The organism is Streptomyces sp. NPDC052701, assembly GCF_040678355.1.
In the GTDB taxonomy this organism is placed as follows: domain Bacteria; phylum Actinomycetota; class Actinomycetes; order Streptomycetales; family Streptomycetaceae; genus Streptomyces.
In genome coordinates, this window is the sequence record NZ_JBFATO010000041.1 from 1 (window position 1) to 57,279 (window position 57,279).

The 57,279-nt window shown below is 73.3% G+C and carries 47 protein-coding genes (1 of these 47 only partly in view); 19 read left to right on the forward strand and 28 right to left on the reverse strand.

Going from position 1 to position 57,279, the window contains the following annotated elements; genetic code table 11:
• Window positions 1-313 precede the first annotated feature (313 nt).
• Complete coding sequence (locus tag AB0L29_RS30920) at window positions 314-1,321, reverse strand: stage II sporulation protein M (protein ID WP_365831829.1); 1,008 nt, start codon at window positions 1,319-1,321, stop codon at window positions 314-316.
• Between the two features lie 145 nt (window positions 1,322-1,466).
• Between AB0L29_RS30920 and AB0L29_RS30925 the strand changes: the two genes are divergently transcribed.
• Complete coding sequence (locus AB0L29_RS30925) at window positions 1,467-2,456, forward strand: RDD family protein (RefSeq protein WP_365831831.1); 990 nt, start codon at window positions 1,467-1,469, stop codon at window positions 2,454-2,456.
• Window positions 2,457-2,513: 57 nt separating this feature from the next.
• Here AB0L29_RS30925 and AB0L29_RS30930 read toward each other — a convergent pair whose 3' ends face one another.
• From AB0L29_RS30930 to AB0L29_RS30965, 8 genes are all read right to left on the reverse strand, one after another.
• Window positions 2,514-3,146 carry a hypothetical protein gene (locus tag AB0L29_RS30930; RefSeq protein ID WP_365831833.1) on the reverse strand — a complete coding sequence of 211 codons (633 nt, stop codon included), beginning with the start codon at window positions 3,144-3,146 and terminating at the stop codon, window positions 2,514-2,516.
• Between the two features lie 207 nt (window positions 3,147-3,353).
• Entirely contained in the window at window positions 3,354-4,811 is a 1,458-nt protein-coding gene (gene ahcY / locus AB0L29_RS30935; protein WP_365831835.1) for an adenosylhomocysteinase, read from the reverse strand.
• A 385-nt stretch (window positions 4,812-5,196) separates the two neighbouring features.
• Window positions 5,197-6,177 carry a cation diffusion facilitator family transporter gene (locus AB0L29_RS30940; protein WP_365831837.1) on the reverse strand — a complete coding sequence of 327 codons (981 nt, stop codon included), beginning with the start codon at window positions 6,175-6,177 and terminating at the stop codon, window positions 5,197-5,199.
• A gap of 144 nt (window positions 6,178-6,321) precedes the next feature.
• On the reverse strand, window positions 6,322-7,473 hold the full coding sequence (gene manA, locus AB0L29_RS30945) for a mannose-6-phosphate isomerase, class I (RefSeq protein ID WP_365831839.1): 1,152 nt from the start codon (window positions 7,471-7,473) through the stop codon (window positions 6,322-6,324).
• 208 nt (window positions 7,474-7,681) lie between these two features.
• A complete protein-coding gene (locus AB0L29_RS30950) occupies window positions 7,682-8,809 on the reverse strand; it encodes an SIS domain-containing protein (protein WP_365831841.1) in 1,128 nt (375 codons plus the stop codon).
• 151 nt (window positions 8,810-8,960) lie between these two features.
• Window positions 8,961-9,131, reverse strand: coding sequence for a Trm112 family protein (locus AB0L29_RS30955; protein ID WP_145868895.1), 171 nt, complete (start codon window positions 9,129-9,131; stop codon window positions 8,961-8,963).
• A gap of 112 nt (window positions 9,132-9,243) precedes the next feature.
• The gene (locus tag AB0L29_RS30960; protein ID WP_365831843.1) at window positions 9,244-10,608 is read right to left on the reverse strand and encodes a phosphomannomutase/phosphoglucomutase; all 1,365 of its coding nucleotides are present in this window, start codon (window positions 10,606-10,608) and stop codon (window positions 9,244-9,246) included.
• Between the two features lie 246 nt (window positions 10,609-10,854).
• Complete coding sequence (locus AB0L29_RS30965) at window positions 10,855-11,277, reverse strand: DUF3499 domain-containing protein (protein ID WP_365831844.1); 423 nt, start codon at window positions 11,275-11,277, stop codon at window positions 10,855-10,857.
• 295 nt (window positions 11,278-11,572) lie between these two features.
• Between AB0L29_RS30965 and AB0L29_RS30970 the strand changes: the two genes are divergently transcribed.
• The gene (locus AB0L29_RS30970) at window positions 11,573-12,022 is read left to right on the forward strand and encodes a metallopeptidase family protein (RefSeq protein ID WP_365831845.1); all 450 of its coding nucleotides are present in this window, start codon (window positions 11,573-11,575) and stop codon (window positions 12,020-12,022) included.
• 93 nt (window positions 12,023-12,115) lie between these two features.
• Here the strand turns inward: AB0L29_RS30970 and AB0L29_RS30975 are convergent, their stop codons facing one another.
• The 3 genes from AB0L29_RS30975 to AB0L29_RS30985 all read right to left on the reverse strand — a co-directional run bounded on the left by AB0L29_RS30975 (window position 12,116) and on the right by AB0L29_RS30985 (window position 17,936).
• Window positions 12,116-13,654: a DUF5719 family protein gene (locus AB0L29_RS30975; protein WP_365831847.1), complete on the reverse strand. Its 1,539-nt coding sequence runs from the start codon at window positions 13,652-13,654 to the stop codon at window positions 12,116-12,118.
• Entirely contained in the window at window positions 13,651-17,418 is a 3,768-nt protein-coding gene (locus AB0L29_RS30980; protein WP_365831848.1) for a glycosyltransferase family 2 protein, read from the reverse strand. Before AB0L29_RS30980 ends, AB0L29_RS30975 begins: the two co-directional genes overlap by 4 nt.
• A 254-nt stretch (window positions 17,419-17,672) precedes the next feature.
• On the reverse strand, window positions 17,673-17,936 hold the full coding sequence (locus tag AB0L29_RS30985; protein ID WP_003975777.1) for a WhiB family transcriptional regulator: 264 nt from the start codon (window positions 17,934-17,936) through the stop codon (window positions 17,673-17,675).
• A 719-nt stretch (window positions 17,937-18,655) separates the two neighbouring features.
• Here AB0L29_RS30985 and AB0L29_RS30990 point away from each other — a divergent pair.
• From AB0L29_RS30990 to AB0L29_RS31005, 4 genes are all read left to right on the forward strand, one after another.
• On the forward strand, window positions 18,656-19,150 hold the full coding sequence (locus AB0L29_RS30990) for a cysteine dioxygenase family protein (RefSeq protein WP_365831850.1): 495 nt from the start codon (window positions 18,656-18,658) through the stop codon (window positions 19,148-19,150).
• Between the two features lie 90 nt (window positions 19,151-19,240).
• The gene (gene cofD / locus AB0L29_RS30995) at window positions 19,241-20,200 is read left to right on the forward strand and encodes a 2-phospho-L-lactate transferase (RefSeq protein WP_365831852.1); all 960 of its coding nucleotides are present in this window, start codon (window positions 19,241-19,243) and stop codon (window positions 20,198-20,200) included.
• Entirely contained in the window at window positions 20,197-21,507 is a 1,311-nt protein-coding gene (locus AB0L29_RS31000; protein WP_365831854.1) for a coenzyme F420-0:L-glutamate ligase, read from the forward strand. The genes cofD and AB0L29_RS31000 overlap by 4 nt, the downstream gene beginning before the upstream one ends.
• A gap of 57 nt (window positions 21,508-21,564) precedes the next feature.
• Entirely contained in the window at window positions 21,565-22,566 is a 1,002-nt protein-coding gene (locus AB0L29_RS31005) for a DNA-3-methyladenine glycosylase 2 family protein (protein WP_365831856.1), read from the forward strand.
• 58 nt (window positions 22,567-22,624) lie between these two features.
• Here the strand turns inward: AB0L29_RS31005 and AB0L29_RS31010 are convergent, their stop codons facing one another.
• Window positions 22,625-23,707, reverse strand: a complete 1,083-nt coding sequence (locus tag AB0L29_RS31010) for an NDP-sugar synthase (RefSeq protein ID WP_365831858.1) — start codon at window positions 23,705-23,707, stop codon at window positions 22,625-22,627.
• A 254-nt stretch (window positions 23,708-23,961) separates the two neighbouring features.
• Entirely contained in the window at window positions 23,962-25,290 is a 1,329-nt protein-coding gene (locus AB0L29_RS31015; RefSeq protein WP_365831860.1) for a peptidoglycan recognition protein, read from the reverse strand.
• 151 nt (window positions 25,291-25,441) lie between these two features.
• On the opposite strand from AB0L29_RS31015, the gene AB0L29_RS31020 reads away from it, so the two are divergent.
• From AB0L29_RS31020 to AB0L29_RS31040, 5 genes are all read left to right on the forward strand, one after another.
• On the forward strand, window positions 25,442-26,197 hold the full coding sequence (locus AB0L29_RS31020) for a TIGR03089 family protein (RefSeq protein ID WP_365831862.1): 756 nt from the start codon (window positions 25,442-25,444) through the stop codon (window positions 26,195-26,197).
• An 895-nt stretch (window positions 26,198-27,092) separates the two neighbouring features.
• On the forward strand, window positions 27,093-28,835 hold the full coding sequence (locus AB0L29_RS31025) for an LCP family protein (RefSeq protein ID WP_365831864.1): 1,743 nt from the start codon (window positions 27,093-27,095) through the stop codon (window positions 28,833-28,835).
• A 76-nt stretch (window positions 28,836-28,911) separates the two neighbouring features.
• Window positions 28,912-30,621: an LCP family protein gene (locus tag AB0L29_RS31030; RefSeq protein ID WP_365831865.1), complete on the forward strand. Its 1,710-nt coding sequence runs from the start codon at window positions 28,912-28,914 to the stop codon at window positions 30,619-30,621.
• Between the two features lie 244 nt (window positions 30,622-30,865).
• The gene (locus AB0L29_RS31035) at window positions 30,866-32,575 is read left to right on the forward strand and encodes an LCP family protein (RefSeq protein ID WP_365831867.1); all 1,710 of its coding nucleotides are present in this window, start codon (window positions 30,866-30,868) and stop codon (window positions 32,573-32,575) included.
• Between the two features lie 92 nt (window positions 32,576-32,667).
• A complete protein-coding gene (locus AB0L29_RS31040) occupies window positions 32,668-34,335 on the forward strand; it encodes an LCP family protein (RefSeq protein WP_365831869.1) in 1,668 nt (555 codons plus the stop codon).
• 30 nt (window positions 34,336-34,365) lie between these two features.
• Here the strand turns inward: AB0L29_RS31040 and AB0L29_RS31045 are convergent, their stop codons facing one another.
• Complete coding sequence (locus tag AB0L29_RS31045; RefSeq protein WP_365831871.1) at window positions 34,366-35,397, reverse strand: glycosyltransferase family 2 protein; 1,032 nt, start codon at window positions 35,395-35,397, stop codon at window positions 34,366-34,368.
• Window positions 35,398-35,649: 252 nt separating this feature from the next.
• On the opposite strand from AB0L29_RS31045, the gene AB0L29_RS31050 reads away from it, so the two are divergent.
• The gene (locus AB0L29_RS31050) at window positions 35,650-37,002 is read left to right on the forward strand and encodes an LCP family protein (RefSeq protein ID WP_365831873.1); all 1,353 of its coding nucleotides are present in this window, start codon (window positions 35,650-35,652) and stop codon (window positions 37,000-37,002) included.
• Between the two features lie 43 nt (window positions 37,003-37,045).
• Here the strand turns inward: AB0L29_RS31050 and AB0L29_RS31055 are convergent, their stop codons facing one another.
• Window positions 37,046-37,603, reverse strand: a complete 558-nt coding sequence (locus tag AB0L29_RS31055) for an acyl-CoA thioesterase (protein WP_365831875.1) — start codon at window positions 37,601-37,603, stop codon at window positions 37,046-37,048.
• Window positions 37,604-37,723: 120 nt separating this feature from the next.
• Here AB0L29_RS31055 and AB0L29_RS31060 point away from each other — a divergent pair, with 120 nt between their 5' ends.
• Window positions 37,724-38,989: an LCP family protein gene (locus AB0L29_RS31060; RefSeq protein WP_365831877.1), complete on the forward strand. Its 1,266-nt coding sequence runs from the start codon at window positions 37,724-37,726 to the stop codon at window positions 38,987-38,989.
• 52 nt (window positions 38,990-39,041) lie between these two features.
• Here AB0L29_RS31060 and AB0L29_RS31065 read toward each other — a convergent pair whose 3' ends face one another.
• Both AB0L29_RS31065 and AB0L29_RS31070 read right to left on the reverse strand, forming a co-directional pair.
• Window positions 39,042-39,407 (reverse strand): four-helix bundle copper-binding protein, encoded by a 366-nt coding sequence (locus AB0L29_RS31065; RefSeq protein WP_365831879.1) that lies wholly within the window; start codon window positions 39,405-39,407, stop codon window positions 39,042-39,044.
• Window positions 39,408-39,550: 143 nt separating this feature from the next.
• Complete coding sequence (locus tag AB0L29_RS31070; protein ID WP_365831880.1) at window positions 39,551-40,708, reverse strand: acyl-CoA dehydrogenase; 1,158 nt, start codon at window positions 40,706-40,708, stop codon at window positions 39,551-39,553.
• A gap of 187 nt (window positions 40,709-40,895) precedes the next feature.
• On the opposite strand from AB0L29_RS31070, the gene AB0L29_RS31075 reads away from it, so the two are divergent.
• Complete coding sequence (locus tag AB0L29_RS31075) at window positions 40,896-42,239, forward strand: UDP-glucose/GDP-mannose dehydrogenase family protein (RefSeq protein ID WP_365831882.1); 1,344 nt, start codon at window positions 40,896-40,898, stop codon at window positions 42,237-42,239.
• Window positions 42,240-42,850: 611 nt separating this feature from the next.
• A complete protein-coding gene (locus AB0L29_RS31080) occupies window positions 42,851-43,240 on the forward strand; it encodes a VOC family protein (RefSeq protein ID WP_365831884.1) in 390 nt (129 codons plus the stop codon).
• Here the strand turns inward: AB0L29_RS31080 and AB0L29_RS31085 are convergent.
• Window positions 43,237-44,412 (reverse strand): dipeptidase, encoded by a 1,176-nt coding sequence (locus tag AB0L29_RS31085; RefSeq protein ID WP_365831886.1) that lies wholly within the window; start codon window positions 44,410-44,412, stop codon window positions 43,237-43,239. The genes AB0L29_RS31080 and AB0L29_RS31085 overlap by 4 nt on opposite strands.
• A 139-nt stretch (window positions 44,413-44,551) precedes the next feature.
• Window positions 44,552-44,923, reverse strand: coding sequence for a MerR family transcriptional regulator (locus AB0L29_RS31090; RefSeq protein ID WP_365831921.1), 372 nt, complete (start codon window positions 44,921-44,923; stop codon window positions 44,552-44,554).
• 53 nt (window positions 44,924-44,976) lie between these two features.
• Between AB0L29_RS31090 and AB0L29_RS31095 the strand changes: the two genes are divergently transcribed.
• Entirely contained in the window at window positions 44,977-46,119 is a 1,143-nt protein-coding gene (locus tag AB0L29_RS31095) for an alkene reductase (RefSeq protein ID WP_365831888.1), read from the forward strand.
• Here the strand turns inward: AB0L29_RS31095 and AB0L29_RS31100 are convergent.
• The 3 genes from AB0L29_RS31100 to AB0L29_RS31110 form a co-directional block, all read right to left on the reverse strand.
• Window positions 46,041-47,246, reverse strand: coding sequence for a dipeptidase (locus AB0L29_RS31100; RefSeq protein ID WP_365831890.1), 1,206 nt, complete (start codon window positions 47,244-47,246; stop codon window positions 46,041-46,043). The genes AB0L29_RS31095 and AB0L29_RS31100 overlap by 79 nt on opposite strands.
• 5 nt (window positions 47,247-47,251) lie before the next feature.
• Complete coding sequence (purE, locus tag AB0L29_RS31105; protein ID WP_365831923.1) at window positions 47,252-47,752, reverse strand: 5-(carboxyamino)imidazole ribonucleotide mutase; 501 nt, start codon at window positions 47,750-47,752, stop codon at window positions 47,252-47,254.
• A 77-nt stretch (window positions 47,753-47,829) separates the two neighbouring features.
• Window positions 47,830-48,969 carry a 5-(carboxyamino)imidazole ribonucleotide synthase gene (locus AB0L29_RS31110; RefSeq protein ID WP_365831892.1) on the reverse strand — a complete coding sequence of 380 codons (1,140 nt, stop codon included), beginning with the start codon at window positions 48,967-48,969 and terminating at the stop codon, window positions 47,830-47,832.
• 153 nt (window positions 48,970-49,122) lie between these two features.
• Here AB0L29_RS31110 and AB0L29_RS31115 point away from each other — a divergent pair, with 153 nt between their 5' ends.
• The gene (locus tag AB0L29_RS31115; RefSeq protein WP_365831894.1) at window positions 49,123-49,665 is read left to right on the forward strand and encodes a GtrA family protein; all 543 of its coding nucleotides are present in this window, start codon (window positions 49,123-49,125) and stop codon (window positions 49,663-49,665) included.
• A gap of 204 nt (window positions 49,666-49,869) precedes the next feature.
• Here AB0L29_RS31115 and AB0L29_RS31120 read toward each other — a convergent pair whose 3' ends face one another.
• Both AB0L29_RS31120 and AB0L29_RS31125 read right to left on the reverse strand, forming a co-directional pair.
• Window positions 49,870-51,141: an ATP-binding protein gene (locus AB0L29_RS31120; protein ID WP_365831896.1), complete on the reverse strand. Its 1,272-nt coding sequence runs from the start codon at window positions 51,139-51,141 to the stop codon at window positions 49,870-49,872.
• Window positions 51,142-51,215: 74 nt separating this feature from the next.
• The gene (locus AB0L29_RS31125) at window positions 51,216-51,893 is read right to left on the reverse strand and encodes a response regulator transcription factor (RefSeq protein WP_365831898.1); all 678 of its coding nucleotides are present in this window, start codon (window positions 51,891-51,893) and stop codon (window positions 51,216-51,218) included.
• Window positions 51,894-52,402: 509 nt separating this feature from the next.
• Here AB0L29_RS31125 and AB0L29_RS31130 point away from each other — a divergent pair.
• The gene (locus tag AB0L29_RS31130) at window positions 52,403-53,899 is read left to right on the forward strand and encodes an oligopeptide:H+ symporter (protein WP_365831900.1); all 1,497 of its coding nucleotides are present in this window, start codon (window positions 52,403-52,405) and stop codon (window positions 53,897-53,899) included.
• A 135-nt stretch (window positions 53,900-54,034) separates the two neighbouring features.
• On the opposite strand, the gene AB0L29_RS31135 is transcribed toward AB0L29_RS31130, so the two are convergent.
• Together AB0L29_RS31135 and AB0L29_RS31140 are read right to left on the reverse strand one after the other, a co-directional pair.
• On the reverse strand, window positions 54,035-54,658 hold the full coding sequence (locus AB0L29_RS31135; protein WP_365831902.1) for an ATP-binding protein: 624 nt from the start codon (window positions 54,656-54,658) through the stop codon (window positions 54,035-54,037).
• Between the two features lie 239 nt (window positions 54,659-54,897).
• Window positions 54,898-55,275, reverse strand: coding sequence for an STAS domain-containing protein (locus tag AB0L29_RS31140; RefSeq protein ID WP_365831904.1), 378 nt, complete (start codon window positions 55,273-55,275; stop codon window positions 54,898-54,900).
• 239 nt (window positions 55,276-55,514) lie between these two features.
• Between AB0L29_RS31140 and AB0L29_RS31145 the strand changes: the two genes are divergently transcribed.
• A complete protein-coding gene (locus tag AB0L29_RS31145; RefSeq protein WP_365831906.1) occupies window positions 55,515-56,441 on the forward strand; it encodes an RNA polymerase sigma factor SigF in 927 nt (308 codons plus the stop codon).
• A gap of 222 nt (window positions 56,442-56,663) precedes the next feature.
• Here AB0L29_RS31145 and hutI read toward each other — a convergent pair whose 3' ends face one another.
• Window positions 56,664-57,279: the final stretch of an imidazolonepropionase gene (gene hutI, locus AB0L29_RS31150; protein WP_365831908.1), read on the reverse strand. 680 nt of this gene lie beyond the right edge of the window; 616 of the gene's 1,296 nt are visible here — the last part of the coding sequence; its start codon lies beyond the right edge, outside the window — the gene reads right to left on this strand; its stop codon occupies window positions 56,664-56,666.

A 57,279-nucleotide genomic window follows, 5' to 3' on the forward strand; every position in this document is an offset into this window, starting at 1 on the left:
TCCGACTCTACCAGATCTTTCCGATCCGATTTCCTCGGTGCTTTCCAGGTTCCCGCTTCCGCGTTTCCCTTTCCGGCGCTTCCGACTTTATCAGAAGTTCCAGACCGGACTGACCGGCCGTTCTTTTCCGATTCATCGGGAGAGGCTTCTCCGAAATCAGCGTTTCGGGAAGCGGACAGATGCTCACTGCTGCCGGGACGAGATCTGAGCCCATCTCCAGGCAACTGTTCGAATCTACCTCCCCGCATGGTCCGTGTCAACGGCTCCCGCGGGGCGAAGAGGAGACTAGCAGTTCAGCAGACCTGTGCGCACATCAGGCGGCCGTGGGGACGGTGGCGCTGCGCTCGGCCGCCTCGAGGTCACCGGTTTCCCCTGCGCGGGCCGCGCGGCCGCCGAGCACGTACACGTACGCCAGGAAGGCCAGCTCGGCGGCGACCCCGATGGCGATACGGGCCCAGGTGGGGAGGCCGGACGGGGTGACGAAGCCTTCGATGGCACCGGAGACGAAGAGGACCAGGGCGAGGCCGATCGCCATGCCGATGGCGGCCCGGCCCTCCTCCGCGAGGGCGGTGCGCCGGGTGCGTGGGCCGGGGTCGACGAGAGTCCAGCCGAGGCGCAGGCCGGTGCCCGCCGCCACGAAGACCGCCGTCAGTTCCAGCAGGCCGTGCGGGAGCACGAGGCCGAGGAAGGTGTCGAGCCGGCCGGCCGAGGACATCAGGCCGACGCCGATGCCGAGGTTGAGCATGTTCTGGAACAGGATCCAGATGACCGGCAGGCCGAGGAAGACGCCCAGGATCAGGCAGAGTGCGGCGGCCCACGCGTTGTTCGTCCAGACCTGGGCGGCGAAGGAGGCCGCGGGGTGGCTCGAGTAGTACGTCTCGTACTGGCCGCCGGGGCGGGTCAGCTCGCGCAGTTCGCTGGGGGCGGCGATGGACGCCTGGACCTCGGGATGGCTGCCGATCCACCAGCCGAGGAGGGCCGCGACCGCCGTGGACAGCAGCGCGGTGGGGACCCACCAGTGGCGTGACGTGTAGACGGCGGCCGGGAAGCCGTGGGCGAGGAAGCGGGTCACGTCGCGCCAGGAGGCGCGGCGGGTTCCCGTCACGGCGCTGCGCGCGCGTGCCACCAGTTGGCTGAGCCGGCCGGTCAGCTGCGGGTCGGGGGCGCTGGACCGGATCAGGGAGAGGTGGGTGGCGGCGCGCTGGTAGAGGGCGACGAGTTCGTCGGCCTCGGCGCCGGTGAGCCGGCGCCGGCGCCGGAGCAGGGCGTCGAGGCGGTCCCACTCCGCCCGGTGGGCGGAGACGAAGACGTCGAGGTCCATCGGTGTGCCTGCTCCTCGGCTGTTCGTCGGCGGCTCGTCGTGGATCTGCTCGATCTACGTGATCTGTTTGTCGCACTGCGGCGCGATGTTCCCTCAGCTTGGCAGACTGGCGGTGTCGGGGGCAGGCCGGGGAAGGGCGGCGGGCGTGAGTGAGCTGGTGACGGGCGAGGCGGTGGCGTTGGAGCTGCGCCCCGCGAGGCTGCCCAGCAGGGCGTTGGCGGTGCTGCTCGATCTCGTCGTGGCGGTGGCGGTGTACGTCGCGGTGACCATCGCGGTAATGGTTTCCGCCGCCTCCCTGGACGAGGCGGCGCAGCTGGCGCTGTCCATCGCGACGTTCGTTCTCGTGCTGGTGGGCGGGCCGGTCGCGGTCGAGACGCTCAGCCATGGACGGTCGCTCGGGAAGCTGGCGTGCGGGCTGCGGGTGGTGCGCGACGACGGGGGGCCGATCCGGTTCCGGCACGCGCTGGTGCGGGGTCTGATCGGGGTGATCGAGATCCTGCTGACGTTCGGGGTCGTGGCCTGCGTCGCCTCGCTCGTGTCGGCGCGCGGGCGGCGGCTCGGGGACGTGTTCGCGGGGACCCTGGTGGTGCGCGAGCGCGTGCCGGTCGCGCGGACGGGTTTCGTGCCGCCGCCTCCGCCCTGGCTGGCCGGACGGTTCTCGGGGCTGGACCTGTCCGGGGTGCCCGACGGTCTGTGGCTGGCCGTGCGCCAGTACCTGACGCGGATGCAGCAGCTGGATCCGCAGGTCGGCTGGGCGATGGCGGAGCGGCTGGCCGCCGACCTGGCGGATCGTACGGGGGCTCCGGTGCCGCAGGACGTCCCGCCTCCCGTGTATCTGGCCGCGGTGGTGCAGGAGCGGCAGGCCCGTGAGGCCCGGCGCGCCTTCGGCGGCGGTGCGGGGGCGGGCGCCGCGGGCGGTGCGTCCGGGGTGCCGGGAGCGTACGGGCCGCCGGTCCGTCCGGCCACCCGGCCCGCTTCCCCGATGACTCCGGGGACGGCTCCGGCCGGCCGGCGGGACGGGGCCGCGGCGAGCGGGCACGGTTCCGCGGTGCCGCGGGAGGCGCAGGAAGCGCAGGGGGGCCAGGAGGTCCAGGGGGCCGAGCGTCCCGCCACCCGCTTCGTTCCGCCGGCGTAGGCGGGGCCGCCGCGGCTCACCGTCTCCGCGGAACGCCCCGGGTCTTCCCGGGACTCCTCAGAGCTCCGCCGGTCTCCCGGGGAACACCGACGGCGGCGACTGGAGGTCCTCCAGCTCGATGCCGGGCGCGGCGAGGACCACGTCGCCGGTGAGGTGCACGGTGTGCTGCTCGCCCGTGTCCAGGGCTGTGACCTGGTACTCGTCCACGGTGAGGGGGCCGTTGTCAGTGGCGTGTGCTTCGCTGTTCACCAGAGCCCAGGACTGGTCCACGGTGCGCGGGGCGAGGACCGGGTCCGTGAAGGCGACGAGGCGTACGCGGGTCGCCGGGCCGGAGGGGGTGAGGCGCAGGAGACGGGCGGTGGCGACGAGGAACGCGGGGGAGGTGCCGGTGAAGGCGTGGGCGCGCACGTTGCCTTCCGTGGCGTGGGTGCCGGCCGGATCGGTGCGGACCCAGGTGACGCCGTCGAGGGCGGCCCCGCGCACCTGCCAGTCCGCGGCGTGCAGTTCGACGCGGACGGGGCGGCCGAGGTCGTCGAGGGTGAGGTCGACGGAGCCGCGGTGATCGCCCGAGGGAGCGGTCAGCCGGGAGACGTAGCGCCAGCCGGAGGGGCCGACGGCGCAGTGGAAGTGCTCTTCTGCGAGGGGGGTGTGATCGTGCGGATCGTGGAGCGAATAACGGCCGCGGGGCATGGGGGTCCTGGGGTGTGACGGGCTGGGCCTGCCCCTGGTCCGCCAAAGGGGCAGGCCCCCGCCACGGGGGTGCGGGGGCCTGCCTCGGAGGACCTGCCGTGGTGGGGGGGGGGGGGGGGCGGCCCCCCCCCCCCCCCCCCCGGGGGGGGGGGGGGGGGGTGGGGGCGTCCGTGCACGGACGCCCCCACCACGGGCGGGGCTGCGGACTCAGTAGCGGTAGTGGTCCGGCTTGTAGGGGCCCTCGACCTTCACGCCGATGTACTCGGCCTGCTCGGGGCGGAGCGTGGTCAGCTTCACGCCGAGCGCGTCGAGGTGGAGGCGGGCGACCTTCTCGTCGAGGTGCTTGGGCAGCACGTAGACGCCGACCGGGTACGCGTCGGGCTTGGTGAACAGCTCGATCTGGGCCAGGGTCTGGTCCGCGAAGGAGTTGGACATCACGAACGAGGGGTGACCGGTGGCGTTGCCCAGGTTCAGCAGACGCCCCTCGGACAGCACGATGATCTTCTTGCCGTCCGGGAAGGTCCAGGTGTGGACCTGCGGCTTGATCTCGTCCTTGACGATGCCGGGCACCTTGGCCAGGCCGGCCATGTCGATCTCGTTGTCGAAGTGGCCGATGTTGCCCACGATCGCCTGGTGCTTCATCTTCGCCATGTCCGAGGCGAGGATGATGTCCTTGTTGCCGGTCGTGGTGATGAAGATGTCGGCCGTCTCGACGACCTCGTCGAGGGTCGTGACCTGGTAGCCGTCCATCGCGGCCTGGAGGGCGCAGATCGGGTCGATCTCGGTGACGATCACGCGGGCGCCCTGTCCGCGCAGGGACTCCGCGCAGCCCTTGCCCACGTCGCCGTAACCGCACACGACGGCGGTCTTGCCGCCGATCAGGGTGTCGGTGGCCCGGTTGATGCCGTCGATCAGCGAGTGGCGGCAGCCGTACTTGTTGTCGAACTTCGACTTGGTGACGGCGTCGTTGACGTTGATCGCCGGGAACAGCAGGGTGCCCTCGCGCTGCATCTCGTACAGGCGGTGGACGCCGGTGGTGGTCTCCTCGGTGACACCGCGGATCTCGGAGGCCAGCCGGGTCCACTTCTGCGGGTTCTCCGCCAGGGTGCGGGTCAGGAGCTCCAGGATGACGCGGTGCTCGTCGGACTCGGCGGTGTCGGGCGAGGGGACCTTGCCGTCCTTCTCGTACTCGACGCCCTTGTGGACGAGGAGGGTGGCGTCACCGCCGTCGTCCAGGATCATGTTCGGGCCGCCGGTGGGGCTGTCCGGCCAGGTCAGGGCCTGCTCCGTGCACCACCAGTACTCCTCCAGGGTCTCGCCCTTCCAGGCGAAGACCGGGATGCCCTGCGGGTTGTCGGGCGTGCCGTTCGGGCCGACGGCGACGGCGGCCGCCGCGTGGTCCTGGGTGGAGAAGATGTTGCAGGAGGCCCAGCGGACCTGCGCGCCCAGGGCGGCCAGGGTCTCGATGAGCACGGCGGTCTGCACGGTCATGTGCAGGGAGCCGGTGATGCGGGCACCGGCGAGGGGCTGGGCCTCGGCGTACTCCTCGCGGATCGCCATCAGGCCCGGCATCTCGTGCTCGGCGAGGGTGATCTCCTTGCGGCCGAACTCGGCCAGCGAGAGGTCGGCGACCTTGAAGTCCTGTCGGTTCTCGACAGTCGTCATTACGAGCTGCTCCTCGGGTTGGATCGAGGTGGATACGGCTGATCTGCGCGGCGGCGGACACAGGGGTGCCCGAAAGAGGACACAGGCATGCCCGCGTGCGCGCAGCGCAGTCCGTCGGAGGCCCTCTCTCCCTCGGCCGGTCCCGTCAGGACCGCCCGACCGCCATCAGCAGCGACGTCTGGCTCCGTCCCAAGCTACACCGGAGGGCCCGGCCATCCCCAGTCCGCCCGCGAACACATCAGGCCGATCGCGAAGCGCCGGGGTGTCCGGGGGCGGGGCGGGGAGCGCGTCACCGCCGTGGCCGGTGCGGGCGTGGCCGAAACCGGCGGGGCCCGCCGGGGGTCGGCGGGCCCCGTGGTGGCGGGACGGGTCGTGCGGCAGGGCGTCAGTGCGCGGCGCCGGGTGAGGCCGGGCCGCCGGGCGTCGCCTCGCGGTCGGGGCCCTTGGCCGCCTCGGCCTCGCTGTAGACGTCCGGCTCGAGGTAGATCACGCGGGCGATCGGGACGGCCTCGCGGATGCGGGCCTCGGCGGCGTCGATGGCGGAGGCGATCTCGGCGGCCGTGTCGTCGTGCCGGACGGCGATCTTGGCGGCGACCAGGAGCTCCTCGGGGCCGAGGTGGAGCGTGCGCATGTGGATGATGCGGGTGACCGTGTCGCCGTCGACGACTGCGGCCTCGATCCTCGCGACCTCCTCGGTGCCCGCGGACTCGCCGAGCAGCAGGGACTTCGTCTCGGCGGCGAGGACCAGGGCGATCAGGATGAGCAGGACGCCGATGCACAGGGTGCCGATGCCGTCCCAGACGCTGTCGCCGGTGAGCACGGCGAGGCCGACACCGCCGAGGGCGAGGACCAGGCCGACGAGGGCACCGAGGTCCTCCAGGAGGACGACCGGCAGCTCGGGCGCCTTGGCGTGGCGGACGAACTCCTTCCAGGAGCGCTTGCCGCGCAGGATGTTGGACTCCTTGATGGCCGTGCGGAAGGAGAACGTCTCGGCGATGATCGCGAAGACGAGGACGCCGACCGGCCAGTACCAGTGCTCCAGCTCGTGCGGGTGCTTGATCTTCTCGTAGCCCTCGTAGAGGGCGAACATGCCGCCGACCGAGAAGAGCACGATGGAGACGAGGAAGGCGTAGATGTAGCGCTCGCGGCCGTACCCGAAGGGGTGCTGCGGGGTGGCCTCGCGCTGCGCCTTCTTGCCGCCGACCAGCAGCAGTGCCTGGTTGCCGGAGTCGGCTACCGAGTGCACGGACTCGGCGAGCATCGACGACGAACCGCTGAAGAGGAACGCCACGAACTTCGCTACCGCGATAGCGAGGTTGGCGGCCAGTGCCGCCACGATCGCCTTGGTGCCGCCTGACGCGCTCATGTGTTCGCGTTGTCCCTTCGTACGCCGTTCCCGGGTCCTGCCGTACACCTTCGTACGTCGTGTTCCCGGTTTTGCCCGTGCTTGACGGTGGGACATTGTTGCAGCCCGGGCGGAGGGGCGCGTCAGGACGGTGTCATGGGGCGGTCAGGCGACCACGGTGGCCCGGAAGAGGGTGCCGGTGCCGGACACTTCGGCCTTTTCGCCCGCGGGGACGAAGACGGACCGGCCCGGCTCCAGCGCGTGCTCCCCCGCGCGTACGGTGCCGGCGGTGCAGAGCAGGATCTGGGGAGTCGTCAGGGTGAGGTCGCGGGCGGCGCCGCCGGCCGGGAGGACGTACCGGGAGAGCCGGAACTCGTCGATGGGGGTCTCGTAGACCTCCTCGCCGTCCGGCGAGGCCTCCGGGCGCAGTACACCGGGGTCGCTCGGCTCGAAGCGGACGACGCGCAGGAGTTCGGGGACGTCGACGTGCTTGGGGGTCAGGCCGCAGCGCAGGACGTTGTCGGAGTTGGCCATGATCTCGACGCCGAGGCCGTCGAGGTAGGCGTGCGGGACGCCGGCGCCCAGGAACAGGGCCTCGCCGGGCTGGAGCCGGACGTGGTTGAGCAGCATCGCGGCGAGGACGCCCGGGTCGCCCGGGTAGTGGTGGGCGATGTCGGCGTAGGGGGCGTAGGCGCCGCCGAGGCGGGCGCAGGCGGTCGCGGCCCGTGCGACCGTGTGGGCCGTCTCCTCGGGGTCGGCGGTGAGGATCGCCGTGAGGACCTCGCGCAGCGCCGCGTCCTCGGGGTGGGCGTGCAGCAGGTCGACGTACGGCTTGAGGGAGTCCACGCCGAGGCCGTCGAGCAGGTCGGCGGCCCGCAGGGGGTCGCGGAAGCCGCACAGGCCGTCGAACTCGGTGAGCGCGCAGATGAGTTCGGGCTTGTGGTTGGCGTCCTTGTAGTTGCGGTGCGCGGCGGTCACCGGGACGCCGCGGCGCTCCTCGTCCTCGTAGCCCTGCCGGGCCTGCTCCAGGTTCGGGTGCACCTGCAGGGAGAGCGGCGCCCCGGCGGCGAGGATCTTCAGGAGGAAGGGCAGGCGGGGGCCGAACCTGGCGACCGACGCCGGTCCGAGCTCCTTCTCGGGGTCCGCCTCGATGACCTCGGCGAGGGTGCCCCGGCCGGTGCGCGAAGGCGCGCCCGGGTGGGCGCCCATCCACATCTCCGCCTGCGGCTCACCGGTCGGTTCGACGCCGAGCAGCCGGGGGATGGCGGTCGTGGAACCCCAGGCGTAGGGGCGGATGGTGTTGTCGAGGCGGTCCATGGGGGTTCTCCGGGTCTCTCTGCCGGTTGTCTCTCGTATCGGCGGTCACGGTTCGTCCCGCGAGGGTCATGACCCGTCGCACGGGCCATGACCCGTCGTACGGGGTCGCGGCCCGTCGTACGACGGGCCGTGGCTCGTGCGAGTGCCGCGGCCCCGGTGCACGACAGTCCTGCCCGGGCGTGCGCCGGTCACCGTGTCCTGGGCAAGATCAGGCGCCCGAGGCGAGCGCCAGGTAAACGGCGGCGAAATCCGTGATGGCGATCAGTTCCGCGAGGGTCTCCAGTTCGCCGCCCTCCTCGGGTTCCAGCTCGCTGATGGGCGTGTCGCGGCTGAGGGCCAGCTCGCGGGCGGCCGGGGCGGCGGTGAGGCTGCCGATCGGGCGGTCGCGGAGCAGCACCACGCGCGCGTGCAGGGCGGGCGGTTCCTCGACGCGGTCGCGGAAGAAGTCGTCGGGGTCGGCACCGGCGGCGAGCGGGCCGGCGAGCAGGGCGCTGTGCGCGGCGAGCGCCTCGGGCAGTTCGGAGACGACCGCCGGGGTGCCGGACAGTTCGGCGAGCGCGGCGGCGAAGCGGCGGCCCGCCGGGCCGGCCGAGGTGCCCTCGGTCCACACGACCGGCAGGGCGTCGGCGAGTTCGGCGGCCAGGGTCTTGGCGGGGTTGCTATAGGTGGCGATGGCGGGGCCGCAGCGTTCGGCGACCCGGTCGAGGCGGTCGGCGACCTTCTCCAGGGCCTCGGGCGGGGCGGTCAGCAGGCCGGTGCGGTCCAGGAGCGCCAGCAGTGGCGTGAGCAGCGCCCACAGGACGCCGGGGGCGGACGGGGCGAGCGGCTCGTCCTGCTCGTACGGGGCGGTCGCCATCGGCACGAACAGGCCGTGCGAGCCCTGCACCGCGTCGGCGAGCGGGGACCGGGCGGGAGCCACGGCGACGACGGCGCAGCCCCGGCGGTAGGCCTGCTCGGCGAGGAGCGACAGGCCCGGTTCGGTGCCGTCCGGGGTGGTGATCAGGAGCAGGTCGACCGACCCGGCCCAGCCGGGCAGTTCCCAGCGCAGGGCGCCCGCCGCGGGGGCGACGCCGCTGGGGGCGAGGCGGGTGACGGGGCTGCCGGCGCCGGCGAGCGTGCCGAGCAGGTCGGCGGTGTGCCGGGCGGCGGCTCCGGGGCCCGCGATGAGGACGGCCCGGGGGCGGCCGTCGGGTTTCAGCTCGCCCAGGCCGGCCTCGGCGGCGAGCCGGGCGGCGGTGCGGACGCGGGCGCCGGCCTCCGCGGCGCCGCGGAGCAGGCCGCGCCGGTCGGCCCGGGCGAGGCCCTCCGGGGAGTCGAGCAGCGATTCGTCGAGCATGGGCGGCAGTCTCCGATCGCCGGGGTCCGTGTACGGCGGTGTCCGTGTACGGCGGGTCGGTCACGTCCGGTCTCCGTGCACCGGGTGTGCCCGACCGCGTGGGTCCACACCGGGTGCCCGCACGGAGCGCACCGGTGTCCGCGCCGGGGCGTCACGCCGGGCGGCGCGCCTCGTCGACGAGCAGGACGGGGATGCCGTCGCGGACGGGGTACGCCAGGCCGCAGTCCTGACCGGTGCAGATCAGCTCGGTGTCCCGCTCCTCGAGGGGAGCGTGGCAGGCCGGGCAGGCGAGGATCTCCAGGAGGCCGGCTTCGAGCGGCATGGGGGTTCCCTTCGGGGTGCGGATGTGCCTGGTCAGCGTACCGCCGGTGAGGGCGGGTCGGCGGGGGCGGGCGGGGTGCCGGTGCGCGGGGCACGGCGGCACCCCGGTGACCTCAGCCTCTGATGATCGCCAGGGCCTCGTCGCGCACCCGCGCCATGGTGGCCCCGTCCCGGGCCTCCGCGTTCAGGCGCAGCAGCGGCTCCGTGTTGGACGGGCGGACGTTGAACCACCAGTCGGCGCAGGAGACGGTCAGGCCGTCCAGTTCGTCCAGGGTGACGCCCTCGCGCCCTTCGTACGCGGCCCTGATCGCGGCGATGCGGCCGGCCTGGTCGTCGACCGTGGAGTTGATCTCGCCGGAGCCGACGTAGCGGTCGTACCGGGCGACGAGGGCGGACAGCGGGCCCTGCTGGCCGCCGAGGGCCGCCAGGACGTGCAGGGCGGCCAGCATGCCCGTGTCGGCGTTCCAGAAGTCGCGGAAGTAGTAGTGCGCGGAGTGCTCGCCGCCGAAGATCGCGCCGGTCCGGGCCATCTCGGCCTTGATGAAGGAGTGGCCCACGCGCGTGCGCACCGGCGTGCCGCCGTTCTCCTCGACGACCTCCGGGACGGACCGGGAGGTGATCAGGTTGTGGATGACGGTGCCCTTGCCGCCGTGCCGGGCCAGCTCGCGGGAGGCCACCAGGGCGGTGATCACCGACGGGGAGACCGGGTCGCCGTTCTCGTCGACGACGAAGCAGCGGTCGGCGTCGCCGTCGAAGGCGATGCCGAGGTCGGCGCCCTCCTCGCGGACCCGCTTCTGCAGGTCGACGAGGTTGGCCGGGTCGAGCGGGTTGGCCTCGTGGTTCGGGAAGGTGCCGTCGAGCTCGAAGTACAGGGGGACGAGGTCGAGGGGCAGGCCGCCGAAGACGGTGGGGACGGTGTGCCCGCCCATGCCGTTGCCCGCGTCGACGACGACCTTCAGGGGGCGGATGGCGGTCAGGTCGACGAGGGAGCGCAGGTGTGCCGCGTAGTCGTCCAGCGTGTCGCGCCGTGTGACGGTCCCCGGGTTCGCGGCCGGGGCCGGGGCGCCGGACCCGCTCCACCGTTCGACGAGGTCGCGGATCTCGGCGAGGCCGGTGTCCTGGCCGACCGGGGCGGCGCCCGCGCGGCACATCTTGATGCCGTTGTACCGCGCCGGGTTGTGCGAGGCCGTGAACATCGCGCCCGGCAGGCCGAGCGCGCCGGAGGCGTAGTAGAGCTGGTCGGTCGAGCACAGGCCGATCTCGGTCACGTCGGCGCCCCGGGCCGTCGCCCCGCGTGCGAAGGCGCGCGCCAGGCCGGGGGACGAGGGCCGCATGTCGTGCCCGGTCACGACGGCGCTCGCGCCGGTCACCTGGACGAAGGCCGCGCCGAACAGCTCGGCCAGGGACTCGTCCCACTGGTCGGGGACGACACCGCGTACGTCGTACGCCTTCACGACCTGCGACAGATCAGCAGCCACGGCCAGCCTTCCTGGATGTCCTGTTGGGCACCCCAAACTACCCGTACCCGTCGGCGGCGGGCCGTCCCGGAGGCCGGCCGGACGCCGGGACGCGGCCTCGGGCCGGGGCGGTGTCCGGGCCGGTGCGGATGTGCCCGGCCGCGGCCGGGCGGATCGCTGGCGGCGGGCCCGCGCCCCACGGCGGCACCCGGCACAGCGGGTCCGGTGCGGCCCGCCGGTCCGGCCGCCAAAACGGGCGGGGACCGCTCAGTTGTCGGGCGACCGCAACACCCGCAGGTGCCCCCGCCGGGCGACCTCCATCGGGTCGGCGCCGCGTCCGCTGCCGGCGGCTCCGGCCGCCCGCTGCTGGGGACGGGCCGCCTCGCGCACGGCGTTGGCGAGCGCTTCCAGGTCGTCGCCGCTGGGCCGGGCCGGAGCCGAGCCGTCCAGGAGCCGGACGACCTCCCAGCCGCGCGGGGCGGTGAGGCGCTCGGAGTGCTCGGCGCACAGGTCGTAGCAGTGGGGTTCGGCGTAGGTGGCGAGCGGGCCGAGGACCGCGGTCGAGTCGGCGTAGACGTACGTCAGCGTCGCGACGGCGGGTCGGCCGCAGGCGGTGCGCGAACAGCGACGTACAGGGCTCACGACGTTGGACGGTACCGCACTCTTGAGCGGGCCGCGACGACTCTCCATCAGGTCACTCCACCGTGTCGTGCTGTGAAACGCCCCACACGCCCCTTCAGCCCCACCCCGCTGACCTGCCCGGAAGCCCGCACGCGGGGTGCCGGACGGTCGGGTTTCCGGTCATGACAGGACACAAACGCCGCCAAATGCCGTGACACAAACGGTCTCGGAGAGATACAGAAATGAGCCCGACCGTGGCTGGAACGGCCATGTGGCGACATGCCGTACGGGTCGGCCGGATGTGGTCCGGGATGCCGTGTGGAGCCGGGCGCGCGTGCGCGGCGGGGACTACCCTTCACCAGTGATGGAGAACCCCGTAACGCCCCGTGCCGCCGGCCGCGGGCCCCGTCGCCGTGATCGCCACGGCCGGGGCATGCGCGGCCCGATCGCACCACCGCAGGTGCCGCTCGCCGCGAGCCGCGCAGAGGCGTTCGCGGACCTGGTGCAGGACTCCGTGGAGCGCCTGGAGCGACGGTGGCCGCAGCTGGCCGACATCGATTTCCTCGTCCTGGAGGTCCCGCGTCTGGACGGGCCCGGCCGGGCCTGGAGCGACGAGGCGGTGCCCCTCGGCGGGACGGCGCCCGCGCGGGACGGGCGTCGCGCGCGGGTGGTGGTGTACCGGCGGCCGGTCGAGATCCGCACGAAGGGGCGGGACGAGCGGGCGGCGCTGGTGCACGAGGTCGTCGTCGAGCAGGTCGCCGAGTTGCTGGGGCTGACGCCCGAGACGGTGGATCCGCGCTACGACGAGGACTGAGCGGAGGGCCGGCCGAGCCGGGGGGCGGCTCCGCCGGTGGCCGCCTCGCGCCCGGCCCGGCCCAGGGGGCGAGGCCGGGCCCCGCCCCTGGGCTCAATCCTGCAGAACCGACAAGTCCTCCTCCGCCTCCGGCACCGCCACCGTCCCCCGGTCGTCCGCCAGGGTCTGGACGGTGAAGCCGGGGACGCCGTCGCGCGGCGCCGTCAGGGTCCGGGCCGCGTACACCGGGCCGCCGGTCAGCGGCTCGACCGTCAGGGCGTAGGTGCCCTTCAGGCCGTTCGGGACCGGCGGCTCGACGTCCCGGGTCGTGCCGGCCCTGACCGTGTACGTCCTGGACACCGCCGTGCCGCCCTCGCTGCCCGCCGACGCCGTGACCTTGACCGTGGCGGCGCGGCCGGGGGCCGCCAGGGACAGCGTGCCGCCCTCGGCCCGGTTGTCCGCGGCCGTCGCGCGGGCGCCGACGGGCCGGGTGGCCGGGATGAACGCCGTCTCCTGCCGGTCGCCCTCGCCCCGCACCACCCGCAGCGCGGCCACCACCGGCACTGCCCGGCCCGTCGGCGTCAGCACCAGGGACCCCGCCTCGCCGCGCGTGACGTCGTCCAGGTCGACGGCGGCCGTCATGCCCGCCTTCACGTGCAGCGTCTCGTGCCCGGCCGGCGTGATCGTCCCGGAGGGGGAGGCCAGCGCCACCTTCAGGTCCGCGTCGGCGTCACCGGGCGCGAAGGCGACCAGGCGGACGGCCGTGGCGTCCTTCGGGATGCCCGGCAGCACCAGGCTGCCCGCCGGATCCGCCGACGCGGCCAGCCAGTCGCCGCCGAGCCTGTCGTCCAGGGCCTGCACGGCGGCGCCGACCCGCCCGCTGCGCACCGTGACGTGCACGGTGAGGTTGGTCTGCCGCCCGTCGGCGAGCGTGGAGAGCAGGATCGGCTCGCTGGCGTGCGGCTGGACCGTGATGCCCTCGCCCGTCGCCGACTCCAGTTCGCCGTCCTTGCCGTACAGCTCGATGTCGACCACGGCGGCCGAGTCGTCGGGGTTCGTCAGGTGCACGTAGTCGGTCCGGTCGGCCGCCGTGCTGGCGCCCGGGAACCAGAAGTCCGTGTCGGGGGCGGCGCAGGCGACGCCCTGCAGCCCCCGCCCGGCGCCCGCGGCGACCTCCGTCGTCTCCTGCACCGTCCAGCCGGGCGCGAACTTCCCCTCGGCGATCCCCACGAGCGCGGGCGACTCCGCTCCGGAGGCCTCCCCCGTGGCCGGCGTGCCGGGCTTCCCGGGCTCCAGCACGGACGCGCCGGCCGTCTCCCGGCCGTCCCCGCCCTTCGCGCCCTTCGCGTCTTTCTCGCCCTTCTCGTCGCCGGCGCCCGTGTCCGCGGACTCCCGCGCGGCCGCCTCGAATCCGGCCCTGCCGCCGCCGGCCGCTCCCTTGGTGACGGGGGTGAAGGACGTGTACGACGTCTCGGCCAGGTCGGAGGTGCTGGGCGCCGGGCACAGCAGGCCGGTGCGCTCCACGGGCAGCCGGGCGGCCGCCCCGGCGGCGCCGTCCGTGCCGGAGGCGTCCGGCGCGGACAGCGCGGCGAACCCGGTGACGGCGGCGAGCGCGGCCGTGCCGGCGATCAGGGACAGGGTGGTGCGGTTCACTGCTGGCTCCCGTCGGGACGCTCACTGCCCGTGCCGTGGGGGTGGTGCGGCTGCGCGGGGTCGTACGGCGTGTCGTACCCCTGCCGGTAGGTCTGGTCGTACGACGGGTCGTGGGGGGCCGTCCGGGCCGAGCCGTCGTAGGCGTACGGGTCGTACTGGCCGCCCTGGTACGGGTCCGCCTGGTACGGCTGCGCGTACGCGTCCTGCCCGTACTGCTCGCTGCCCTGGTACTGCCCGCCGCCCTGGTACTGCCCGCCGCCGTAGCCGTCGTACCCGGCGCCCGTGTGGCCGTCCGCCTCCCACTGGCCGTAGGACTGCTGCTGGGGGATCGCGGCCGGGGCGGCCTCCGGGGAGACCGGGGAGACCTCGGGAGCCGCGGGCGGCGGGAACTCCTCGCCCGTGCCCGCCTCTTCGGCCCCGGCCTCGGCCTGGGCGCGCAGCCGGCGCGCCCGGCGGCCCTCGCCGGCGACGGCCTGGGCGGGCACGACCGGCTCGTCGGGCAGGTCGTCGTCGATGTCGCGGCGCCGCCCGGGCAGGGCGAGCACGACGAGGACGACGGCGAGGGCGCCCTGCGCCCACAGCCAGGCCGTGCGGCCGACCGGGTCGTCGTGGACGACGTCCAGCCTGCCGCCGGAGGCGGGCAGTTCGAAGCCCTGGGCCCAGCCGTCGACCGTGGTGCGGGTCAGCGGCTTGCCGTCGAGGGTGGCGGTCCAGCCCTCGGCGGCGGAGTCGGCGAGGCGCAGGATCCGCCCCTGGGGGCCGGACGGGACGGTGGTGTGGATCTCGACGGGCCCGGCGGCGACGGGCTGCGGCTCGCCGTTCTCGGCGTCCGAGCCGGATCCGGAGACGATGGTCGCGCGCGCCACCTCCCGGTCGACCCGCCACAGCGCCCCGCCGTCCTGCTGGCTGAGCCGTGTCAGGCCGGGCGTGGCGTCCAGGACGCGGGTGACCTCGCGGGGTGCGCCCTTGTGGACGAGGACGTAGCGCACGGCGAAGCCGCCGAGCTGGTCGGCCTGGTCGGCGCCGGAGCCGGCGACCAGGTTGGCGACGACCTTGTCCAGCTCGGCGTTCCCGCCGTCCGCCGCGGCGAACTCGCCGTCGCCCATCCGCACGCCGGAGCCGCGGACGAGCACGTAGTCGACGCGGGCGGGCGAGTCGCTGTCGAGGACGAGGGTGCGGGCCTGGTCGCGGGTGCCGCTCTCCTCGGCGACGAAGGCAGGCACCTGCGTGGGGTGGTCGCGCCGCTCCAGCGGTCCGTCGGCGCCCCGGATCATCCAGCCGGCCGCGATGAGCAGCGGGCCCGCGGCCGAGGCGAAGGCGATCAGCGCGGCGACCGGCTGGCGCCAGCCGAAGCTCTGCTCGGCCACCCGCGCGCGGGCCCCGTCGGCGCCGAGCACGGCCGCCGCCAGCAGGGCGAGGCCGTAGACGAGGGTCGCGGGCCCGGCCCAGGCGGAGCCGTTGGACAGGACGGCGAGGACCAGCCCGGCGAGGGCGGCCGTCCAGGCCGTGCAGATGGCCGGCCGGCGCTCGGAGCGCAGCAGGGCGGCGAGCGCGGCCAGGACGACGCCGAAGAGCAGCGGGCCGGCGGCGGTGCCGGGGCCGCCCGGGCTCGCGCCGAGCAGGTCGAGGGCGGAGGCGGCCGAGGAGCCGTACTCCAGGCCCGCCTCCTGGAGGAAGCCGGACGGGAACAGCGACAGCGACCAGGGCGCGAGGACCAGCAGGGGCGTGCCGAGCTGGGCGAGGAAGCGCAGTCCGTACGCCGTGATGTCGCCCCGGCGCAGGACCAGCAGCCCCGCTCCGAGCAGGAGCGCGAGGGGCCACACGATCGGGGTGAACGCCGTGGTGATCGTCAGCAGCAGCGCGTACGCCCAGGTGGCGCGCCAGCTGCCCCGCGCGCCGGAGGGGTGGGCCAGGCCGCTCGCGGCGACGCCCGCGCGGGCGAGGAGCGGCAGCAGGACGGCGAGGACGGCGGTGCCGACGCGGCCGCCGGCCAGCGCGCCGGTGGTGGCGGGCAGGAAGGCGTAGACGACGGCCGCCCACGCGCGCAGCAGACGGGACGGGACGAGCGGGCGGGAGGCGAGGTAGGCGGTGAGTCCGGCGAGCGGCACCGAGCCGACCAGCAGGACGGTGACCGCGAGTCCGGCGGAGCCGAACAGCACGGAGCCCAGCATCGCCACGACCGCCAGGTACGGGGGCGCGGACGCGGTGCCGCCGGCGCCCACGGGGTGCCAGGCGTCCGCGTAGCGCGACCACAGCTCGCCCGAGTCCGCCGGGGCGGGCAGCAGGGCGCCGCCGGCCAGCGCGCCGCCGCCGAGGAGGGCGCGGCAGGCGGCCAGGGAGGCGAGCAGCAGCACCAGGAAGAGCAGCGGGCCGGGGTTGCGGGCGATGCGCTTGAGCCGGGCGAACTGCTCTACTTCGAGGAAGTCCGCGTCGTCGCCGCCGGGGCCCGACTCGACGGCTCCGCCGTGCCGGCCGGCCCCGGAGGCGGCCTCGGGGTCGGAACGGCCCACGAGGTTGCCCGCGACCTGTTCGACGGTGGCGCGGACGGTGGCGCCGGGCGGCGGGAACAGCGCGCGCAGCTCGCCCTTGTCGATCCGGGGGGCGCCGCGCGTGCGCCGCCCGGCGATGATCCGCTCGGGCCGCAGCAGGGTGCCCAGCAGGCCGCGGATCTCGTCGAGGGCCTGCCCGGGGACCTTGCCGACGAGGTAGGCGACGGTCCGCAGCAGCGTGCCGAGCACGATCCGGACCAGCACCCACGGCAGCACGGCGGTACGGGCGTTGACCAGGAGGGTGTAGACGGCGCCGGCCTTGTCCACCTTGTGCGGGGAGGCGGCGGTGCGGCCCACGCAGTCGACGGCGCGGCGCTCGCGGGAGGCCGCCTCGGCGTGCCGTACGACCGCCTCGGGGGCGACGAGGACGCGGTAGCCGGCCGCGTGCGCGCGCCAGCACAGGTCGACGTCGTCGCGCATCAGGGGCAGGTGCCGGTCGAAGCCGCCGAGCTGTTCGAAGACGTCGCGCCGCACGAGCATGCCCGCGGTGGACACCGACAGCACGGGCCGGACGTGGTCGTGCTGGCCCTGGTCCTGTTCGCGGCGGTCCAGACCGGTCCAGCGGCGGCCGGAGTTGGCGATGGTGACGCCGACCTCCAGCAGCTGGCGGCGGTCGTACCAGCCGCGCAGCTTGGGGCCGACGACGGCGACGTCCTCGCGGCCGAGGTCGTACTCGTTGTCCACGACCCTCAGCAGCTGGGCCAGGGCGTCGGGTTCGGGGGCGCAGTCGTCGTGCAGCAGCCACAGCCACTGCACCGGTTCTCCGTGCGGCAGCTCGGGCAGGTCGTAGGCGTCGTCGCGCCAGGTGCGGGTGACCGGGTCCCAGCCGCTGGGCCGCTTCAGGTAGGTCAGCTCGTCCGGGGTGAGGGCGGGGGCGGTGCGGTGGCACTCCTCGACGGCCTGGCCGAAGCCGGTGCGCCGGGCCAGGTGCAGTACGCGGTCGTCGCCGAGGGCGTCGGCGACCAGCCGGGCGGAGTCGTCCCCGCTGCCGGTGTCGGCCGCCATGGCGTACTGGACGGGGCGCTCCTGGCCGAGCAGCCCGGCGAGCGCGTCGGGCAGCCAGCGGGCGCCGTCGTGGGAGACGAGGACCGCGGTCACCACATGACGCGGGAACTCGGGCGGGCGGGCCGGGTCGAGCTCAGTCGGGCGGGCCGGGTCGAACCCGGTGGTGGCAGCGGTGTCGTGATGGGCTGCCGGGTGGCTGTGCACGGACATCGAGGTACGGGCCCCGGTTCGGTGGACTGCGGTGGACGCCTGCGCCCGGTGGGGGCGGCGGGGCGTCTCGGACGAGCGACCACACTATCGGCAGTCCGACGGGGGGCGGCGCGCAGCGCCTCGACGGGGGCGGCGGCCGGAAGAGGGGCGGGCACGGCGGCCCGCCGCCTGTGGACGACCCACCCGCGACGGGCCGTTCGAAACGGGTGCGCTTCGAGACGTGCGCGCGTGGACCGGGGGGCTCGTGCCCCGTGTCAGACGGCGGCCTTCTTCAGCCGGCGGCGTTCCCGCTCGGACAGGCCGCCCCAGATGCCGAAGCGCTCGTCGTTGGCGAGGGCGTACTCGAGGCACTCGGAGCGCACCTCGCAGGCGAGGCAGACCTTCTTGGCCTCGCGGGTGGAGCCGCCCTTCTCGGGGAAGAAGGACTCGGGGTCGGTCTGGGCGCACAGCGCGCGCTCCTGCCAGCCGAGTTCCTCGTCCGCGTCGTCGACCAGCAGTTGCTGCACCAGCTCGGTCATGTGCGCCCCTCGTCTGTTCTTTCCCGCGTCCCCGTGACGCAGCCGTTACCGATCCCGGCTGAACGACACGAGTGAAATTACAAGTGTGCTGCTCCGGGCGAGTCAAGCCGAGATCTGCTATTGGGCCCCTTATTCACTCTGCGGAACCAAGGCCGTGCGGAAAGTGTTCAAATCGGCATAAACCTTGACACACGGACAAGGCCCCCGGGGGTCACCGGTCCACACAGAGCCTGTACGGAAAAAGACGCCCAGGAGTTCGATCTCGTTCCGGCAGGCACGTCGAAGCGAACCGGATCACAGTCGGATCACGAGATCACAACGAGGCTTGCCGCCCGGATGGACGCCATGTGTCCCGAGAGGGGCATGAGCAAACCTTTCACCTTCCAGATGAACCGGATGAGGTGAAACACATCCCCCGCACCGGGTGCCGAGTTGACACAGGAGGTGTGAACCGGTGTCCTTGTGGGCATGCTCGCGAACTCGGCACTCACCACGACCCGCACCGCCGGGTCCCACGGTGCTGCCCGTGCTCGCTGTAGCTGTCGCTGTTCCAGCTGTTGAGCCCTCCCCGCTCCGGCTGTCCTCGAGTCGCACACGACTCGGCCGACCTCTCCTTCGCTCCCACCGGGGCACCCTCCCGCCGCCGCCCGCGACCCGGGCATCCGCGACGCGACACCCGCCGCCCCCACCGCTTCCCTCCGCCAAGGAACCACCGCCCCATGAACAGCGACAGCGACCTCCAGATCGCAGGCGACATCCTCGAAGTCCCCCACCTGCTGCAGGCACCGCGCGAGCACCCGGCCACCGTCGCCGAGTTCGCCGGCCTGGCCCGCTCCATCGCCGCCGACCGCGCCCGGTGGGAGCACCTCGTCCGGTACGACGCGACCACCCGCTGGTACCACCGGCTGCGCACCGGCCCGGGGTACGAGGTGTGGCTGCTGTCCTGGGTGCCCGGGCAGGGCAGCGGGCTGCACGACCACGGCCGCTCCGCCGGTGTGCTGACCGTCCTGGACGGCACGCTGACCGAGCGCACGGACCGCGGCACGCGCACGTTGCGGGCGGGCGACCAGCGGGTGTTCGCGCCCGGCTATGTGCACGAGGTCGTGAACGACGCGCTGGAACCGGCGGTCAGCCTGCACGTGTACTACCCCGGCCTCACCGAGATGCCGATGCACACCACCCCGCACTGCGAGGCGCGCGCCCTGACCGCCTGACGCGCCGTCGGGCCCGCCCCGGGAGCGTCCCGCCGGCCGCCCGGCCACCGCCCCTCAACGAGCCGGCCCGGCGGCTGACAGACTGTTTCCATGCGCATTGTGGTTCTGGCAGGCGGCATCGGCGGTGCCCGTTTCCTGCGCGGTCTGAAGCGGGCCGCGCCGGACGCGGACATCACGGTCATCGGCAACACCGGGGACGACATCCACCTCTTCGGGCTGAAGGTCTGCCCGGACCTCGACACGGTGATGTACACGCTCGGCGGCGGCATCAACGAGGAGCAGGGCTGGGGGCGGGCCGACGAGACCTTCCGCCTCAAGGAGGAGCTCGCCGCGTACGGCGTCGGGCCGGAGTGGTTCGGGCTCGGCGACCGGGACTTCGCCACGCACATCGTGCGGACGCAGATGATCGGCGCCGGATACCCGCTCAGCGCGGTGACGGAGGCGCTGTGCGAGCGCTGGAAGCCGGGCGTGCGCCTGATCCCCATGACCGACGACCGCGTCGAGACGCACGTCGCCGTCGAGCTGGACGGCGAGCGCAAGGCGATCCACTTCCAGGAGTACTGGGTGCGGCTGCGGGCCTCCGTCCCGGCCGAGGCGGTCGTCCCGGTCGGCGCCGAGCAGGCCAAGCCGGCCCCCGGCGTGCTGGAGGCGATCGCCGGGGCGGACGTGATCCTCTTCCCGCCGTCCAACCCGGTCGTGTCGATCGGCACGATCCTGGCCGTGCCGGGCGTCCGCGAGGCGATCGCCGACGCCGGGGTGCCCGTCGTCGGCCTCTCCCCCATCGTCGGGGACGCGCCGGTGCGCGGCATGGCCGACAAGGTGCTGGCGGCGGTCGGCGTGGAGTCCACGGCCGCCGCGGTCGCCGAGCACTACGGCTCGGGCCTGCTGGACGGCTGGCTCGTCGACACGGTCGACGCGGCCGTGGTGGAGCGCGTGGAGGCGGCCGGGATCCGCTGCAGGGCCGTCCCGCTGATGATGACCGACCTCGACGCGGCCGCGCAGATGGCGCGGGAGGCGCTGGCGCTGGCCGAGGAGGTGCGGGCGGCGTGAGCGCACCGCTCGCCGACGGCTACCGGGTCTGGGCCGTGCCCGGTCTGCCCGAGGTCCGGCCCGGCGACGACCTCGCCAAGCTGATCGCCGCCGCCGAGCCCGGGCTGGCCGACGGCGACGTGCTGCTCGTCACGTCGAAGATCGTCTCCAAGGCGGAGGGGCGGATCGTCCGGGCCGCCGACCGGGAGGCCGCCATCGACGCCGAGACGGTACGGGTCGTCGCCCGGCGCGGCGCCCTGCGCATCGTCGAGAACCGGCAGGGCCTGGTCATGGCCGCGGCCGGGGTCGACGCCTCCAACACCCCCGCCGGGACGGTCCTGTTGCTGCCCGAGGACCCGGACGCGTCCGCGCGGGCCCTGCGGGACGGGCTGCGCGGCATCCTCGGCGTCGACGTCGGCGTGCTCGTCACGGACACCTCCGGGCGGCCCTGGCGCTCGGGGCTCACGGACGTCGCGATCGGTGCCGCCGGCGTGCGCGTGCTCGACGACCTGCGCGGGGGCACGGACGCGTACGGCAATCCGCTGAGCGCCACCGTCGTCGCGACGGCCGACGAACTCGCCGCTGCGGGCGACCTGGTCAAGGGCAAGGCCGCCGGGCGGCCCGTCGCCGTGGTGCGCGGGCTGGCGCACCTGGTGGCCGGGGACGACGCGCAGGGGGCGCGGGCCATGGTGCGCGGCGCGCGCGACGACATGTTCCGCCTGGGCACCTCGGAGGCCGTGCGGCTGGCCGTGACGCAGCGCCGCACGGTCCGCTCGTTCACGGACGAACCCGTCGACCCGGGGGCCGTGCGGCGGGCGGTCGCCGCCGCCGTGACGGCACCGGCGCCGCACCACACCACGCCCTGGCGCTTCGTCCTGCTGGAGTCGGAGGAGTCGCGCACCCGTCTGCTGGACGCCATGCGGGACGCCTGGGTCGCCGACCTGCGCCGCGACGGCAGGACCGAGGAGTCGATCGCCCGGCGGGTACGCCGCGGGGACGTGCTGCGCAACGCGCCGTACCTCGTGGTGCCCTGCCTGGTCACGGACGGCTCGCACACCTACGGGGACGCGCGGCGCGACGGGGCCGAGCGGGAGATGTTCGTGGTCGCCGCCGGGGCGGGGGTGCAGAACTTCCTGGTCGCGCTGGCCGGTGAGCGGCTGGGATCGGCGTGGGTGTCGTCGACGATGTTCTGCCGGGACGTGGTGCGCGAGGTGCTGGAACTGCCGGCCGGCTGGGACCCGATGGGCGCGGTGGCGGTCGGCCACCCGGCCGGGGAACCGCGGCCGCGGCCGGAGCGGGACCCGGCCGCTTTCCTGGAGGTGCGGTGACGGGCGCCGGGCGGCGCCTACCCTCATAGGACGCTCTCCTCTCTCCGGGACTCCTTCGTGGCAGGACGATTCGCTCCCCGACCCGCGCTCCCCCACGGCCTCACAGGCGTGGGAGGGGTCCCCGCGGCCGTGCCGCGGCGGGCCCCGGCGCCGGCCCGGACCCGGACCTGGGTGCCGGACGGGCCGCTCGACCTCGGCCTGGTGCTCGGTCCGCTCAGGCGCGGGCCGGCCGACCCGGCCTTCCGGGCGATGCCGGACGGCTCCGTGTGGCGGGCCAGCCGCACGCCGTGCGGGCCCGGGACGCTGCGGGTGCGGATGTCCGGCGGCCGGGTGTGCGCCGAGGCGTGGGGGCCCGGGGCCGAGTGGCTGCTGGAGGGACTGCCCGAGCTCCTCGGCGCGGCTGACGACCCGTCGGCGTTCGAGCCCCGCCACAGGCTGCTGGCGCTGGTCCGGCACCGGCGGCCGGGGCTGCGGCTGACGCGGACCGGGCTGGTGCTGGAGTCGTTGATCCCGTCGGTCCTGGAGCAGAAGGTCACGACGGTCGAGGCGTACCGGGCGTGGCGGCTGCTCGTGCGGAGGTTCGGGGAGCCGGCGCCGGGGCCCGCGCCCGGGCGGATGTACGTGATGCCCGAGCCGCGGACCTGGGCGCTGATCCCCTCCTGGGAGTGGCACCGGGCCGGGGTCGACGACAAGCGGGCGTCCACGATCCTGCGGGCCGTGCGGGTCGCCGCGCGGCTGGAGCAGGCGGTGGGGATGCCTCCGGCCGACGCGCAGGCCCGGTTGGAGCTGGTGCCGGGGATCGGGCCGTGGACGTCGGCGGAGACGGTGCAGCGCAGCCACGGGGCGGCGGACGCGGTGACCGTCGGGGACCTGCACCTGCCGGGGATCGTGGGGTGGGCGCTGGCCGGGGACCGGGACGCGGACGACTCCGTGATGCTCCGGCTGCTGGAGCCCTACGCGGGACAGCGGCACCGGGCGGCCCGGCTGATCCTGCTGAGCGGGCGGGTGCCGCCGAGGCGGGCGCCCCGGCGGCCGGTGGGGGACATCGGGCGGTGGTGAGGCGGCGGGGCGACGCGCGGACCACCGCGCCCCGCCCCGCCGCCGGAGGCGGCCCGGCCTACTGGTCGGAGGAGAACCGCACCGCGCCCGCCGGGATCCGGGCGTCGCACCACACCCGTACGCCCTCGCGCAACTCGTTGTCGGCGCCGACGACCGCGCCGTCGCCGACGACCGCGCCGGTGAGGACGGAGCGTTCGCCGACGCGGGCGCGGGTGCCGATGAGGGAGTCGGTGACGACCGCGCCGGGCTCGATGACCGCGCCCGGCAGGATCGTGCTGCCGAAGACCCGCGCGCCCTCCGCCACGAACGCGCCCTCGCCGACCACCGTCCCGCCCGCCAGCTTGGCGTCGGGCGCCACCGTCGCCGTCGGCAGGACCAGGCGGTCGCCGCACCGGCCCGGGACGGCCGGGGACGGGGCGCGCCCCAGGACCAGGTCGGCGGAGCCCCGCACGAAGGCGGCGGGGGTGCCGAGGTCCAGCCAGTACGTCGAGTCGACCATGCCCTGCAGGTGGGCCCCGGCGGCCAGCAGGTCCGGGAAGGTCTCCCGCTCCACCGACACCGGCCGGCCCGCCGGGATCGTGTCGATCACCGAGCGGCGGAAGACGTACGCCCCCGCGTTGATCTGGTCGGTGACGATCTCCTCGGGGGTCTGGGGCTTCTCCAGGAACGCCAGCACCCGGCCCGTTGCGTCGGTGGGGACGAGCCCGTACGCCCGCGGGTCCGTCACCTTCGTCAGGTGCAGCGAGACGTCCGCGCCCGTCGTCTCGTGCGTGCGGACCAGCGCCCGGATGTCCAGACCGGTCAGGATGTCCCCGTTGAAGACGAGGACCGGGTCGTCGGGCCCCGAGCGCAGGCGCGAGGCGACGTTGCGGATGGCGCCGCCGGTGCCGAGGGGCTCCTCCTCCGTCACGTACTCGATGTGCAGGCCCAGCGAGGCCCCGTCGCCGAAGTACGGTTCGAAGACCTCGGCGAGGTAGGAGGTGGCCAGCACGATGTGCTCGACGCCCGCCGCTCTCGCTCTGGCCAACTGGTGCGTGAGGAAGGGCACTCCGGCCGCCGGGACCATGGGCTTGGGCGTGTGCACCGTGAGCGGGCGCAGCCGGGTGCCTTTGCCGCCGACCAGGAGGATCGCTTCTGTCACCTGTCGTCTCTGCTTCCTGCCGGGACCGGCCGAACTGTCTTTCGACCGGCCAGTGTATGCAGACCGTTCCGTGGCGCCCTCGACGGCCGTGCGGTGTCCCGCCCGCTGCCCCCCGACGGCGGTGAACGTGGTCTCCGGCAGGATCGGCTTCCCCGTCGCCGGGCGTCGCCTTCTTCGCCTTCCCGGCTTTCTCCGGCCTCCTGGCCGTTCGGCCTCTCTTGGTCCCTTGGTCTCTTCGGCTTCCCCGCCCGGATTCAGCGGCCCTGGTAGCGGGCCGCGGTCTTGCGGACCGAGCCGAGCTTGCCGTAGAGCTTCCCCCCGGGACACTCGGTGGCGAACCCGTCCCGGTGGCCGGAGATCACGTTCAGTCGTACCTTCTTGCCTTTTCGGTAGAGGCTGCCACCGCCGGACTTCAGGTATGTCTTCCCCTTGGGATTCATCCCGTGCAGACCGAGCTTCCACGCGGCGAGCCGGGCGATGGCCTTCACGGCGGCGGACGAGGGCTTGGTGGAGCCGTACGAGCCGATGACGGCGATGCCCATGCTGTCGCTGTTGAAGCCCAGGGTGTGGGCGCCCATGACCGGCTTCGCCACGCCCCCGGCACGTCCCTCGTAGATCTTTCCGCACTTGTCGACGACGAAGTTGTAGCCGATGTCCCGCCAGCCCATGCTCACGACGTGGTAGCGGTAGATACCCCGGACGAGTGAAGGGGCCTGCGAGCAGCTGTAGTTGTTGCCGGAGGCCGTGTGGTGCACGAAGGCCGCCTTCACCTTCTTCGTGTAGACGAACGTCTTCTCGCGCAGCCCCTCGTCGGCGCCCCAGCCGCGGCGGGTGACGATGCCCGGGCGCGGGCCGACGTACGGCTTCGCCGCCTGCCGCCCGGTCTCGGCGCGGCTCAGCGCCGGGATCTCGGTGACGCCGGGCGGTACGGGCCCGGCGTCGGCGGCCGGGGCGGCGTCCACGCCGGCGTCCGGGTCACCGGCGTCCGGGCCGTCCGCCGGGGCGCCCTCGCCCGGGTCGACGAGTTCCAGGCGCAGGCCCTCGGGGAGCAGGGGGACGGCGGGGGCGGGGGTGCCGCCCCCGGCGTGTCCGGCCTCCGCGCGGACGCGGACCTCCACACCGTCCGAATCGCCCACCCACAGCGGTGCGGTGGCGCCGCGCACCCGGCCCGAGGCGCGCTCGGCCGTGTCCGGGTCGGCCGCGTGGTCGGCGTTGTGGGTCTCGACGTCCTGCCAGCCGGACCAGGCGCCGGTGGCGGCGTCGCGGGTGCGGACCTGGACGCGGCCGTGCAGTTCGGTGCCGGGGTCGTCCCAGACGACGCCGACGAGGGAGAAGTGCCGTACGTCCCGGCGGGGCAGGCCCTGTTCGACGGGAGCGCCGGTGGTGCGGTCGCGGGTGAAGGGCTTCAGGGGCAGCGACTGGGTGCTGCCGGAGGCGTACGGCTCGGCCGCCCGCCCGGTGGTCGTGGCCGTTTCCGGGGGCGGCGCCGGTCTCGCGGCCGACGCGCCTGCGGGCGGGGTCAGCCCGAGGGCGAGGGCGGCCGTGCAGGTGACACCGATTGAGGGAGCAAGAATTCCACGCATGCTCCTGATCGTGGACATACCGGTGGATAGCTGTCCATCGGGGAGTTGACGGGGCATCGGGGGGATGTTGGTCCGAACCGGTGGCGGATCCTTGCGAACCGGCGACCCCGCCGCGCGGTGCGAGGGCGGTGCGCCGCGTACGCTTTCACGGGTGAACGCCACCGATCGCACCCCTGCCGACCTGCTGAGTTCCGCGCTCGCCGCGGACCCGGGACGCCCCCTGGTGACCTTCTACGACGACGCCACGGGCGAACGCGTCGAATTGTCCGTGGCCACCTTCGCCAATTGGGTGGCCAAGACCGCCAACCTGCTCCAGGACGAACTGTCCGCCGAACCCGGGGACCGGGTCGCGCTGCTGCTGCCCGCGCACTGGCAGACGGCGGTGTGGCTGCTGGCCTGCGCGTCGGCGGGAGTGGTGGCGGACGTGGCCGGGGACCCGGCCGCGGCCGACCTGGTGGTGAGCGGCCCCGACACGCTTCAGGCGGCGCGGGCCTGCCCGGGACCGCGGATCGCGCTCGCGCTGCGCCCGCTCGGGGGACGCTTCCCGCAGCCCCCGGAGGGGTTCGCCGACTACGCCGTGGAAGTGCCGGGGCAGGGCGACCGGTTCGTCCCCTACACGCCGGTGGACCCGGAGGACCCGGCGCTGATCGTGGCCGGACGGGAGTTCAGCGGGGCGGAGGTCGTCGAGCGGGCCCGGGCGGAGGCGTCGGGGCTGGGACTGACGGGACCGGGCTCGCGGATCCTGTCGGGGCTGCCGTACGACACCTGGGAAGGCCTCAACGCGGGGCTGTACGGGCCGCTGGCCACGGGCGGTTCCGTGGTGCTGTGCCGGCACCTGGAGCGGCTGGGGGACGAGGCGCTGGACAAGCGCGTGGAGAGCGAGCGGGTGACGGTGATCGCCCGGTAGGGGGCCGTCCTCCCGGGGGCGCCCGCGCGCCGCGGACCTCCCCCGTCCGGCCTCCCCCGTCCGGCCTCCCTCCGTCCGACCCCGCCGCTCCCCCGTGCCGCGCCGCGGGAGCGGCAGCGCGGCGGCACGCGGCGCGCGCCGGTCGCCGTGCGGGGCACGAGAGGTGGGTGCGGCCGTGATGGGCACCGCGGGCACGCCCGGTTCCGGCAAGTCCGCCCGGTTCGTACGCCCTTGTGCGCGGCCTGCGCGACATCCTCACCCAACAGGTGCGATTCCCGGCCGTTCCGCGGGAGCCGTGCGCCCGCGACGCCGGTCGCGGCCGGCTCGTGGAATCCCCGGCGGAGCAGCCGTGGGAACGGCCGCGCGCGGACACTCCGGTGGCGGTCGCGCGAAACGCCCCGGGGGATTCCGCCGTGCGGAACGGCAATTGCGCGTCCGGCGACGCGAAGAACCCACGCACAGAACGGGATTCGCACGGGAGCGGTGAGGAATCACACGTGGTCCCGCACGGGAATCCGTATGCGGAGCCGGACGGGCCAGGCACGCACGGTGACGGAAAGGCGGGCTGGAAACGTCCCGGTGAAGCGGTTCCCGCCGTTTTCCCCGCGTCGGCGTTCCGCGGGAAGACGGCCGCCGAGGGCGCCCTCGGGTAAAGCGAACCCAAAGGCGGCTCCAAGGCCACGAACACCCCTCCATGGAAATGGGCGGATTGCCCGGTTGTAGGAACGTGGAATTCGTCACCGGCGTCGCCCGAGGCCGAACTGGGCGGTTAGTGTGAGCGATCCGGTGCGTCCGGCCCTGAGATCCGTTCCCGAGGTCGCGCACTGTACGACCGAGACCCGAGCGCCTTGGAGGGGAAGGCGCCGCGTGGCCCCGACGGAGGATTCGGACAACCGTGGACGCGCAAAGCCGTGGGCGGGCGGAGAACATCGACCCCGCAGACCAGTGGGTGCTCAATCCGAACACCGGCGAATACGAACTGCGACTGGGCCCTTCCGCAGCGCAGTCGTCCGTCCCCGGCCCCCGCCGGCCGGCCGGCGCCGACGCGAACCCGGCGGCGCGCAGCCGCACCGCGGCGTCCGGCCGGGCGGCGCGGCCCGAGACACCCGACCGTGCGGTCCCGGCCCCGCGCAGGCGCCGCGGGGCGCCCGCGGAGCCGCCGCCGGGGCGGCGCGGGCGACGGCCGGCGAAGAAGTCGAAGGCCAGGAAGGCCCTGCTGTGGACCGGTGGCACGATGGCGTTCGTCGTGGTCACCGCCGCGGGCGCCGCGTACCTCTACATCGAGCACCTCAACGGCAACATCACCTCCGTCTCGGACGACGGCGCGAGCACCGGCGGCTTCAGCAAGGACAAGGCGATCAACATCCTGCTGATCGGCACCGACAAGCGCACCGGCAAGGGCAACGGCAGTTACGGCGACAAGGGCAGTCCCGGGCACGCCGACACCACGATCCTGCTGCACGTCTCCAAGGACCGCTCGAACGCCACCGCGCTCAGCATCCCCCGCGACCTGATCGTCGACGTCCCCGACTGCCCGACCACGCAGAAGGACGGCTCGACGAAGATCATCCCCGGCTCCACCGGCGCCCGCTTCAACACCAGCCTCGGCCAGGACGGCCGTACGCCCAGCTGCACCATGCGGACCGTCACCGAGCTGACCGGCGTCAAGCCGGACAACTTCATGGTCGCCGACTTCAACGCGGTCAAGACGCTGACCACGGCGGTGGGCGGGGTCGAGGTCTGCCTGGCCAAGGACATCGACGACCCGGACTCACACCTGAAGCTGTCCAAGGGCACGCACACGATCCAGGGCGAACAGGCGCTGGCGTACGTGCGCACCCGGCACTCCGTCGGCTTCGGCGGCGACCTGAGCCGGATCGGGCTGCAGCAGCAGTTCCTGAGCGCGCTGATGCGCAAGCTGAAGTCGAACGACACGCTCACCAGCCCGTCGAAGATGATCAAGCTGGCCGAGGCGGGCACCAAGGCCCTGACCGTGGACTCGCAGCTCGACAGCATCGACAAGCTGAAGGACCTCGGTCTGGAGCTGGGCAAGCTCAACACCAAGAACCTGACGTTCACGACGGTGCCGGTGGTCGACAACCCGGCCGAAGCGGTGAAGGCGACCGTCGTCCTGGACGACTCCAAGGCCGCGCAGGTCTTCGACATGATCCGCAACGACGTGTCGTTCACCGAGGTCAAACAGAAGCAGAAGAAGGAGAAGGCCGCCGTCGCCGCCCGGCTCAAGGGCACCAAGGCACCGGCCTCCGAGGTCCGGGTGCGCGTCCTCAACGGCGGGGCACCCCCCGGCAGCGCGCAGGAGACCCTGCGCTGGCTGCAGGTCGAGGAGGGCGTCACCAAGTCCGAGAACGGCGGCAACGCCCCCGAGAACCTGGGCACGACGACCCTCGAGTACGCTCCCGACCAGGCCGCCCAGGCCCGCCGCCTCGCGGACGTCCTGGGCCTGTCCGGCTCGGCGATGAAACCGGGCGAGAGCGTGACCAACGCCCAGGGACTGCCCGCCATGACCCTGACGCTGGGCAAGGACTTCAAGGGCGCCGGCGTCTCACTCACCCCCGCGGCGAAGGCGCCGGAGGGGGTCCAGAAGTCCACGGCCGACAAGGTCGAGTGCGCCAAGTGACCCGGCGGGCCCGCCGCGCGTCTCACAGGACGTACGGCAGGCCCGTTCCACGGCGCGAGGGTGGGGAGGCAGGGGAATGGCGCGGAGCGGTGTGCACGGGGAGGGGACACGGCCGGGCGGCGCCCGGCGTGCGGCGGGTGCGGGCGGGGAGCGTCACGACGAGCGCGGCGCCCAGGACGGTGACGGCTCGGGCAGACCCGGCAGCGGCGGCGGGCGCGGCAGGCCGCGTCCCGGGCGGGGCCGCCGCGTCCTGCACTGGTCGGCGACGACGCTGGCGGTGCTGATCCTCGGCACGGCCGGCGCCGGATGCCTCTACTACCGGCATCTCGACGGCAACATCCAGAAGGGCCGCCGCAGCAGCGGCGACTCCAAGGCGCAGAGGACCGGGCCGAACGCGGCCGGGCAGACGCCGCTGAACATCCTGCTGATCGGCTCCGACAGCCGCGCCTCCGACGAGAACGTCGAGCTCGGCGGCGGCCGCGACCACCGCGACAACCCGCCGCTGGGCGACGTGCAGATGCTCATCCACCTGTCCGCGGACCGCAGGAGCGCGGCGGTGGTGAGCGTGCCGCGCGACACCCGGGTCGACATCCCCCGCTGCGAGGCCCCCGGGACCGGCACGGTCTACCCGCCGACCAACAAGATCATCAATCTCTCGCTGGCCCGCGGCGGTGCGGGCTGCACCCTGGCCACCTGGGAGAACCTCACCGGGGTCTACATCGACCACTGGATGACGATCGACTTCGCGGGCGTGGTGAGGATGGCGGACGCCGTCGGCGGCGTCGAGGTCTGCGTGAACCAGAACGTGTGGGACCGGCCGCTGCCCGGGGTGCCCGGCGGCTCCGGCCTGAAGATGAGGGCCGGCAGCGAGAAGGTCGAGGGCGAACAGGCCCTCCAGTGGCTGCGCACCCGGCATGCCTGGGGCAGCGACGTGCTGCGGGCCAGGGCTCAGCACATGTACATGAACTCGATGATCCGCACGCTGAAGAAGCAGAACGTCTTCACCGACACCGGCCGGCTGACGGACCTGGCCGAGGCGGCCACCGAGTCCCTGAAGGTGTCCGAGGAACTCGGTTCGGTGAAGAAGCTGTACGACCTCGGCATGCAGCTCAAGACGGTGCCGGCGGACCGCATCACCATGACGACGCTGCCCACGGTCGAGGACCCGCAGGACCCCAACCACCTGGTCCCGGCCGGCGCGGACGCCGAGAAGGTGTGGGCCATGATCCGCGACGACGTGCCCTTCGACGACAAGGGGAAGCAGCCGGACGGGAACGGGAAGGGAAAGGGGACGGGGAAGGGAAAGGGGGCGGGGAAGGGAAAGGGGGCGGCGAGCGGACGGGAGGAGCGGTCCGAGGACCCGGCCGCCCCGGATGCCGAGATCGGCGTCCGGGTACGCAACGCCACCCGGACCGCCACCCTCGGCCCGGTCGGCGGCCGCGCGGCCGCGATCGCCCGGCTCCTCGCCGGGAAGGGCTTCACGAAGGCCGCGGCGGACACCTCGCCGGCCCTGTCGGAGGAGCGGACCGTGGTGCGCTACCCCGACGCCGGCCTGGAGGGCGACGCCCTGCGGGTCGCCGAGTCCCTCGGCGTTCCGGCGAGTTCGGTGAGGAAGTCGGCCGACGTCGTCGGGGTGACGGTCGTCGTGGGGGCCGACTGGCGTACCGGCACGGCCTATCCGCGGCAGCCGGCACCCGGCGCCGGGGACCTGCCCGGTGACGCCGACGCCCTCAACGGCTCGGAGAGCGGGCGGTGCATGGACGTGTACAAGCCCTATCGCTGGTAGCCGGCCGGGGGGCACGCACCGGCACGACGAACCGTCTTTCGGGAAATGCGATGGATTGCCCCGGTGCGGGAGCGGCGGATTTCCCACCGGCGTCGCTCGCCGCCGAATCCGGCGGATAGTGTGAGCGCGATCCAGTGCTCCCGGCCACGAGTCCGTCCTGGCGCGGCGCACTGTGCCGACCAGTACCGTGGGCCTTCCCGGGGGAGAAGGCGCCGCGTGGCCCCGACGGAGGATTCGGACAACCGTGGACGCGCAAGGCCGTGGGCGGGCGGAGAACGTCGACCCCGCAGACCAGTGGGTGCTCAATCCGTCCACCGGTGAATACGAACTGCGACCGCCTTCTTCCGCAGCGCAGTCACCCGTCCCCGGCCCCCGCGGGTCCGCCCCCTCCGGCGCGGCCGCGCCGGCCCGCGGCCGCAAGGAGGCGCCCGGCCGTGTCCCGCCCCCGCGCGGGCGGCGCGGCGCTCCCGAGGAAGCGCCGGGGCAGCGCGGGCGGCGGCCCGCGAAGAAGCCGAAGGGCAGGAGGGTCCTGCTGTGGACCGGCGGCACCATGGCGTTCGTCCTGGTCGCCGTCGGCGCGGCCGGCTACCTCTACCTGCGGCACCTGGAGGGCAACGTCTCGACGACCGACGTCGGCAACGCGGGCAAGAGCAGCTTCCGCAAGGACGAGGCGTTCAACATCCTCGTCATCGGCACCGACAAGCGCACCGGCGAGGGGAACGAGGGCTACGGCGACAAGGGCAGCAGCGGGCACGCCGACACCACGATCCTGCTGCACGTCGCCGAGGACCGCTCGAACGCGACCGCGCTCAGCATCCCCCGCGACCTGATCGTGGACATCCCCGACTGCCCGACGAAGCAGGCCGACGGCACGACGACGACGGTTCCGGGCCGGCAGGCCGTCCGCTTCAACCGCAGCCTCGGCGAGGACGGGCGGGACCCGGGCTGCACCATGCGCACGGTGGAGGAGGCCACCGGCATCTCGGTCGACCACTTCATGATGGCCGACTTCAACGCGGTCAAGACGCTGACCACGGCGGTGGACGGCGTCAAGGTCTGCGTCGGGAAGGCCGTCGACGACAAGCAGTCGAAGCTCAGGCTGCCGGCGGGCGAGTCGTGGGTCGAGGGCGAGCAGGCCCTCGCCTTCCTGCGCACCCGCAAGAGCTTCGGCAACAGCGGCGACCTCGACCGCATCAAGGTGCAGCAGCAGTTCCTGGCCTCGCTCATGCGCAAGATGTCCTCCGGCGACACCCTCACCAGCCCCTCGAAGCTGCTGAAGCTGGCCGAGGCGGCCACCAAGGCCCTGACCGTGGACAAGGCCATCGGCAAGGTGGGCACGCTCAAGGACGTCGCCCTGGAGCTGAAGAAGGTGCCGACGAAGAACATCACCTTCCTCACGGTGCCGGTGGTCGACAACCCGGCCGAAGCGGTGAAGGCGACCGTCGTCCTGGACGACTCCAAGGCCGCGCAGGTCTTCGACATGATCCGCAACGACGTGTCGTTCACCGAGGTCAAACAGAAGCAGAAGAAGGAGAAGGCCGCCGTCGCCGCCCGGCTCAAGGGCACCAAGGCACCGGCCTCCGAGGTCCGGGTGCGCGTCCTCAACGGCGGGGCACCCCCCGGCAGCGCGCAGGAGACCCTGCGCTGGCTGCAGGTCGAGGAGGGCGTCACCAAGTCCGAGAACGGCGGCAACGCCCCCGAGAACCTGGGCACGACGACCCTCGAGTACGCTCCCGACCAGGCCGCCCAGGCCCGCCGCCTCGCGGACGTCCTGGGCCTGTCCGGCTCGGCGATGAAACCGGGCGAGAGCGTGACCAACGCCCAGGGACTGCCCGCCATGACCCTGACGCTGGGCAAGGACTTCAAGGGCGCCGGCGTCTCACTCACCCCCGCGGCGAAGGCGCCGGAGGGGGTCCAGAAGTCCTCGGCCGACAAGGTCACGTGCGCGAGTTGACGTTTCCAGGGCAACTGAGGGGCCCGTCATGCGTCTAACAGGACGCACGACGGGCCCGTTCCGTGGCGCGAGGAGCAGGAAGGACGGGGGAAGTGACACAGAACACCGTGCAGCGGAACGAAACGCTCGACGGCGACCGGAGCGAACCGGCGGCCGACGGGCCCCCGTTCGAGGCCGACGCACCGGCGGCCGGCGACGCCCCGCTCGACGGCGGCGGTGACGGCGGCGCCGGGGCCGACGCCGCCCGGCACGACGGGAGCCGGCCGCGGCGCGGGCGCCGCGCGCTCAGGTGGTCCGCGACGGTCCTCGCCGTGCTGATACTCGGCACGGCCGGCGCCGGCTGCCTCTACTACCGGCACCTGAACGGCAACATCCAGAAGGACGAGCTGAACCTGGGCGACAACAAGGTCGCCGAACCGACGCCGAACGCCGCCGGCCAGACCCCGCTGAACATCCTGCTCATCGGCTCCGACGCCCGGGACACCGAGGAGAACCGGAAACTCGGCGGCGCCCGGGAGACGTTCGGCTCCACACCGCTCGCGGACGTCCAGATGCTGGTGCACCTGTCCGCGGACCGGACGAACATGTCGGTCATCAGCATGCCGCGCGACACCCTCGTCCACATACCGAAGTGCACCGACCCGGACGACGGGAAGGTGTACCCGGCGAGCGACGGCCGGGTGATGACCAACCAGAGCCTCGGGCACGGCGGGCCCGGCTGCACGGTGGCCACCTGGGAGCACCTCACCGGCATCCACATCGACCACTTCGTCATGGTGGACTTCGCGGGCGTGGTGTCGATGGCGGACGCCATCGGCGGCGTCCCCGTGTGCGTGGACGCCAACATCCACTCGCGCGACAGCGCGGGCCACGGCTCCGGCCTGAAGCTGGAGAAGGGGACGCACCCGGTGAAGGGCGAGCAGGCCCTGCAGTGGCTGCGCACCCGCTACGGCTTCGAGGACGGCAGCGACCTCGCCCGGGCCAAGGCCCAGCACATGTACATGAACTCGATGGTCCGCGAGCTGCGCGAGAACGCCACCCTGAGCAGCCCCAACAAGCTGCGCAGACTAGCCGAGAAGGCCACCGAGGCCCTGACGGTCGACCCGGGGCTCGACACCGTCAAGAAGCTCTACGACCTCAGCACCGAGCTGCGGAAGGTGGAGCCGAAGCGCATCACGATGACCACCATGCCCAACCGGTACGTGGGCGCGCGCGTGGAGCCCACCCAGGACGCCGAGAAGCTCTTCCGGCTGGTGCGCGAGGACATCGCCCTGGACGGCCGGGACAAGGGGAAGAAGAGGGCGCAGGCCGCGGAGAAGGGCTCCGGCGACCCGGCCGCGCCCGACGCCGAACTCCCGGTCCAGGTCCGCAACGGCACCCGGACCGACACCCTGGCCGCGGCGCGCGGACGGGCTGGCACCGTGGCCGGGCTGCTGGTGGAGAAGGGCTTCGCCCGGGCGTTCGCCGACCGGGACGGCTCGCTGAGCGAGGAGCGGACGGTGGTGCGCTACCCGAGCGCCGACCTGGAGGGCGACGCCCGGCGGATCGCCACGGCCCTGGGGCTGCCCCCGGGTTCCGTGCAGCGCTCGACCGACGTCTCCGGTGTCACGCTGGTCGTGGGCGCCGACTGGCGCGAGGGCACCGTGTACAAGGCGCCGGAGGACGACCCGGCCGACGAGGGCACCCCCGAGTCGGCCGAAGCGCTCAACGGCGCCGACGAGAAGGCCTGCATGCGTGTGAACCCGGCGTTCACCTGGTGACCGGGCCGGGGCCCGGCCCGGCCCGGTCGCTCACCGGGAGGAGCTGAGCACCGCCGGCCGGCGCGACGCGATGACCTTCTTCGCCAGCGAGCGCGGACTGGTCAGGAAGCCCCAGCCCCACGACATGTGCATGGTGGCCAGCGCGAGGGGGATCTGCAGCCGCGCCTTCGGCGGCAGGCCCCTGCCCGCGGGGACCGAGCCCAGGGCGATCGCCGCGAGGTAGCCGCCGGGGACCACGAAGCCCCAGGGCGTCAGCGCGGCGCCCACCACGACGCCCGCCGCGATCGCGCACACCGCGGCCGGCGGGGCGAGGTAGCGCAGGTTGATGGAGCCGGAGTGGTACCGGGCGACGACGTGCCGCCAGCGCCCGTAGTCCTTGTACTGCTTGGCGAGCGCCTTCACGCTCGGCCGCGGCCGGTAGGACACCTTCAGCTCGGGCGAGAACCAGATCAGCCCGCCCGCCTCGCGGATGCGGTAGTTCAGCTCCCAGTCCTGGGCGCGGATGAACTCCTCGTTGTAGCCGCCCTGCTGCTCCAGCGCCTCGCGCCGGAACACCCCCAGGTAGACGGTCTCGGCCGGGCCGGCCTCGCCGCCGGTGTGGAAGGCGGCGTTGCCGACCCCGATCCTGGACGTCATGGCGGCGGCCACCGCCCGCTCCCAGTCGTTCTCGCCCTCGGCGTGCATGATGCCGCCGACGTTCTGCGCGCCGGTCTCCTCCAGGAGCCGGACGGCGGTGGCGATGTAGTTCGGCGAGAGCATGCCGTGCCCGTCGACGCGGACGACGACCGGATGGCGGGAGGCCTTGATCGCCGCGTTGAGGGCGGCCGGCGTACGGCCGGACGGGTTGGGCACGGTGTGCACGCGCGGGTCTTCTGCCACGAGCTCGGCGGCGATCTCGTCCGTGCGGTCCGTGGACGGACCGAGGGCGATCACGACCTCCATCTCGCCGGCGTACTCCTGCGCGAGGATCGCTTGGACCGATCCCCGCAGATGCCGCTCCTCGTTGAGGACGGGCATGATCACGGACACGGCGGGGAGCCGCACGTCGGGATTGGCGTTCATAGGAGCCTCACGTTACCGCGAACGGGGGACAGCGGTGCGCGCCGCCGGGGCCGGTGACCCGGGCCACAGATCGTATGGGCCTACGGTGCTCCCGGATCCCACGTACGGCCGTCGTCCGGAGGAGTCCCCTTGCCCACACCCCCTCGGGCCCCCCGGCCCGCCGCCGGCCCGCAGCCGTCCCGCCGCGCGCCCTCCTCCCCCGCGCGCCCGGGGGCGCGGCCTCCCGCACGGCGGAGGAAGCCCCGCTGGGTCGTGCGGGCGGTGACCGCGCTGTCCGTGGTGGTGCTGGCCTCCGCCGGGATCGGACACACGGTGATGTCCGGCCTCGACGCGGACATCGCCCGGGTCGACCCCTTCAAGGACATGAAGAACCGCCCCCGCGCCGGGCACGGCACGAACATCCTGCTGGTCGGCACCGACGGCCGCGACAGGATCACGAAGGAGGAGCGGCGCAGGTACCGGCTCGGCGGGGCCCCCTGCCGCTGCACCGACACGATCATGATCGTGCACGTCTCCGAGGACCGGGAGCGGGCCAGCGTGGTGAGCCTGCCGCGCGACTCCTACGCCGTGACGCCCCCGCACACCGACCGCACCTCCGGCAGGCGGCACCGCGGCCACCCCGTCAAGCTCAACGCGGCGTACGCGGAGGGCGGGCCGCAGCTGACCGTGCGCACGGTCGAGCGGATGACCCGCATCAAGATCGACCACTACCTGGAGGTCGACTTCACCAGCTTCATGAGGACGGTGGACGTGGTCGGCGGTGTGGAGATCTGCACCGCCGACCCGCTGAAGGACAGCCACACCGGCCTCGACCTGCCGGCCGGCCGGCACACGCTGCGGGGTGGGCGGGCCCTGCAGTACGTGCGCGCCCGGCACGTCGACGGGGCCTCCGACCTGGGCCGGATGAAGCGTCAGCAGCGCTTCATGGCGGCGCTGGTGGAACGGGCCACCTCCTCGGGGATCCTCCTGAACCCCCTGAAGTTCCGGGACGTGACCCGGGCGGTGCTCGGCTCGGTGCGGGCCGACAGGGGCTTCGGCACGGACGAGATGCTGGACCTGGGACGGGCGATGCGGGACTTCTCCCCGGCCTCCTCCGAGTTCACCACGGTGCCGATCGGGCGGATGGGATACGCCGTGAAGGGCGTCGGCTCGACGCTGAAGTGGGACCCCGTGGGGTCCGAGCGCCTCTTCCGCGCCCTGCGCGAGGACCGGCCGCTGTCGGCAAAGCGGCCGCGCGACGCCGCGCTGCCGGTGCCGGTGGCCCCGCGGCGCATCCGGGTCCAGGTGGAGAACGGCACGCTCACGCCGGGCCTCGGCCGCCGGGTGGACGCCGCGCTGGCGGCGAGCGGCTTCCGTACGACGCGGACGCCGGTGAACGCAAGGGAGCGCGCGGTGAAGCGGACCGTCGTCGTGTACGACCCCCGCTGGGACCGCTCGGCCGCATCGCTGTCGGCCGCCCTGCCGGGCAGCCGGCTGCGCCCGGTCGAGGGCCTGGGGGCCACGCTGAGGGTGATCGCCGGGGCCGACTTCGAGAGGGTCCGCAAGGTGCGGGCGGAGGGGGAGTCCGCGGTGCTGCGGGGGAACGAGGTGAGGTGCGGGCCGTAGCCCCGGGAGGCACCCCCGCGCCCGTCCCGCCGGGGCGGGCGGCTCAGTCCTCGAAGCCCTCGGCCGCCCTCTTCTCCCGCAGTTCCATGATCGCGCGGCGGCGGGCCAGCCGGTGGGTGCGGCGGATCTGGGCCTCCTGGTAGCGGCGCTTGTCCTGCTCGGTCTCGGGGATGACCGGCGGCACCCGGCGCGGCCTGCCGTCGGCGTCCACCGCCGCGAAGACCAGGTAGGCCGAGCCGACCTGGGTGGGCGGGGCGGACTCGTTCCAGCGCTCGGCCAGGACCCGGACGCCGACCTCCATCGAGGTCCGGCCCGTCCAGTTGACCTGGGCCTTCACATGGACCAGGTCACCGACGCGGACCGGCTCCAGGAAGGCCATCTCGTCCATGGACGCGGTGACGGCCGGTCCGCCGGAGTGCCGCCCGGCCACCGCGCCCGCCGCGTCGTCGACCAGTTTCATGATCACGCCGCCGTGCACGGTGCCCAGGAGGTTCGTGTCGTTGTGGGTCATGATGTGGCTGAGGGTGGTGCGGGACGCCGAGGTCGGCTTGCCCGGGATCTCCGGGGTCTCCGACTGCACGGCCGTGGCCTGGTCTGTCATGGCCTCCACCTTATGCCGCCCCTGACACCCGCCCGATTTGTGTCAGCTTCGCAACAGCGCCGCCCTGATTTTCCGACGACCCTTGTACGGCACACATCCCTGCCCTGCACACTGGGGCCCATGAACGATTGGCCCGAGGGATGGTCCGACCACAACCGCGGCGACCGGTACGGACGCGGCAGCGGCGGCGCGCAGGCCGAAGGCGCCCGTGTGATGCGCCAGGTGCGCCGCCGCGGCGCGGGGGTGCCGCCCGGCCCGGGCCCGGCCGCGCCGCCGCACGGGGTCCCGCACCAGCCGTCGTACGTCGACGGCGGATACGGCGACCCGGCCGGCCACGACAGCGGCTACAACACCGGACAGGTCTACGGCACGCCCGGCGGGGCGCGGCCGGGCGGGCCGCGCCCCGCGCCGAACCGGGGACGCCGCATCAAGGTGACGGCGACCACCGTGGCCGCCGTGCTGCTGGTGACGACCGTCGGCACGTACTTCTGGGCCGACTCCAAGCTCAACCGCGACGTCGACCTCGCCACGGTCATCGACCGGCCGGAGAAGGGCGAGGGCACCAACTACCTCATCGTCGGCTCCGACAGCCGCGCGGGCATGTCCGACGAGGAGAAGAAGAAGCTGCACACCGGGTCCGCCGAGGGCAGGCGCACGGACTCGATGATGATCCTGCACACCGGCGACAACGGGCCGACGCTGATCTCGCTGCCTCGCGACTCCAACGTCACGATCCCCGAGTTCAAGGGCTCCGAGTCCGGCAGGACCAGGGCCGCGATGGGCGCCAACAAGCTCAACGCGGCGTACTCGATCGACGGGCCGACGCTGCTGGTGCGCACGGTCGAGTTCAACACGGGCCTGCACATCGACCACTACGTGGAGATCGGCTTCGCCGGCTTCGCGAACATCGTGGACGCGGTCGGCGGCGTGGAGATGGACATCCCGCAGGACATCAAGGACACCAAGTCCGGCGCGGACTTCAAGAAGGGCAAGCAGACCCTGAACGGCGAGGAGGCGCTCGCCTTCGTCCGCACCCGCTACGCGCTGGCCGGTTCCGACCTGGACCGCACGAAGAACCAGCAGAAGTTCCTCTCCGCCCTCGCCAACCAGGTGGCGACGCCGGGCACGGTCCTGAACCCCTTCAAGCTCTACCCGACCATGGGCGCCGGCCTGGACGCCCTCGTCGTCGACAAGGACATGGGCCTGTGGGACCTGGCCTCGATGTTCTGGGCGATGAAGGGCGTCAGCGGCGGTGACGGCAAGTCGATGAACATGCCGATCGCGGGCAGCGCCGCCAACGGCAACCTCCAGTGGGACATGACGAAGGTGAAGACGCTGGTGGAGCAGTTGAAGAACGACGAGAAGGTCACCGTCCAGGCCGGCTGAGCCGGTGTGCCCGGCAGCGGCGGGAAGGAACCCCGCCGCTGCCGGGAAGGCGTCACATGGTGGCGCCGGCCATCGCGCGGCACGTCTGCGCACAGCGGCGGCACGCCTCCGCGCAGCGCATCATCTGGGCGTCGTCCGGCATGGACATACACGCCTCGGCGCACATGTCACAGGCCCGGGCGCACATCGCGCACATCTCGGCCGCCATGGGCGAGCGGCGCATCATCATGTCGGCGCACACGCGGGTCGTCTCGGCGCAGTCCATCAGCGCGCGCATGATCTGCATCTGGGCCTGGCCGCCCATCTGCAGACAGGAGCTCATGGTCTCCTCGCACACGGTGTGGCAGGCCATGCACGCGTCGACGCAGGCCTGCATCTCCTTGCTCATCGCGCTCGTGGCGGCGGGCTGCTGGGTCATGGTTCCTCCCGGGGGGCGGCGGAGGCCGGGGAATCGGCCCCCGGTACTTCCGTCCTACGCCCCCTCGCCCCGGTCCGCCACGGGGCGGACGCGACGGCCCCCGGCCGGGGGGCCGGGGGCCGTCGCCTCGTCGCGCCGGGCGGTTACGGCAGGTTGCGGGCCATCACGATCCGCTGCACCTGGTTCGTGCCTTCGTAGATCTGCGTGATCTTCGCGTCGCGCATCATGCGCTCCACCGGGTAGTCCCGGGTGTAGCCGTACCCGCCGAGGAGCTGGACCGCGTCCGTGGTGACCTCCATGGCCACGTCGGAGGCGAAGCACTTGGCGGCGGCGCCCTGGTAGGTGAGGTCGGCGTCGCCGCGCTCGGAGGCGGCGGCGGCCTGGTAGGTCAGGGCGCGGGCGGCCGAGATCTTCATGGCCATGTCGGCGAGCATGAACTGGATGCCCTGGAAGTCGGCGATCGGCTTGCCGAACTGCTTGCGCTCCTTGACGTAGCCCTTGGCGTAGTCGAGGGCGCCCTGGGCGATGCCGAGGGCCTGGGCGGCGATGGTGATGCGGGTGTGGTCGAGGGTCTTCATCGCCGTGGCGAAGCCGGTGCCCTCCGCGCCGATCATGCGGTCGGCGGGGATGCGGACGTTGTCCAGGTAGACCTCGCGGGTGGGCGAGCCCTTGATGCCGAGCTTCTTCTCGGGGGCGCCGAAGGAGACGCCCTCGTCGGACTTCTCGACCACGAAGGCGGAGATGCCCTTGGAGCGCTTGTCGGGGTCGGTCACGGCCATGACCGTGTAGTACTCGGAGACGCCCGCGTTGGTGATCCAGCGCTTGACGCCGTTGAGGACCCAGTGGTCGCCGTCGCGGACCGCGCGGGTCTTCATGCCGGCCGCGTCCGAGCCGGCCTCGGGCTCGGAGAGGCAGTACGAGAACATCGCGTCGCCCTTGGCGAGCGGGGCCAGGTACTTCTTCTTCAGCTCCTCGGAGCCGGAGAGGATCACCGGCAGCGAGCCCAGCTTGTTCACCGCGGGGATGAGGGAGGAGGACGCGCAGACGCGGGCCACCTCCTCGATCACGATGACCGTGGCGAGCGCGTCGGCGCCCGCGCCGCCGTACTCCTCGGGTACGTGCACGGCGTGCAGGTCGCCCGCGACCAGGGCGTCGAGCGCCTCCTGCGGGAAGCGGGCCTCCTCGTCCACCGCGGCGGCGTGCGGCGCGATCTTCGCCTCGGCCAGCGAGCGGACGGCGTCACGGAGCATGTCGTGCTCCTCGGACGGGCGGTACAGGTCGAAGTCAGCCGATCCGGCCAAGGTCTCTCACGCTCCAAAACGCTGCGACGGTGACGCTAACTACCGTTAAGTAATCAAAATTTTATGACGTCGCCCACACGAGTGATACGTGAGCTTGGTGACAGCGGGAAGTTGCCCGGCGCGGCGCGTTCCCACGCCCCGGATATGCTCGGGCGCGCATCACCTGCCGCAGACCCCTGGAGCACCCATGGCCCTCAAGATCACCGTGATCGGCACCGGTTATCTCGGCGCGACACACGCCGCGGCCATGGCCGAGCTCGGGTTCGAGGTGCTCGGTCTCGACGTCGTGCCGGAGAAGATCGACAAGCTGCGGCGGGGCGAGGTCCCGATGTACGAGCCGGGGCTCGAGGAGCTGCTGCGCAGGCACGTCGCCGGGATCGAGGGCTCCAGCGGGCGGCTGCGCTTCACCATGGACTGGGCCGAGGCCGGCGCGTTCGGCGACGTCCACTTCGTCTGCGTCAACACCCCGCAGCGGCACGGCGAGTACGCCTGCGACATGTCGTACGTCGACGCCGCGTTCGCCTCCCTGGCACCGCACCTGACGGGTCCGGCCCTGGTCGTCGGCAAGTCGACGGTGCCGGTCGGTTCGGCGGACCGCCTGGCCCGCTACCTGGCCGAGCACGCGCCGGCCGGCGAGGAGGCCGAGCTGGCCTGGAACCCGGAGTTCCTGCGCGAGGGCTTCGCGGTCGAGGACACGCTGCACCCGGACCGGATCGTGGTCGGCGTGCGCAGCGAGCGCGCCGAGAAGCTGCTGCGCGAGGTGTACGCGACGCCGGTCGCCGAGGGCTCGCCCTTCGTGGTCACCGACTTCCCCACTGCCGAGCTGGTGAAGACCGCCGCGAACTCCTTCCTCGCCACCAAGATCTCCTTCATCAACGCCATGGCCGAGGTGTGCGAGGCGGCGGGCGGTGACGTGGCCAGGCTGGCGGAGGCCATCGGCTACGACGACCGGATCGGGAAGAAGTTCCTGCGGGCCGGGATCGGCTTCGGCGGGGGCTGTCTGCCGAAGGACATCCGGGCGTTCATGGCGCGCGCCGGCGAGCTGGGCGCCGACCAGGCGCTGACCTTCCTGCGCGAGATCGACTCCATCAACATGCGCCAGCGCGGCCAGATGGTGGAGCTGGCCCGGCAGGCGCTGGGCGGCGGCCCGTTCCTCGGCAAGCGGGTGGCGGTGCTCGGCGCGACCTTCAAGCCCGACTCGGACGACGTGCGCGACTCGCCCGCCCTCAACGTCGCCGGACAGATCCACCTCCAGGGCGGGCAGGTCACGGTCTACGACCCGAAGGGCATGGACAACGCCCGCCGCGTCTTCCCGACCCTGGGCTACGCCGACTCCGCGCCGGAGGCCGTGCGGGGGGCGGACGTCGTGCTGCACCTGACGGAGTGGCGGGAGTTCCGCGAGCTGGACCCGGAGGCCCTCGGCGAGGTCGCGGCGGCCCGGATCATCCTGGACGGGCGCAACGCCCTCGACCCGGAGCGGTGGCGCAAGGCGGGCTGGACGTACCGCGCGATGGGACGTCCGGCCGCGTAGCCGGGCCCGGCCGGGCGGGTGACGCCGGTTCGGCCGAGGCTCAGTCGGCCGAACCGGCGTCCTGCTGCATTCTGCACCACCGGACGCGCGCCGCGGCCGGATCACGCCTCCTCGGCCCGGTACCGGCGCGTCTTCGCCCGTGTCCCGCACAGCCGCGTCGAGCACCGGCGGCCCCGCCCGGCCGGGCCGTGGCCGCAGGGGGCCCGGTGGCGGTCGGCGGCCCGACAGTCTTTCAGCAGAGGCCCGGACGCCCGCGACCGGCGCCTCGGTGACGGCGGCGGGACGGCCGAGGGCGAGGACGAGGACGAGGGCGACCGGGTGGACCGGACGGTGCCCGGCGGACCGGCGCCGGCCTCCCAGGCCGCCCCCGGGTACGTACCGCCGCGGTGGCCGGCGCCCGGCCGCTCGCGGCGGTTTCCCCCGGACCTGACCGCCGGCGGCCCGCAGGCGGCCGGGCAGGGCGCGCCGCCTGCGGGCCGCCGCTCAACACCGTCGCCGGACACCGGGGACCGGTCCCGCGGCTTCCGGGTTTACGCGGTCCCCGCCGGGCACCCGTTCTGCCCCTGCGCCTGCCGGCCGTCTGCCGCAGGCCGCCGACATCGGGAGGCCGCATGGCTGTGGCACGTTTGCGTTCCGTCGTCCTCGACTGCCCCGAGCCGCTCGAACTGGCTCGTTTCTACGCGCGGATCGGGGGTGGCACGCCTCGGGAGGAGGACCCCGACTGGGTCGTGCTCCAGATCCCCGACGGGCCGCGGCTCGCCTTCCAGCGGGCGCCCGGGCTGACCCCGCCGGAGTGGCCGCGGGCGGACCGCAACGCCCAGCAGTTCCACCTGGACTTCGACGCCGGCTCCACCTGGGAGGAGCTCGACGCGGCGGAGGAGGAGGTGCTGGCGATGGGGGCGCGGGTGCTGGACCGGGAGGACTACGAGAAGAAGGACTTCCGGGTCTACGCCGACCCGGCGGGCCATCCGTTCTGCCTCTGCCGGATCGAGCACTCCTAGGCTTCGGGCTCCGGCCGTCCGCCCGGTGTCCGGGCCGCCCGGCCGTCCAGCTCGGCCCTGGTCGCCGTCGACGGCTCGCGGCGCTGCTGGGTGGCGCGGGCGGTGAAGTCCGCGCCGCGCAGCACGCGCTGGACGTTGCCCCAGCTCAGCAGGGCCACGTCGGATTCCTCCCAGCCGCGCCGCAGCAGCTCGGCGACGAGCCGCGGATAGCAGGAGGTGTCGCCGAGCTCCTGCGGATGGGCGGCCCCGGAGTCGTAGGTGCCGGACAGGCCGACGCACTCCGGGCCGACGACCGTGCGGACGTGGTCGAGGTGGTCGGCGACGTCCCGGACGGTCGGGCCGGTCTGCTCGGCGGCCATCGGCACCAGGCACACGCCCTTCGCCGCGCCCAGCTCGGCGAGGAGGTCGTCGGAGAGGTTGGCCGGGTGGGGGCGCAGGGCCCCGGCGGCGGAGCGGCTGCACAGCACCGGTGCCTTGGAGACGGTGAGGACCCGGCGGATCGTCCGCGCGCAGGCGCCGGAGAGGTCGGCGACCACGCCGAGCCGGTTCATCTCGCGCACGACCTCCTCGCCGAACCGGGTCAGCCCGTCCGTGCCCGCCCAGGGCACGCCGGTCAGCGTCAGCACGCGCAGGCCGAGGGTGCGCAGCTGGCGCAGGATGCCGAGGGAGTCGCCGAGGGCGGCGGCACCGGCCGGGCCGAGCAGCACGGCCACGCGGCCGCAGTTGCGGGCGTCGGCGGCCTCCCCCGCGGTGCGGACCAGCCGCAGGTCCTCACCGTGGGCCGCGGCCACCGTCTTCACCAGGTCCAGCAGCTCCAGGGTGACGCCGACCGCCCGGTCGCCGTCGAGCCCCTCGGGCAGGTGCAGCGAGCAGAACAGCGCTCCCACCTGTCCCCGGCGCAGCCGGGGCACATCCGTGTCGACCGTGCTCTCCCCCAGTTCCAGGTCGTACCACGGCAGGTTCCTGAGCGCCCACGGCAGGCCGTTGTAGCCGTCGGCGACGGGGTGCGCGGTGAGGAGGGCGCGGGCCCGGGTCAGCGGGGCGTCGTCCGGACCGGGGACGGGACCGAGGGGCCCTTCCGGGGCGGCGGCCCCGGCGGGGTACGGCTCGGCCGGGGCGTCGAGCTCGCCGACTTCGGTGGCGCGGTGCAGGTCGTCGTGGAGATCTGCCATGACGGGCTCCGTACGTCGTGACCTCGGTGTGTGATCGCTGTACGGTCACCGTCGCACGGAGCCCCGGGGGGCTTCCTGGTGGGTAAGGCGTTCGGGGGTACGGGCGGACGGGGCGTCCGCGGGCCGCCGCGGAGCGCGGTCAGGCCACCGTGCCCTCCCCCCGCGCCGCCTCGATCACCTCGTCCAGGGTCTCCCGGGAGCGGACCAGGTCGGCGATCATCCGGTCGATGCGGTCGCGCTCCTCGGCGAGGTCGGCGACCAGCCGGGGGGTGGCGACGGCCGAGGGCCCGCCGTCGGCGTCCCGCATGCACGGCAGCAGCCGCGCGACCTTCGCGCTGGACAGCCCGGCCGCGAACAGCTCCTGGATCCGGATCACCCGGTCGACCGCCGCCTCCGGGTACTCGCGGTGCCCGCCGGGCGTCCGCCCGGACGCGAGCAGTCCCCGCTTCTCGTAGTAGCGCAGCGACCGCTCGCTCACACCGGTCCGCCGGGCCAGTTCACCGATCCGCACGTCCACCCCCGGGACTTGATTCTGACACCGGTGTCAGCTTCTAGCGTACGGGCATGACGAAGACAACGGCACTCCTGGAACCGGCTCGTCTCTTCGGGCTGGACCTCCCCAACCGCCTGGTGATGGCCCCGCTCACCCGCAACCGGGCAGCCGCCGACGGCACCCCCACCCCGCTGATGGCCACCTACTACGCCCAGCGCGCCTCCGCCGGCCTGATCATCGCCGAGGCCTCGACGCCGAACGCGACCGGGCAGACGTACCCCCACATCACCGCGATCCACACGCCGGACCACGTGGCCGGCTGGCGCCGGGTGACGGACGCCGTGCGGGCGGTCGGCGGCGGGCCGATGTTCCTGCAGCTCCAGCACGGCGGCCGGGTCGGGCATCCGGCGACCAGCGGCCTGACGCCGGTGGCGCCCTCGCCGGTGCCCCTGCCCGGGACGGTCTTCACGCCCGAGGGGCACCGGCGGGCCGTCGTGCCGCGGGAGATGACCCCCGACGACATCCGCGTCACCGTCGCCGACTTCGCGGCCGCCGCCCGCAACGCCGTCGAGGCCGGCTTCGCCGGGGTGGAGGTGCACTCGGCCAACGGCCACCTGCTGCACCAGTTCCTCGCCGGGAACACCAACCGCCGTACGGACGGCTACGGCGGTTCGGTGTCCGGCCGGATCCGGTTCGCGGTGGAGGTGGTCGAGGCGGTGGCCGCCGAGATCGGCGCCGGCCGGGTGGGGGTGCGCGTCTCCCCGGGGAACACCGTCAACGGCATCCGGGAGACGGACACCGACGTGCTCTACCCCGCGCTCGTCGAGGCGCTGGCGGGACGGGGACCGGCCTACCTCCACCTGGCGTACGCGGACCCGGACTCGCCCCTGTTCCGGCGGATCCGCGCGAGCTGGCCGCGGACGCTCGTCGCCAACCCCGTGCTGACGGAGATCTCCACCGAGGCGGTGCACCGGGAGTCCGCCCGCCTGCTGGCCGCCGGGGCCGATCTGATCGCCCTCGGCCGGCCCTTCCTCGCCAACCCCGACCTGGTGACGCGGCTGCGGCTGGGCGCGCCGCTCAACCCGGTCAGGGACCGGTACCTGATGTACGTGGGCGGGGCGGCCGGCTACACCGACTACCCCACCCTCGATGAGGCCGGGGCTCGGCCGTCCAGGTCCTCGATGCGGGCGTTGGACGGGGCCCGCGTGGTCTGAAGGCCGCGCGCCACGTCCTCCGCGGCGCCCAGTACCCGTACCGTGTTCTTCCAGGTCAGCTTGGCCAGGTCGGCCTTGGACCAGCCGCGGTCCAGCAGCTCGGCGATCAGGTTGGGGTAGCCGGAGACGTCGTCCAGGCCGTCGGGGGTGAAGGCCGTGCCGTCGTAGTCGCCGCCGATGCCGAGGTGGTCGACGCCGGCGACCTCACGCATGTGGTCGAGGTGGTCGGCGACCGTCGCGGCCGTGGCGACCGGGCGCGGGTGCCGCTCCTCGAAGGCGCGGTGCACCTTCATCGCCTCGGGGGTGGTGTCCAGGGGGTGCAGGCCGTGCGCGCGCATGTTCTCGTCCGCGGCCGCCGTCCAGTCCACGGCCGCCTGGAGCACGAACTTCGGCACGAACGTCACCATGGCGACACCGCCGTTGGCGGGCAGCCGCTCCAGCACGTCGTCCGGGATGTTGCGCGGATGGTCGCACACGGCCCGGGACGAGGAGTGGGAGAAGATCACCGGCGCGGAGCTGGTGTCCAGGGCGTCGCGCATGGTGGTGGCGGCGACGTGCGAGAGGTCCACCAGCATGCCGAGCCGGTTCATCTCGCGGACGACCTCGCGGCCGAAGGCCGACAGCCCGCCGACGCCCGGCTCGTCGGTCGCTGAGTCCGCCCACGCCACGTTGTCGTTGTGGGTGAGGGTCAGGTACCGCACGCCCAGCGCGTACAGCCCCCGCAGGGTGCCGAGGGAGCCGGCGACGCAGTGCCCGCCCTCCGCGCCCATCAGGGAGGCGATCCGGCCCTGCCCGCGCGCGGCCTCCATGTCGGCGGCCGTCAGGGCGGGGGCCAGGTCCTGCGGGTACCGGGCCAGCAGCTGCCGTACGCAGTCGATCTGCTCCAGGGTGGCCGTGACCGGGTCGGGCGAGTCCGCGGGGACGTACACCGACCAGAACTGCGCGCCGACCCCGCCCTCGCGCAGCCGCGGGAGGTCGGTGTGCAGCCAGGCGCCCTGGCGGACGGAGATGTCCCGGGCGTCGAGGTCGTAGCGGACCTGCTCGCGCAGCGCCCAGGGCAGGTCGTTGTGCCCGTCGGCGACGGGGAACTCGGCCAGCAGCGCGCGGGCCTCGTCGAGGGAGGTCACGGGCGTCACTTTCCGAAGCCGAAGCCGCTGCCCGCGCCCTCGACCTTGGACCGCAGTCGCCTGCCCTTCTCGGTGGCCTGGTCGTTCAGGTCCTGCTGGAAGTCGCGCATCCGCTGCAGGAGGTCCTCGTCGTGCGCGGCGAGGATCCGGGCCGCGAGCAGACCCGCGTTGCGGGCACCGCCGACGGAGACGGTCGCGACCGGGACGCCGGCCGGCATCTGCACGATCGACAGCAGGGAGTCCATGCCGTCGAGGTACTTCAGCGGCACGGGCACGCCGATGACCGGCAGCGGGGTGACGGAGGCGAGCATGCCGGGCAGGTGGGCGGCGCCGCCCGCCCCGGCGATGATCACCTTCAGCCCGCGCCCGGCGGCCTGCTCCCCGTACGCGATCATCTCGCGCGGCATCCGGTGCGCGGAGACGACGTCGACCTCGTAGCCGACCTCGAACTCGTCGAGGGCCTTGGCCGCCGCCTCCATGACGGGCCAGTCGGAGTCCGACCCCATGACGATGCCCACCAGGGGAAGGGGGCGCGCGTCGGCGCTCGCCGAGGGACTGTGGCCGGGCGACGGGTGGGCGGGGCTCATTCGGTGATCGTGCCTCTCAGGTAACCGGCTGCGTGACGGGCGCGCTCCAGCACGTCGTCCAGGTCGTCGCCGTAGGTGTTGACGTGGCCGACCTTGCGGCCGGGCTTCACGTCCTTGCCGTACATGTGGATCTTCAGCCGGGGGTCGCGGGCCATGCAGTGCAGGTACGCGGAGTACATGTCCGGGTAGTCGCCGCCGAGGACGTTGACCATCACCGTCCACTTCGCGCGCGGGCGCGGGTCGCCGAGCGGCAGGTCCAGGACGGCCCGGACATGGTTGGCGAACTGGGAGGTGATCGCGCCGTCCATCGTCCAGTGGCCCGAGTTGTGCGGGCGCATCGCGAGCTCGTTGACGAGGATGCGGCCGTCGCGGGTCTGGAACAGCTCGACGGCGAGGTGGCCGACCACGCCGAGCTCCTTGGCGATGTCCAGGGCCATCCGCTCGGCCTGCAGGGCGAGGGACTCGTCGAGGCCGGGGGCGGGGGCGATCACCGTGTCGCAGACGCCGTTCACCTGCCGCGACTCCACGACCGGGTAGGCCACGGCCTGCCCGTGCGGCGAGCGCACGACGTTGGCGGCGAGCTCGCGCACGAAGTCGACCTTCTCCTCGGCGAGGACGGGCACACCGGCGCGGAAGGGCTCGGCGGCCTCCTCGACGGAGTCCACCACCCACACGCCCTTGCCGTCGTAGCCACCTCGGACGGTCTTGAGGACGACCGGGAAGCCGTCCCCCTCCGCGGCGAAGGCGGCCACGTCGTCCGGATCGGAGACGATGCGGTGCCGCGGGCACGGCACGCCGATCGCGGTGAGCTTCGCGCGCATCACGCCCTTGTCCTGGGCGTGCACGAGCGCGTCCGGGCCCGGGCGCACGGGGATGCCGTCCGCCTCCAGGGCCCGCAGGTGCTCGGTGGGCACGTGCTCGTGATCGAAGGTGATCACGTCACAGCCGCGTGCGAAGGCGCGCAGCGTCTCCAGGTCGCGATAGTCGCCGATGACGACGTCGTTCACGACCTGCGCCGCGGAGTCCTGAGGAGTGTCACTGAGGAGCTTGAACCTGATGCCGAGCGGGATGCCCGCCTCGTGGGTCATACGAGCGAGCTGGCCTCCGCCGACCATGCCGACTACCGGAAATGTCACACCCCTAGGGTATCGGCCGTGGCGCGGGGGTCGGTTTCCCGCCCTTCCCGGACGTTCCCCGGCCCCCGCGCGCCCGTCCGCAGGAAGATCGCGCGGGTGGGTGGTTAGCATGGCTGGGTTGACGCCGACCGACGGACGGGGGCCTGCACGACCATGGGACATGGTTCCTCGGGGCCCCGCCCGGCGCCCCCGAGCGCCGTACGGCAGCGCGTCGACCGGCTGGTGCGCGAGCTCGCCAAGTTCGGCGCGGTGGGCGGCGCCGGCCTGCTCGTCAACCTCGGCGTGTTCAACCTGGTGCGGCACACGACCGACCTCCAGGTGGTGCGGGCGAGCGTCGTCGCGACCGTGGTCGCCATCGTCTTCAACTACCTGGGCTTCCGCTACTTCGCCTACCGGGACCGCGACAAGAGCGGCCGCACGCGGGAGCTCTCCCTGTTCCTGCTGTTCAGCGTGGCCGGCCTGGTGATCGAGAACGGCGTCCTGTACGTCGCGACGTACGGCTTCGGCTGGAACAGCCCGCTCCAGAACAACGTCTTCAAGTTCCTCGGCATCGGCATCGCGACCCTGTTCCGCTTCTGGTCCTACCGCACCTGGGTGTTCCGCGCACTGCCGTCCGCGGGCGCGGTGGCCGACGCGGAATCGTTCCTGAGGAGGAAGGCCCGGGAGAAGCCCGGGGCGGGGCAGCGGGTCCCGTAAGGCCCCGGAACCCGGGGCCCGGGCCCTGTCGTTCGGATCACCCCGGCGTCGCGGGGCCCGGCACGCACATCCGCGGCGTTGCCGTCGGCCGCCGACGCTGCGCGTCGACTCTCTCTTCCGCCTTGCACCTGCACGCACCAGGCCCCGCTCGGGTCGGCTGAGATGTGCCGCACCTCACAGCCGGCCCGATCCGAACGACAGGCCCTAGCGGACCGTCGGCCCGCCCCCGTCCGTCTTCTCCGACGGCGGCGTACGCGACAGGAACAGCCCGAACACCGCCGGCTTGGCCTGGAGCATCTCCAGCCGGCCGCCGTCCGCCTCGGCCAGGTCCCGCGCCACCGCCAGCCCGATGCCGGTGGAGTTGCGGCCGCTGATCGCCCGCTCGAAGATCCGCGCCCCGAGGTCCGCGGGCACGCCGGGTCCCTCGTCCGTCACCTCGATGACCGCCTGGTTCCCGGTGACCCGCGTGCGCAGCGCCACCGTCCCGCCTCCGTGCATCAGCGAGTTCTCGATCAGCGCGGCCAGCACCTGCGCGACCGCCCCCGGCGTCCCCACCGCCTGCAGGTGCCGTTTCCCCGAGCTGACGATGGCCCGTCCCGCGCTGCGGTACGCCGGCCGCCACTCGGCGAGCTGCTGCTGGATGACCTCGTCGAGGTCGAAGGTGACGGCGGAGCCGGTGCGCGGGTCGCGGGAGTTCGTCAGCAGCCGCTCGACCACGTCCGTCAGCCGCTCCACCTGCGTCAGCGCGATGGTCGCCTCCTCCTTCACCGTGTGCAGGTCCTCGGTGAGGGTGATCTCCTCCAGCCGCATCGACAGCGCCGTCAGCGGTGTGCGCAGCTGGTGGGAGGCGTCGGCGGCCAGCCGCCGCTCGGCGGTGAGCATGCGCGCGATGCGCTCGGCGGAGGCGTCCAGCACGTCCGCGACCCGGTCCAGTTCCGGCACGCCGTAGCGCTTGTGCCGCGGGCGCGGGTCTCCCGAGCCGAGGCGTTCGGCGGTCTCCGCCAGGTCGGTCAGCGGGGAGGCCAGCCGGTTGGCCTGGCGGATGGCCAGCACCACCGCGGCGATCACCGCCAGCAGCGCGACCAGCACGATGATCGTCAGCGTACGGCCGACCTCCCGGGTCACCGAGGAACGCGGCTCCTGGACGGTGACGGTCTCGCCCTCCTCGCCCGGGGCCGTGGCGCTGATGACGTCGCCGTCGGGCCTGGTGCCGATCTCGATGGGCCGCCGCTCCGGGATCCTGATCACGGCGTAGCGGTCCTGCGTGATCTGGCCGCGCAGCACCTCCGCGTCGACGTGCTCCGCGATCAGCAGCCGGCTGTCCACGATGCTGGCCAGCCGGACCGCCTCGGACTCCACCCGGTCCTGGGCGCTGTTGCTGATCGTCCGGGTCTCGACGATGACGAGGGAGACGCCGAAGACGGCGATCACGACGAGTACCACGGCGAGCGTGGACTGGATCAGTCGACGGCGCATGACCTCTCACCCGAATCAGCCGGGGAACACCCTGCGCGGGGTCCGGCCCTTCCCGACACGAACCCCGGCGGGGCTCAGCTCTTCTCGAAGCGGAACCCCACGCCGCGCACGGTGGCGATGTAACGGGGGTTGGCCGCGTCGTCCCCGAGCTTCTTGCGCAGCCAGGAGATGTGCATGTCGAGGGTCTTGGTCGACGACCACCAGGTGGTGTCCCAGACCTCGCGCATGAGCTGGTCCCGCGTGACGACCCGCCCGGCGTCCCGCACCAGGACCCGCAGCAGGTCGAACTCCTTGGCGGTGAGCTGCAGCTCCTCGTCGCCCATCCAGGCGCGGTGCGACTCGACGTCGATGCGCACGCCGTGCGTGGCGGGCGGCTGCTGCGGCTCGGCGGCGCCGCGCCGCAGCAGGGCACGGACCCGGGCGAGCAGCTCGGCGAGCCGGAACGGCTTGGTGACGTAGTCGTCGGCGCCCGCGTCGAGTCCGACGACGGTGTCCACCTCGTCGGCGCGCGCGGTCAGGATGAGGACCGGCACGGTGTGCCCCTCGGCGCGCAGCCGCCGGGCCACCTCCAGCCCGTCCATGCCGGGCAGTCCCAGGTCGAGCACCACCAGGTCCACGCCGCCCTGCATCCCGGCGTCCAGCGCGGTGGGTCCGTCCTCGCGTACCTCGACCTCGTACCCCTCCCGGCGCAGGGCGCGGGCCAGCGGTTCCGAGATGGACGCGTCGTCCTCGGCGAGCAGTACTCGGGTCATGAAGTGATGGTAGTCCCGCCGCGGCGGGGGCCGAGGTGTGATCGAAAACCCCGGTTCTCACCGTCGGCACACCTGCTTCTTACCTTCGGGCTTCCTGGTGCGAACCTCCGCCTGTGGGGTGCGATCCTGTGATCGACCTTCGAATCAGCGCCTACGGTTCCCTTGAAACCTGTGATCCATGTCTCAAGTCCTTTTATATCCGGTGGTGTCCTGCCGTATGGTGAATCAACGCCTGTTGCACCGTGGGGACCTTCGGCGGCATTCGACGCTGGGGGTCTCTTTCGTGTGCGGGCCGGTTCCGGCCGGCCCTTCACGCAATGACCTGTGGCCGGGCCTCGCAGCGCATCGACGCGCGTAGAGGCGTGGATCCCGGTGGACGCCGTCCGCCGCTCCGTGACCCGGAGCGGACTCCCCTGGGCGTGGGGTGGTTCGGCACGGCCCGCCGGTGCCGGCCGCCCCCACCGGGCGCGCACCCTCGTGCGGCGCGTCCCGACCAGCAAGGATCGACCATGGCGTCCAGCCTGACGAAGGACTCGGTCACCCCGGGCACCCCCGGCTCCGAGCGGACCTTCTTCGGCCACCCCCGCGGACTGGCCACCCTCTTCATGACCGAGATGTGGGAGCGCTTCTCCTACTACGGCATGAGGGCTCTGCTCCCGCTGTATCTCGTCGCTCCGGGCGGCCTGCACCTGAGCGCCGGCACCGCGACCGCGATCTACTCGGTGTACGTGTCGCTGGTGTACCTGCTCGCGATGCCGGGCGGCTGGTTCGGCGACCGGGTCTGGGGTCCCCGCAAGACCGTCGCCGTCGCCGGCACGGTCATCATGCTCGGCCACCTCACGCTGGCGCTGCCCTCCTCGGGCACCTTCTACGCGGGCCTCGCCCTGGTCGCCATCGGCTCGGGCCTGCTCAAGGCCAACATCTCCACGATGGTCGGCCACCTCTACGACGGCCCGGACGACCCGCGCCGCGACGGCGGCTTCACCGTCTTCTACATGGGCATCAACCTCGGCGCCTTCGCCGCGCCGCTGGTGATCGGCACCGTCGGCGAGAGCGTCGACTGGCACCTGGGCTTCGCGCTCGCCGCCCTCGGCATGGCGCTGGGCCTCGCGCAGTTCCTGCTCGGCAGCCGCCACCTGGACCCGCACTCCAGCGTCGTCCCGAAGCCGCTGTCCGCCGACGAGAAGGCCTCGACCCTGCGCAAGGCCGCGCTCTGGGCGGGCATCGCCGCCGTCGCCTACACGGTCCTCGGTTTCTCCGGCCACTACACGCTGAACTGGGTCCTGGTCCCGCTGACCCTGCTCGGTGTGATCATCCCGACCCTGGTCCTGGTCCGCATCAAGCGCGACAGGGAGCTGGACCGCCCCGAGCAGTCCAAGATGTCGGCGTACATCTGGTTCTTCGTCGCCGCGGCCGTCTTCTGGATGATCTACGACCAGGGCGCCTCGACGCTGGCCCTGTTCGCCGACTCCTCCGCCGAGAACAGCGTCCTCGGCTGGGAGTTCCCGGTCTCCTGGTACCAGTCGGTCAACCCGGTCCTGATCATGGCGCTGGCCCCGGTCTTCGCCTGGTTCTGGCTGGCGCTGAACCGGCGCGGCAAGGAGCCCGGCACGATCGTGAAGTTCGCCTCGGGCCTGACCCTGGTCGGCGTGTCCTTCTTCCTCTTCCTGGCTCCGCTGGCCATCGCGGACGGCGGCCACAAGGCGGCCGCGCTGTGGCTGGTGGCGATCTACTTCGTCCAGACCGTCGGCGAGCTGCTGCTCTCCCCGGTCGGCCTGTCGGTCACCACGAAGATGGCCCCGGCCAAGTACGCCTCCCAGATGATGGGCGTCTGGTTCCTGGCCGTCACCGCCGGTGACGCCACGACCGGTCTGCTCTCCATCGCCGGCGTCGACCTGAACAAGACGGGCGTGGTGGCCCTGGAGGCCACGCTCGCCGTGGTCGCCGGCGGCGCGGTGTGGATGTACCGCAACAAGGTCAAGGAGCTCATGGGCGACGTCCGCTGAGACGTCGCCGGCCGGGCCGGGCCCGGCCCGCGAGGGCCGTCGCACTCACCCGGGTGCGGTGGCCCTCGTGCCGTTCGCGGACGCCGTCGGGCGCCCGGCCCGGGCCGCGGAAGCCGGGTGCGGCCTGCGCGGACCCTACGCGGGAGCCCCCAGCTCCGCCCACACGGTCTTGCCCGCGACCCCGGGGGTCCGTACGACTCCCCAGTCCAGGCAGAGCCGCTGCACGATGAACATGCCGTGGCCGCCGGGCCGTCCCGCCCGGTGCGGGGTGCGCGGGGCCGGCTGACCGGTGCCCCGGTCGGAGACCTCGACGCGGATCACCTTGTTGTCGCAGGAGATCCGCAGCTCGTCCGGTCCCTCGGCGTGCAGGCAGGCGTTGGTGACCAGTTCGGAGACGACGAGCAGCACGTCCTCGGCGGCGGCCCGCTGGTCGGCGGTGTCGGCGGGCAGCCAGTCCCACGCGTACAGCGCCTGGCGGGTGAAGTCGCGGGCGAGCGGGACGACGCCGCTCTGGTCGTCGAAGCTCAGCCGGCGGGCCTGGCGGCTCTTGGGGGGTGCCGCGACCGCTTCGGCGGGCGCGCCCGCGCCCCCGTCAGCCGCCCCGGACGGCACGCTCCGGCCCTTGCCGGCCGCCCCGAACGGTGCTCCCCCGCCCGCCGCGGACGCACCGGACACCGGTACGCCGCCCCGGGGTGTCCCGGAAGCGCCGCTGGGCTCCGGACCGCGGTCGCCCGGCGGATAGGGCCGGGTGGTGCTCATCAGCGCTTCACCTCACCGATTCACCAATTCATATTCACAAGGTCAGTACACAGTCGGTCACGCCGTGCGCGGCGTGTCGGTTCGCGGTGTCCCCGCCACCCGGCGGCCGACGGGTTCAGGATGTCTCCTGCCCGACCCGACCGGTGGAACACCCCTGTATTCGGCACGAAAACCGGGTCCGGGAAGAACACCGGTCCCGCGGGGTGCGGCCGAGGCATGGCGACGACCCGCCCGCGAGGTCAGCCGGCCTCGTCGGCCAGGGCGGCCTCAAGGGTGTCGTGGACAGTGAAAACGGCATCGGCCCCCGTGATCTCGAACACCCGCGCGACGACCGGCTGCATCCCCACGAGATGCACCCCGCCCCCGGCGGCCTCGGCCTTCAGCCGCGCGCCGAGCAGCACGTTGAGTCCGGTGGAGTCGCAGAACTCCAGACGTGTGCAGTCGATGACGAGTCGCTTGAAGCCCTTGGCGAGGCAGTCCTCGAGTGGCTCGCGCAACAGATCGGCGGTGTGGTGGTCCAACTCACCCGCCGGGGTCACGACGGCACTGAGGCCCTCTTCTCGCACCTCCACCAGAAGCCGGCCCGACTGTGCGCTGCCGACCGTCCCGCGGTCCATGCCGTCTCTCTCTCCCGACGTCGTGGCTGCTTGCTGACGCCCTCGAACACTACGCCTTCTCCACACGCTCCGACACCCGAACAATCACTCACAAACGGACATATATCAACAGAATGCACTTGCGGCGGGCTCGGGAGAGCGGGTAGGGCTAGTAAGGACACGTACCCGACACGGCCGGCTTTGGAGGCGCCGCACACCGCAGTGCACGTACTGGCTTCGGCAGCCATATGCCGAGAACGATGGAGGACATCATGTCACCCCGGCTCGACGCATCGCCTACCCGTGAAGCGACGTCGACACCCCTTCCGGAACATCCGGGTCCCATCGAGCAGGGCGAGGTGTTCGTCACACCGGACGACCTGCTCGCCGGACTTCCGGACATCCCCCCGTACGACGAGGTGGGCGCGGTCGACGCACGGGCCCTGTCCAAGACCCTCTTCGAGCGCCTGGAGTCGCTGGAGGAAGGCACCCGCGAGTACTCGTACGTGCGCAACACGCTCGTCGAGCTCAACCTCGCCCTGGTCAAGTTCGCCGCCTCCCGCTTCCGCTCGCGCAGCGAGCCGATGGAGGACATCATCCAGGTCGGCACCATCGGCCTGATCAAGGCGATCGACCGCTTCGAACTCTCCCGCGGCGTCGAGTTCCCCACCTTCGCGATGCCGACCATCATCGGCGAGATCAAGCGCTTCTTCCGCGACACCTCGTGGTCCGTGCGCGTCCCGCGCCGGCTGCAGGAGCTCCGGCTCGACCTGGCCAAGGCCGGTGACGAGCTGGCCCAGAAGCTCGACCGCGCCCCGACGGTGGCCGAACTGGCCGAGCGCCTCGGCATCTCCAACGAGGAGGTCGTCGAGGGCATGGCGGCGTCGAACGCCTACACGGCCTCGTCCCTGGACGCCCAGCCCGAGGAGGACGACACCGAGGGCGCGCTCGCGGACCGGATCGGCTACGAGGACCACGGGCTCGAAGGCATCGAGTACGTCGAGTCGTTGAAGCCGCTGATCGCCGAACTGCCCCCTCGGGACCGCAGGATCCTGTCGCTGCGGTTCGTGGCGGGGATGACCCAGTCCGAGATCGGCGAGGAGCTCGGCATCTCGCAGATGCACGTGTCGCGCCTGCTGTCGCGCACCCTGGCGCGGCTGCGCAAGGGGCTGACGGTCGAGGAGTGACGACGGCTCCCCGGGCGGCGGTGGTCGCCGCCCGCCCGGGGGCGGCGGACGGGCGCCGGGCGCCCGCCGGTGCCGGGCGCCGGGCCCGCGGGTCCGGGCGGCGGATGCCGGCCGGGCGGCGGGCGCCCGGCCGTGTCGTGTCCGGAGATCTCCGTGTCGTGTCCGGGAGCCTCCGTGTCAGGGCCTGGCTCCGCGGCGCGGGGCCGGTCCGCGGTGTGCCCGTCAGACCACCCGCACGCCCCGCCGCCACACTCCGCCGACCAGCGGAACGCCCGGCCGGTAGGCCAGGTGGACGTGGCTCGGGGCGTCCAGGAGGGTCAGGTCGGCGTACGCGCCCGGCGTGAGGCGGCCGATGTCGGTGCGGCGCAGGGCCGCGGCCCCGCCCGCCGTGGCCGACCACACCGCCTCGTCGGGGGTCATGCCCATGTCCCTTACGGCGAGGGCGATGCAGAAGGGGACGGAGGACGTGAAGGACGACCCCGGATTGCAGTCCGTGGACAGCGCCACCGTCACCCCCGCGTCGAGCAGGCGGCGGGCGTCGGGCCACCGGGCGCGGGTGGAGAACTCGGCGCCGGGCAGGAGCGTGGCCACCGTCCGGCTGTGCGCCAGGGCGTCGACGTCGGCGTCGGTGAGGTGGGTGCAGTGGTCGGCGCTGGCCGCGTCCAGTTCGACGGCGAGCTGCACGCCGGGGCCGTGGGAGAGCTGGTTGGCGTGGACGCGGGGGTGCAGGCCCCTGGCCCTCCCCGCGGTGAGGACGGCGCGCGCCTGGTCGCCGTCGAAGGCGCCCTTCTCGCAGAAGACGTCGATCCAGCGGGCGTACGGGGCGCAGGCGTCGAGC

Excerpts from the sequence above, each read along its gene's own strand:
- AB0L29_RS30965 (WP_365831844.1), bottom strand. The coding sequence starts at position 11,277 with ATGGAGAGTCGTCGCGGCCCGCTCAAGAGTGCGGTACCGTCCAACGTC.
- AB0L29_RS31115 (WP_365831894.1), top strand. The coding sequence starts at position 49,123 with ATGGGACATGGTTCCTCGGGGCCCCGCCCGGCGCCCCCGAGCGCCGTA.
- purE (WP_365831923.1), bottom strand. The coding sequence starts at position 47,752 with ATGGGGTCGGACTCCGACTGGCCCGTCATGGAGGCGGCGGCCAAGGCC.
- AB0L29_RS30920 (WP_365831829.1), bottom strand. The coding sequence starts at position 1,321 with ATGGACCTCGACGTCTTCGTCTCCGCCCACCGGGCGGAGTGGGACCGC.
- AB0L29_RS31065 (WP_365831879.1), bottom strand. The coding sequence starts at position 39,407 with ATGACCCAGCAGCCCGCCGCCACGAGCGCGATGAGCAAGGAGATGCAG.
- AB0L29_RS31080 (WP_365831884.1), top strand. The coding sequence starts at position 42,851 with ATGGCTGTGGCACGTTTGCGTTCCGTCGTCCTCGACTGCCCCGAGCCG.
- AB0L29_RS30980 (WP_365831848.1), bottom strand. The coding sequence starts at position 17,418 with ATGTCCGTGCACAGCCACCCGGCAGCCCATCACGACACCGCTGCCACC.
- cofD (WP_365831852.1), top strand. The coding sequence starts at position 19,241 with ATGCGCATTGTGGTTCTGGCAGGCGGCATCGGCGGTGCCCGTTTCCTG.
- AB0L29_RS31085 (WP_365831886.1), bottom strand. The coding sequence starts at position 44,412 with ATGGCAGATCTCCACGACGACCTGCACCGCGCCACCGAAGTCGGCGAG.
- AB0L29_RS31120 (WP_365831896.1), bottom strand. The coding sequence starts at position 51,141 with ATGCGCCGTCGACTGATCCAGTCCACGCTCGCCGTGGTACTCGTCGTG.
- AB0L29_RS30940 (WP_365831837.1), bottom strand. The coding sequence starts at position 6,177 with ATGAGCGCGTCAGGCGGCACCAAGGCGATCGTGGCGGCACTGGCCGCC.
- AB0L29_RS31045 (WP_365831871.1), bottom strand. The coding sequence starts at position 35,397 with ATGAACGCCAATCCCGACGTGCGGCTCCCCGCCGTGTCCGTGATCATG.
- AB0L29_RS30970 (WP_365831845.1), top strand. The coding sequence starts at position 11,573 with ATGGAGAACCCCGTAACGCCCCGTGCCGCCGGCCGCGGGCCCCGTCGC.
- AB0L29_RS30990 (WP_365831850.1), top strand. The coding sequence starts at position 18,656 with ATGAACAGCGACAGCGACCTCCAGATCGCAGGCGACATCCTCGAAGTC.
- manA (WP_365831839.1), bottom strand. The coding sequence starts at position 7,473 with ATGGACCGCCTCGACAACACCATCCGCCCCTACGCCTGGGGTTCCACG.
- AB0L29_RS30950 (WP_365831841.1), bottom strand. The coding sequence starts at position 8,809 with ATGCTCGACGAATCGCTGCTCGACTCCCCGGAGGGCCTCGCCCGGGCC.
- AB0L29_RS31015 (WP_365831860.1), bottom strand. The coding sequence starts at position 25,290 with ATGCGTGGAATTCTTGCTCCCTCAATCGGTGTCACCTGCACGGCCGCC.
- AB0L29_RS31145 (WP_365831906.1), top strand. The coding sequence starts at position 55,515 with ATGGAGGACATCATGTCACCCCGGCTCGACGCATCGCCTACCCGTGAA.
- ahcY (WP_365831835.1), bottom strand. The coding sequence starts at position 4,811 with ATGACGACTGTCGAGAACCGACAGGACTTCAAGGTCGCCGACCTCTCG.
- AB0L29_RS31135 (WP_365831902.1), bottom strand. The coding sequence starts at position 54,658 with ATGAGCACCACCCGGCCCTATCCGCCGGGCGACCGCGGTCCGGAGCCC.
- AB0L29_RS30955 (WP_145868895.1), bottom strand. The coding sequence starts at position 9,131 with ATGCCGCTCGAAGCCGGCCTCCTGGAGATCCTCGCCTGCCCGGCCTGC.
- AB0L29_RS31075 (WP_365831882.1), top strand. The coding sequence starts at position 40,896 with ATGGCCCTCAAGATCACCGTGATCGGCACCGGTTATCTCGGCGCGACA.
- AB0L29_RS31030 (WP_365831865.1), top strand. The coding sequence starts at position 28,912 with ATGGCGCGGAGCGGTGTGCACGGGGAGGGGACACGGCCGGGCGGCGCC.
- AB0L29_RS30930 (WP_365831833.1), bottom strand. The coding sequence starts at position 3,146 with ATGCCCCGCGGCCGTTATTCGCTCCACGATCCGCACGATCACACCCCC.
- AB0L29_RS31140 (WP_365831904.1), bottom strand. The coding sequence starts at position 55,275 with ATGGACCGCGGGACGGTCGGCAGCGCACAGTCGGGCCGGCTTCTGGTG.
- AB0L29_RS31125 (WP_365831898.1), bottom strand. The coding sequence starts at position 51,893 with ATGACCCGAGTACTGCTCGCCGAGGACGACGCGTCCATCTCGGAACCG.
- AB0L29_RS31130 (WP_365831900.1), top strand. The coding sequence starts at position 52,403 with ATGGCGTCCAGCCTGACGAAGGACTCGGTCACCCCGGGCACCCCCGGC.
- AB0L29_RS31055 (WP_365831875.1), bottom strand. The coding sequence starts at position 37,603 with ATGACAGACCAGGCCACGGCCGTGCAGTCGGAGACCCCGGAGATCCCG.
- AB0L29_RS31095 (WP_365831888.1), top strand. The coding sequence starts at position 44,977 with ATGACGAAGACAACGGCACTCCTGGAACCGGCTCGTCTCTTCGGGCTG.
- AB0L29_RS30985 (WP_003975777.1), bottom strand. The coding sequence starts at position 17,936 with ATGACCGAGCTGGTGCAGCAACTGCTGGTCGACGACGCGGACGAGGAA.
- AB0L29_RS31060 (WP_365831877.1), top strand. The coding sequence starts at position 37,724 with ATGAACGATTGGCCCGAGGGATGGTCCGACCACAACCGCGGCGACCGG.